The sequence below is a fragment of the Bacteroidota bacterium genome (genome assembly GCA_008933805.1).
In the GTDB taxonomy this organism is placed as follows: domain Bacteria; phylum Bacteroidota; class Bacteroidia; order UBA8524; family UBA8524; genus SB11.
Window position 1 is genome coordinate 115344 of record WBUH01000011.1, and the last position, 55430, is coordinate 170773.

The 55430-nt window shown below is 42.3% G+C and carries 59 protein-coding genes (1 of these 59 only partly in view); 35 read left to right on the forward strand and 24 right to left on the reverse strand.

Annotated features, from left to right (window positions below):
* Positions 1 to 238 carry the 5' end (the start) of a hypothetical protein gene (locus F9K23_11935; GenBank protein KAB2915197.1) on the reverse strand. The gene continues 1826 nt to the left of window position 1, outside the view, so only the first 238 of its 2064 coding nucleotides appear in the window; the start codon lies at positions 236 to 238; its stop codon lies beyond the left edge, outside the window.
* Between the two features lie 283 nt (positions 239 to 521).
* On the opposite strand from F9K23_11935, the gene F9K23_11940 reads away from it, so the two are divergent.
* Positions 522 to 1184 (forward strand): thiamine diphosphokinase, encoded by a 663-nt coding sequence (locus F9K23_11940; protein KAB2915198.1) that lies wholly within the window; start codon positions 522 to 524, stop codon positions 1182 to 1184.
* A 233-nt stretch (positions 1185 to 1417) separates the two neighbouring features.
* On the opposite strand, the gene F9K23_11945 is transcribed toward F9K23_11940, so the two are convergent.
* From F9K23_11945 to F9K23_11960, 4 genes are all read right to left on the reverse strand, one after another.
* A complete protein-coding gene (locus F9K23_11945; protein KAB2915199.1) occupies positions 1418 to 2695 on the reverse strand; it encodes a sigma-70 family RNA polymerase sigma factor in 1278 nt (425 codons plus the stop codon).
* Complete coding sequence (locus tag F9K23_11950) at positions 2696 to 3043, reverse strand: hypothetical protein (GenBank protein KAB2915200.1); 348 nt, start codon at positions 3041 to 3043, stop codon at positions 2696 to 2698.
* Between the two features lie 191 nt (positions 3044 to 3234).
* On the reverse strand, positions 3235 to 5502 hold the full coding sequence (locus tag F9K23_11955; GenBank protein ID KAB2915201.1) for a PspC domain-containing protein: 2268 nt from the start codon (positions 5500 to 5502) through the stop codon (positions 3235 to 3237).
* Positions 5503 to 5547: 45 nt separating this feature from the next.
* Positions 5548 to 5880: a PadR family transcriptional regulator gene (locus tag F9K23_11960; GenBank protein ID KAB2915202.1), complete on the reverse strand. Its 333-nt coding sequence runs from the start codon at positions 5878 to 5880 to the stop codon at positions 5548 to 5550.
* 631 nt (positions 5881 to 6511) lie between these two features.
* On the opposite strand from F9K23_11960, the gene pyrF reads away from it, so the two are divergent.
* Positions 6512 to 7312 carry an orotidine-5'-phosphate decarboxylase gene (pyrF, locus tag F9K23_11965; protein ID KAB2915203.1) on the forward strand — a complete coding sequence of 267 codons (801 nt, stop codon included), beginning with the start codon at positions 6512 to 6514 and terminating at the stop codon, positions 7310 to 7312.
* A 102-nt stretch (positions 7313 to 7414) separates the two neighbouring features.
* On the opposite strand, the gene F9K23_11970 is transcribed toward pyrF, so the two are convergent.
* Positions 7415 to 8251, reverse strand: coding sequence for a DUF1963 domain-containing protein (locus F9K23_11970; GenBank protein ID KAB2915204.1), 837 nt, complete (start codon positions 8249 to 8251; stop codon positions 7415 to 7417).
* Positions 8252 to 8443: 192 nt separating this feature from the next.
* Here F9K23_11970 and F9K23_11975 point away from each other — a divergent pair, with 192 nt between their 5' ends.
* Together F9K23_11975 and F9K23_11980 are read left to right on the forward strand one after the other, a co-directional pair.
* Positions 8444 to 9340, forward strand: a complete 897-nt coding sequence (locus F9K23_11975; protein ID KAB2915205.1) for an NUDIX domain-containing protein — start codon at positions 8444 to 8446, stop codon at positions 9338 to 9340.
* Between the two features lie 88 nt (positions 9341 to 9428).
* Entirely contained in the window at positions 9429 to 10847 is a 1419-nt protein-coding gene (locus F9K23_11980) for a nicotinate phosphoribosyltransferase (protein KAB2915206.1), read from the forward strand.
* Between the two features lies 1 nt (position 10848).
* Here F9K23_11980 and F9K23_11985 read toward each other — a convergent pair whose 3' ends face one another.
* Positions 10849 to 11796, reverse strand: a complete 948-nt coding sequence (locus F9K23_11985; protein ID KAB2915207.1) for a zinc-dependent peptidase — start codon at positions 11794 to 11796, stop codon at positions 10849 to 10851.
* Positions 11797 to 11813: 17 nt separating this feature from the next.
* Here F9K23_11985 and F9K23_11990 point away from each other — a divergent pair, with 17 nt between their 5' ends.
* Positions 11814 to 12374 (forward strand): sigma-70 family RNA polymerase sigma factor, encoded by a 561-nt coding sequence (locus tag F9K23_11990; protein KAB2915208.1) that lies wholly within the window; start codon positions 11814 to 11816, stop codon positions 12372 to 12374.
* Positions 12375 to 12443: 69 nt separating this feature from the next.
* On the opposite strand, the gene F9K23_11995 is transcribed toward F9K23_11990, so the two are convergent.
* The 3 genes from F9K23_11995 to F9K23_12005 form a co-directional block, all read right to left on the reverse strand.
* The gene (locus tag F9K23_11995) at positions 12444 to 12830 is read right to left on the reverse strand and encodes a hypothetical protein (GenBank protein KAB2915209.1); all 387 of its coding nucleotides are present in this window, start codon (positions 12828 to 12830) and stop codon (positions 12444 to 12446) included.
* Between the two features lie 328 nt (positions 12831 to 13158).
* Positions 13159 to 13458, reverse strand: a complete 300-nt coding sequence (locus F9K23_12000) for a type VI secretion protein (protein ID KAB2915210.1) — start codon at positions 13456 to 13458, stop codon at positions 13159 to 13161.
* A 7-nt stretch (positions 13459 to 13465) separates the two neighbouring features.
* Positions 13466 to 14278, reverse strand: a complete 813-nt coding sequence (locus F9K23_12005; GenBank protein KAB2915211.1) for a hypothetical protein — start codon at positions 14276 to 14278, stop codon at positions 13466 to 13468.
* 73 nt (positions 14279 to 14351) lie between these two features.
* Between F9K23_12005 and F9K23_12010 the strand changes: the two genes are divergently transcribed.
* Positions 14352 to 14990 carry a methyltransferase domain-containing protein gene (locus tag F9K23_12010; protein ID KAB2915212.1) on the forward strand — a complete coding sequence of 213 codons (639 nt, stop codon included), beginning with the start codon at positions 14352 to 14354 and terminating at the stop codon, positions 14988 to 14990.
* A gap of 11 nt (positions 14991 to 15001) precedes the next feature.
* Here the strand turns inward: F9K23_12010 and F9K23_12015 are convergent, their stop codons facing one another.
* On the reverse strand, positions 15002 to 15610 hold the full coding sequence (locus F9K23_12015) for a polysaccharide deacetylase family protein (protein KAB2915213.1): 609 nt from the start codon (positions 15608 to 15610) through the stop codon (positions 15002 to 15004).
* Between the two features lie 75 nt (positions 15611 to 15685).
* Here F9K23_12015 and F9K23_12020 point away from each other — a divergent pair, with 75 nt between their 5' ends.
* On the forward strand, positions 15686 to 17110 hold the full coding sequence (locus F9K23_12020) for a TolC family protein (GenBank protein ID KAB2915214.1): 1425 nt from the start codon (positions 15686 to 15688) through the stop codon (positions 17108 to 17110).
* 19 nt (positions 17111 to 17129) lie between these two features.
* A complete protein-coding gene (locus F9K23_12025; GenBank protein ID KAB2915215.1) occupies positions 17130 to 18548 on the forward strand; it encodes an efflux RND transporter periplasmic adaptor subunit in 1419 nt (472 codons plus the stop codon).
* A gap of 76 nt (positions 18549 to 18624) precedes the next feature.
* On the opposite strand, the gene F9K23_12030 is transcribed toward F9K23_12025, so the two are convergent.
* Both F9K23_12030 and F9K23_12035 read right to left on the reverse strand, forming a co-directional pair.
* Complete coding sequence (locus F9K23_12030) at positions 18625 to 20043, reverse strand: PAS domain S-box protein (protein ID KAB2915216.1); 1419 nt, start codon at positions 20041 to 20043, stop codon at positions 18625 to 18627.
* A gap of 90 nt (positions 20044 to 20133) precedes the next feature.
* Entirely contained in the window at positions 20134 to 20667 is a 534-nt protein-coding gene (locus tag F9K23_12035; GenBank protein ID KAB2915217.1) for a DinB family protein, read from the reverse strand.
* Positions 20668 to 20791: 124 nt separating this feature from the next.
* Between F9K23_12035 and F9K23_12040 the strand changes: the two genes are divergently transcribed.
* The 7 genes from F9K23_12040 to F9K23_12070 are packed head-to-tail and all read left to right on the forward strand — an operon-like array spanning position 20792 to position 25429.
* Positions 20792 to 21433 carry a hypothetical protein gene (locus tag F9K23_12040; protein ID KAB2915218.1) on the forward strand — a complete coding sequence of 214 codons (642 nt, stop codon included), beginning with the start codon at positions 20792 to 20794 and terminating at the stop codon, positions 21431 to 21433.
* Entirely contained in the window at positions 21430 to 21729 is a 300-nt protein-coding gene (locus F9K23_12045; GenBank protein KAB2915219.1) for a transcriptional regulator, read from the forward strand. The genes F9K23_12040 and F9K23_12045 overlap by 4 nt, the downstream gene beginning before the upstream one ends.
* A gap of 52 nt (positions 21730 to 21781) precedes the next feature.
* The gene (locus F9K23_12050; GenBank protein KAB2915220.1) at positions 21782 to 22513 is read left to right on the forward strand and encodes a hypothetical protein; all 732 of its coding nucleotides are present in this window, start codon (positions 21782 to 21784) and stop codon (positions 22511 to 22513) included.
* A gap of 18 nt (positions 22514 to 22531) precedes the next feature.
* Positions 22532 to 24085, forward strand: coding sequence for a DUF4173 domain-containing protein (locus tag F9K23_12055; GenBank protein KAB2915221.1), 1554 nt, complete (start codon positions 22532 to 22534; stop codon positions 24083 to 24085).
* The gene (locus F9K23_12060) at positions 24069 to 24788 is read left to right on the forward strand and encodes a hypothetical protein (GenBank protein ID KAB2915222.1); all 720 of its coding nucleotides are present in this window, start codon (positions 24069 to 24071) and stop codon (positions 24786 to 24788) included. The genes F9K23_12055 and F9K23_12060 overlap by 17 nt, the downstream gene beginning before the upstream one ends.
* A gap of 12 nt (positions 24789 to 24800) precedes the next feature.
* Positions 24801 to 25085 carry a hypothetical protein gene (locus F9K23_12065; protein ID KAB2915223.1) on the forward strand — a complete coding sequence of 95 codons (285 nt, stop codon included), beginning with the start codon at positions 24801 to 24803 and terminating at the stop codon, positions 25083 to 25085.
* A gap of 47 nt (positions 25086 to 25132) precedes the next feature.
* Positions 25133 to 25429, forward strand: a complete 297-nt coding sequence (locus F9K23_12070; GenBank protein ID KAB2915224.1) for a hypothetical protein — start codon at positions 25133 to 25135, stop codon at positions 25427 to 25429.
* A 675-nt stretch (positions 25430 to 26104) separates the two neighbouring features.
* Here F9K23_12070 and F9K23_12075 read toward each other — a convergent pair.
* The gene (locus tag F9K23_12075; protein KAB2915225.1) at positions 26105 to 26428 is read right to left on the reverse strand and encodes a 2Fe-2S iron-sulfur cluster binding domain-containing protein; all 324 of its coding nucleotides are present in this window, start codon (positions 26426 to 26428) and stop codon (positions 26105 to 26107) included.
* Between the two features lie 98 nt (positions 26429 to 26526).
* Entirely contained in the window at positions 26527 to 27531 is a 1005-nt protein-coding gene (locus F9K23_12080) for an NAD(P)/FAD-dependent oxidoreductase (protein ID KAB2915226.1), read from the reverse strand.
* Between the two features lie 255 nt (positions 27532 to 27786).
* On the opposite strand from F9K23_12080, the gene F9K23_12085 reads away from it, so the two are divergent.
* The 3 genes from F9K23_12085 (at position 27787) to F9K23_12095 (ending at position 30513) form a co-directional block, all read left to right on the forward strand.
* On the forward strand, positions 27787 to 28785 hold the full coding sequence (locus F9K23_12085) for a PorV/PorQ family protein (protein KAB2915227.1): 999 nt from the start codon (positions 27787 to 27789) through the stop codon (positions 28783 to 28785).
* The gene (locus F9K23_12090) at positions 28786 to 30015 is read left to right on the forward strand and encodes a hypothetical protein (GenBank protein ID KAB2915228.1); all 1230 of its coding nucleotides are present in this window, start codon (positions 28786 to 28788) and stop codon (positions 30013 to 30015) included.
* A 111-nt stretch (positions 30016 to 30126) separates the two neighbouring features.
* Positions 30127 to 30513, forward strand: a complete 387-nt coding sequence (locus tag F9K23_12095) for a VOC family protein (protein ID KAB2915229.1) — start codon at positions 30127 to 30129, stop codon at positions 30511 to 30513.
* On the opposite strand, the gene F9K23_12100 is transcribed toward F9K23_12095, so the two are convergent.
* From F9K23_12100 to F9K23_12110, 3 genes are read right to left on the reverse strand one after another with little or no spacing between them, the layout of a single operon-like run.
* A complete protein-coding gene (locus F9K23_12100; protein ID KAB2915230.1) occupies positions 30514 to 31380 on the reverse strand; it encodes an alpha/beta hydrolase in 867 nt (288 codons plus the stop codon). It lies immediately after the preceding gene.
* Positions 31381 to 31382: 2 nt separating this feature from the next.
* Positions 31383 to 32084 carry a noncanonical pyrimidine nucleotidase, YjjG family gene (locus F9K23_12105; GenBank protein ID KAB2915231.1) on the reverse strand — a complete coding sequence of 234 codons (702 nt, stop codon included), beginning with the start codon at positions 32082 to 32084 and terminating at the stop codon, positions 31383 to 31385.
* A complete protein-coding gene (locus F9K23_12110) occupies positions 32081 to 32731 on the reverse strand; it encodes a uracil phosphoribosyltransferase (protein KAB2915232.1) in 651 nt (216 codons plus the stop codon). The genes F9K23_12105 and F9K23_12110 overlap by 4 nt, the downstream gene beginning before the upstream one ends.
* 86 nt (positions 32732 to 32817) lie before the next feature.
* On the opposite strand from F9K23_12110, the gene F9K23_12115 reads away from it, so the two are divergent.
* From F9K23_12115 to F9K23_12125, 3 genes are all read left to right on the forward strand, one after another.
* Positions 32818 to 33237: a DUF4783 domain-containing protein gene (locus F9K23_12115; protein ID KAB2915233.1), complete on the forward strand. Its 420-nt coding sequence runs from the start codon at positions 32818 to 32820 to the stop codon at positions 33235 to 33237.
* Positions 33238 to 33367: 130 nt separating this feature from the next.
* Positions 33368 to 35032 carry a SulP family inorganic anion transporter gene (locus F9K23_12120; protein KAB2915234.1) on the forward strand — a complete coding sequence of 555 codons (1665 nt, stop codon included), beginning with the start codon at positions 33368 to 33370 and terminating at the stop codon, positions 35030 to 35032.
* A 21-nt stretch (positions 35033 to 35053) separates the two neighbouring features.
* Positions 35054 to 35698, forward strand: coding sequence for a carbonic anhydrase (locus F9K23_12125; protein ID KAB2915235.1), 645 nt, complete (start codon positions 35054 to 35056; stop codon positions 35696 to 35698).
* A gap of 168 nt (positions 35699 to 35866) precedes the next feature.
* Here the strand turns inward: F9K23_12125 and F9K23_12130 are convergent, their stop codons facing one another.
* Positions 35867 to 36598 carry a hypothetical protein gene (locus F9K23_12130; protein KAB2915236.1) on the reverse strand — a complete coding sequence of 244 codons (732 nt, stop codon included), beginning with the start codon at positions 36596 to 36598 and terminating at the stop codon, positions 35867 to 35869.
* A gap of 222 nt (positions 36599 to 36820) precedes the next feature.
* On the opposite strand from F9K23_12130, the gene pdhA reads away from it, so the two are divergent.
* Genes pdhA through F9K23_12150 form a run of 4 tightly spaced genes read left to right on the forward strand, consistent with a single transcriptional unit; the run spans position 36821 to position 39416 of the window.
* Positions 36821 to 37825, forward strand: a complete 1005-nt coding sequence (pdhA, locus tag F9K23_12135; GenBank protein ID KAB2915237.1) for a pyruvate dehydrogenase (acetyl-transferring) E1 component subunit alpha — start codon at positions 36821 to 36823, stop codon at positions 37823 to 37825.
* Positions 37826 to 37850: 25 nt separating this feature from the next.
* A complete protein-coding gene (locus tag F9K23_12140) occupies positions 37851 to 38552 on the forward strand; it encodes a tetratricopeptide repeat protein (GenBank protein ID KAB2915238.1) in 702 nt (233 codons plus the stop codon).
* An 8-nt stretch (positions 38553 to 38560) separates the two neighbouring features.
* Positions 38561 to 39049, forward strand: a complete 489-nt coding sequence (locus tag F9K23_12145) for a 6,7-dimethyl-8-ribityllumazine synthase (protein ID KAB2915239.1) — start codon at positions 38561 to 38563, stop codon at positions 39047 to 39049.
* Positions 39042 to 39416, forward strand: a complete 375-nt coding sequence (locus tag F9K23_12150; GenBank protein KAB2915240.1) for a diacylglycerol kinase family protein — start codon at positions 39042 to 39044, stop codon at positions 39414 to 39416. The genes F9K23_12145 and F9K23_12150 overlap by 8 nt, the downstream gene beginning before the upstream one ends.
* A 68-nt stretch (positions 39417 to 39484) precedes the next feature.
* On the opposite strand, the gene F9K23_12155 is transcribed toward F9K23_12150, so the two are convergent.
* Complete coding sequence (locus F9K23_12155) at positions 39485 to 39673, reverse strand: hypothetical protein (GenBank protein ID KAB2915241.1); 189 nt, start codon at positions 39671 to 39673, stop codon at positions 39485 to 39487.
* 132 nt (positions 39674 to 39805) lie between these two features.
* Between F9K23_12155 and F9K23_12160 the strand changes: the two genes are divergently transcribed.
* The 4 genes from F9K23_12160 (at position 39806) to F9K23_12175 (ending at position 43828) form a co-directional block, all read left to right on the forward strand.
* On the forward strand, positions 39806 to 40936 hold the full coding sequence (locus F9K23_12160; GenBank protein KAB2915242.1) for a hypothetical protein: 1131 nt from the start codon (positions 39806 to 39808) through the stop codon (positions 40934 to 40936).
* Between the two features lie 19 nt (positions 40937 to 40955).
* Entirely contained in the window at positions 40956 to 41624 is a 669-nt protein-coding gene (locus F9K23_12165; GenBank protein ID KAB2915243.1) for a hypothetical protein, read from the forward strand.
* Between the two features lie 2 nt (positions 41625 to 41626).
* On the forward strand, positions 41627 to 42193 hold the full coding sequence (locus F9K23_12170) for a hypothetical protein (protein ID KAB2915244.1): 567 nt from the start codon (positions 41627 to 41629) through the stop codon (positions 42191 to 42193).
* Between the two features lie 81 nt (positions 42194 to 42274).
* The gene (locus F9K23_12175) at positions 42275 to 43828 is read left to right on the forward strand and encodes a bifunctional response regulator/alkaline phosphatase family protein (GenBank protein ID KAB2915245.1); all 1554 of its coding nucleotides are present in this window, start codon (positions 42275 to 42277) and stop codon (positions 43826 to 43828) included.
* Between the two features lie 620 nt (positions 43829 to 44448).
* On the opposite strand, the gene F9K23_12180 is transcribed toward F9K23_12175, so the two are convergent.
* Entirely contained in the window at positions 44449 to 45417 is a 969-nt protein-coding gene (locus F9K23_12180; GenBank protein KAB2915246.1) for an NAD-dependent epimerase/dehydratase family protein, read from the reverse strand.
* Positions 45418 to 45459: 42 nt separating this feature from the next.
* Entirely contained in the window at positions 45460 to 46233 is a 774-nt protein-coding gene (locus F9K23_12185) for a glycosyltransferase family 2 protein (protein ID KAB2915247.1), read from the reverse strand.
* Positions 46234 to 46364: 131 nt separating this feature from the next.
* Here F9K23_12185 and F9K23_12190 point away from each other — a divergent pair, with 131 nt between their 5' ends.
* From F9K23_12190 to F9K23_12205, 4 genes are all read left to right on the forward strand, one after another.
* On the forward strand, positions 46365 to 47771 hold the full coding sequence (locus F9K23_12190; GenBank protein KAB2915248.1) for a T9SS type A sorting domain-containing protein: 1407 nt from the start codon (positions 46365 to 46367) through the stop codon (positions 47769 to 47771).
* Positions 47772 to 47900: 129 nt separating this feature from the next.
* Positions 47901 to 48713 (forward strand): DUF3108 domain-containing protein, encoded by an 813-nt coding sequence (locus F9K23_12195; GenBank protein ID KAB2915249.1) that lies wholly within the window; start codon positions 47901 to 47903, stop codon positions 48711 to 48713.
* A 120-nt stretch (positions 48714 to 48833) separates the two neighbouring features.
* On the forward strand, positions 48834 to 49457 hold the full coding sequence (locus F9K23_12200; GenBank protein ID KAB2915250.1) for a nicotinamide mononucleotide transporter: 624 nt from the start codon (positions 48834 to 48836) through the stop codon (positions 49455 to 49457).
* A 247-nt stretch (positions 49458 to 49704) separates the two neighbouring features.
* The gene (locus tag F9K23_12205) at positions 49705 to 50961 is read left to right on the forward strand and encodes a DUF2851 family protein (GenBank protein KAB2915251.1); all 1257 of its coding nucleotides are present in this window, start codon (positions 49705 to 49707) and stop codon (positions 50959 to 50961) included.
* Here F9K23_12205 and F9K23_12210 read toward each other — a convergent pair.
* The gene (locus F9K23_12210; protein ID KAB2915252.1) at positions 50951 to 53101 is read right to left on the reverse strand and encodes a T9SS type A sorting domain-containing protein; all 2151 of its coding nucleotides are present in this window, start codon (positions 53099 to 53101) and stop codon (positions 50951 to 50953) included. The genes F9K23_12205 and F9K23_12210 overlap by 11 nt on opposite strands.
* Before the next feature lie 133 nt (positions 53102 to 53234).
* Between F9K23_12210 and F9K23_12215 the strand changes: the two genes are divergently transcribed.
* Both F9K23_12215 and F9K23_12220 read left to right on the forward strand, forming a co-directional pair.
* A complete protein-coding gene (locus tag F9K23_12215; GenBank protein ID KAB2915258.1) occupies positions 53235 to 53453 on the forward strand; it encodes a hypothetical protein in 219 nt (72 codons plus the stop codon).
* 72 nt (positions 53454 to 53525) lie between these two features.
* Entirely contained in the window at positions 53526 to 54701 is a 1176-nt protein-coding gene (locus F9K23_12220) for an MFS transporter (protein ID KAB2915253.1), read from the forward strand.
* Positions 54702 to 54912: 211 nt separating this feature from the next.
* On the opposite strand, the gene F9K23_12225 is transcribed toward F9K23_12220, so the two are convergent.
* The coding region (locus F9K23_12225) for a T9SS type B sorting domain-containing protein (protein KAB2915254.1) at positions 54913 to 55430 on the reverse strand (518 nt) is incomplete at its 5' end.

Here is a 55430-nt window from a genome sequence, read left to right on the forward strand (position 1 = left end):
TTACAAAAAAGTCATTGGCGCGCGCTGTATACAAGGTATGGTCGAAAACAAGCTGTAATGAGCTGTCTAAGTTTTCTCTCACTACCGAATCCGTGACCAGTTGATTGAGCGTTAACGAAGTACTGGCAATGGGCGTGAGCATGTTGGTTTCCCATGATGAATACTCATCGCGCCGACATGAGGCAAAAGCCATCACGGCTGCCAAAATAATCAATACGGGTTTGATAATAGTTTTCAATTGGTTAGGCGGTTTAAGCAAATGTAAGACAATATAACTTTTTAATAGACGGAGAAATTGGTGCAATAGGTTGTATAGCGTAAAACTACTGTAAAAATGTGCGTTTTGCTATTGTTTTCGACGAAAGGCTCGTGATTGCTGCAATGTTTAGCGGGTAGCAGAGGTTGCCCGATACTGATTTATCTTTCTAACGATAGTTTATTTGTTGATTTTCAAAAATTTGTGTGTTCTAATCATGTATTGCTTTACTATTTTAGTAAACAGCGGTGTAATATTGCCAACTATGTCATCTCACCATTTTGTAAAAGAGAAACAAGAGCCGGCGTTGATTATTGCTAACGGCGAAGAGTGCAGTGCTGAACTGATGGGTCAGTTGCTAGAGTGGCAACCAACTGTAATGGTGCTTGACGGTGCGCTTGACCGTGTGCTTGAGCTAGGGATAAAGATTGATATTGTGCTGGGTGATTTTGACCGCGAACACCGCCCCGAGGAGAAACTGGCACACCACCAGCCTGTGACGGTTGTGCATACCCCCGACCAAAATAAAACCGATCTTGAAAAGGGTATTGATTACTTGCTTGAGCAAGGGTACCCCGCGGTGAACATTGTTTGGGCTACCGGCCTGCGCGCCGACCATACTATGGCAAATATTACCAATATAGTAAAGTATAAGGGTAGCATAAATATAGTGGTGTGGGATAACTACTCTAAAATTTTCCCGATTAACGGAAATTTTGAAAAATGGTACCCTAAAGGAACAATTTTATCGCTGGTGCCTGTAGGTTTTGCAGGGGGTATAAGTACAGAAGGGCTTTTGTATAACCTTACTAATGATTGGCTTGAATTGGGCAAAAGAATAGGCAGCAGCAATGAAGCTTCGCAAAACGGTATTGTTAAAATCAGTTATACCGAAGGCGATTTATTGCTGATGGAATGCCATGATTAGAGTTGTAGGTTTGAGGTACCCTATCATGTAAATTCAAAAAAAACAAATAGACCTAAAAGCACTATAAATATAGTGGCCACGAATACCCAAAAAACAAATTGTATTCTTTTCTGGCGTAGTTGATGGCGTTCCCAGGTTAAAGCAGGTTTTTTCTTTTGTTTCATTAACCGTATGCAAATACGTAAATATTTCTTTACTGGAAAAGTATTTGCGATTAAAGATTTATGATTTTTTTATTGTAATGAAGAGTGCATTCTTAATGTTTTCAATTTGTTTGCAATTAGGTCTCTTTCTTTTGGACTTTTTGCTAATGCTGCTGATGAGATAAGATGTTGCTCTTCTAATGATTTTTGTCCTGTTATATGGTATATATGTGCCAGAGCAGCGTGGTACAGATGATGGTTTCTTAGCTCGTTTAGTCGCAATAATAGTTCTATGGACTGCATCGGTTGCCCTGCATGGGCAAGTACAATGGCCTTGTTCAGCTGCACCATTGGCGATGGGTTTATCTTTTCTAATAGTTCATACAAACGATATATTTCTCCCCATTCTGTCTTTTCAAATGAAGGGCTAAGACAGTAATACGAGGCTATCATAGCTTCAATATGGTAATTGCTCAGGTTTTGTGTCATGCTTGATTCTTTTAGAAAATCAACGCCCTTTTTTATTAGCTCTTCGTCCCATAACTCGCGGTTTTGGTTGGCATATAATACTATCATTCCTTCGCCATCCACCCGTGAGTTAAAACGGGAGGCGTTAAAACACATTAGAGCCAGCAATGCCCACACCTGCGGCATATCTGTTGCGGGGTTTTCGGTTAGTAGTAAGCAAAGTCTCATCGCTTCAAAGCACAAATCGTAGCTCAAAATGCCGTCTTTTCCTGTAGAGCTGTTGTATCCCTCGTTAAAAAGAAGATAAATGCTTTTAAGTACTGTATCCAAGCGTTTTGTCAACGCGGCACCCGTAGGTAAGGCAGGCAATGAGTCCATTTGCCTCAATTTTTCTTTGGCTCTGTATAGTCTTTTATTAATTACTTCTGTATTGGTTAAAAAAGCTGCTGCAATTTCCTGATTTCCAAAACCGCAAAGGGTTTTTAATATTAGTGCTATTTGCGCTTCTTTACTAAGCACGGGCGTGCACAACGCGAAAATCATCCGCAATTGATTGTCTTTTATCTCCTCGGCTAAAAACAAATGGCTCATTGTAGCCTCCATTGTGTAGGCAGAGTCTAATAAGTAGCCTAAGTCGCCGGTAATTTTTCGTATATTTTTTTGACGTCGCAGGTAATCGATAGCTTTGTTTTTGGCTACTGTGTATAGCCATGCCACCGGATTGGGGGGTGGGCCGTTATAGCCCCACTGCTTTAAGGCTAGCAGTAAAGTATCTTGAACAATATCTTCGGCAAGTGCCAATTGACCCATGCCGAAGATACGTGTTAACGAAGCCACCATTTTGCCGTACTCATTACGGAAAAGGTGCTCTGTGAGTTCTTGTGATGATGTATGTTGCAATTACATTCCGTTGTTTTGTATCGGACGAATTTCAACGATGCCGTCCTCAAAATCAAGCGTAGGGCAGCCTTTTGAAAGCTCTGTAGCTTGCTCAAGTGAGTCGGCTTTAATTAACAAATAGCCGCCTACAATTTCTTTTCCTTCTGTAAAAGGCCCGTCACTAACAATGTTTTTTGTGCCGCTAATGGTTTTTCCGTTATCAAGCAACGGATGACCACCTGCTTGGTGGCCTTTTTCGTTTAGGTCTTTAATCCAAACCATCCATTTTTGCATGTGGGCTTGTACTTCCTCGGGCGAATCTAATTTACGTCCGTCGCCACCACGGAACAAAAGCATAAAATCTTTCATGTTTTTATTTTTTTAATGTTGATGCTGTTATTACGAATGGGGGTTAGATTTTTGGACAATAATTATAAAATTTTTTTTTAATTCTTTTTTCCTGCCATTAAAGCGGCCTACATACAATATAAAACAAAAAGGGCCGTGTTTACCACACGACCCAAAAAAACACTGTATAATGAAAAGTTGTCTCGATTTAATTAAGGAGCTGCTTTAAGGTTGGATGCTCCTGATGTTTGTACTTTAAGAGAGGGAGAACCTTTATACAACACTTCGCTTGCCCCGGATAAGTCGCCTTTTATTTCTTTCTGCGCATTAATTTCAGCATGGCTTGCCCCAACAACATCTAGGCTATACGTGTCCGTTATCATATTGTATGCCCTCAGTTTTGATGCACCTGTTATATCCGCATCAACAATTTCTGCCCTGCCCTCTAATTCTACCGTCGAACTGCCGTTCATCTCCAACTTCACTTCCTTTACCTCAATTTCTCCCTCCAACCGACAGGCACCATTTAGTTCTATCACCAGCTTTTCACCTTTCACCCCTCTTAGTTCAATTTGGTTAGCTCCGCTGCCTTCAACCTTGGTTAGCTTGGGCATGGTAATCAGTACTTGTATATCACTAATGTTATAGCCGTCAAAAATATCAAACAAACCTGCGTCGTATCCCACTTTAAGTTTGCCTCCTTCTACCCGTATCTCAACGTTTTCTTTCACCCTTGCAGGTCCGTGTACGGCCACAGTATATTCATCACCTTGGTTAATTTTTACGGTAGCGGGTATATTAATATCTACCTCGTTAAAATTGTCCAAATAGAACCATTTAGCGTCAGCGGGTATTGAGCCGTTATCAATTTTGCGGCAGTCTAAACATTTAAGACCGTTGTCGCCCATTTGCCATATCAGCCCGTAATTATTGGGGTCGGTAACCCGGTGTTTAAGGCCAAACTCCATAATCTCGGTTACACCTTGCTCAAACCACACTACCTTATTTTTTGGTACCCACAAACGGTAAACAATTTCTTGGTCGCGGTAAGGGATATTTTTGCCCGCATAAAAGTGTGTATTCAGCGTTAGTTTTTGGTCGGTAACCATATAATCCAACGGTATTTTCTCAGCATATAAGCGTGCTGTGTAATCATCCTGCCCGTGTGATGAGCGAATGATTTCGAGTTCCCAAACATCTTTTTGACTGCGTTGCACCTCAAAGCGCGCAATGTGCCATAGTGAATCGTTCAGGATTGAGTTGTTGGCAGAGTGTACAAAGTTGAACTGGGTAGGGAAAAACACTTTTGATTCATAATAGCTGTCCGAATGGCCGTCGTAGTTACCATAAACCTTATAATAAACGGGGTTAAATGCTGAAATGACAAGAGTGTCTCCGGCGTCTATTTTTTGGGTAGTTGTAACCGATTGCCTGCTTGAAAACGAACTGCCATATTTTACCGCCATTACTATCAATACAACAAAGGCAACTATTGAAAGTGCTGTGGTGGGATAGGTAATGGCTTTGTTACTCCACATTTTAATGCGTGGATTAAGCAGTTTTAATGCTGATGAGATAATACCCGTTATCATAAGTAACAGCAACAGCAAACCTGATGATACTACCAGCCAAAAATCATTAGTGTTTTCAAAGGCCAACGAAAGAACGGGCAGAGTGCCGTTGCTCATTAAATTGCCCAAAAGGGCAACAAAGGTGATAAAAAGTATAACTGCTGTTGCCAACAAACCCACACCAACTATCTTGCTGATGAACTTTAGAAAGCCCATTGCAATATCGCTCATTATACCAACGCCCTTGTTCACAGCCTGACCCACTTTACCTCCTTTACCCGTGCGGTAATCGTCAAAATTTTTTTTTACGCGTTCATATTCCTCTTTTACGGCCTTCTCAATATTGTCAACGTTCACTTTTTCTCCCTTCATCCGCAAACGGTCTGATTGTGTTTTGGCTTCGGGGATAATCACCCAAAGTATTACATAGAATAATAAACCGGTACCCACTACAAAAAACAAGAACAAAAAGCCCAAACGAACCCAAAGCGGGTCTACACCAAAATAGTGCCCTGCTCCCGAACACACACCGCCTAAAATGCTGTTTTCTGTATCTCTGAAGAAACGCTTGGCGGCAAAATCATCAGCAAATGTGTATTCACTGCTTTTGTTTTCCTTTTTTTCATCTTCGCCGGCTTCGGCGGTTTCTTCCGTTTCAAAATCGGCAGGATTGCCCATTATGCCTACAATCTCTTCCACATCGGTCATAGTAATTGCCGATTTTGTCTTTAGCCTTTCCTGCATCATTTCGGCCAGCCTGCTTTCAATGTCGTCTATAATTTCAAGGCGACTTTCATCCTTGGCAAAATGTCGGTTCAGTTGCTCAAGGTATTGTTTCAGGCGGTCGTAGGCTTCCTCTTCCACCTGAAAAATAAACCCTTTCAGGTTAATGCTTATTATCTTGTTCATTGTAGTTGGTAGTGTTTTTTATAAGTGAAATGTTTTCATAGTTTGTTACAGCGTTTGTCCTGTAGCTGTGCCCACGGCATCGTTCAAATCTTTCCAGGTGGTGTTCAACTCTGCCAAAAAAGATTTTCCCGCATCCGTTATTGAGTAATACTTGCGCGGCGGCCCTTGCTGACTTTCTACCCAGCGATAGTTTAGCAGTCCTGCATTTTTTAGCCTCGTCAACAGGGGGTATAATGTCCCTTCTACCACCAGCAGACTTGCCTCTTTTAGTTTGGCCAGTATGTCTGATGCGTATATCTCCTCACGGGCTATAATGGCAAGAATGCAGTATTCAAGCACTCCTTTGCGCATTTGCGATTGTATATTATCTAAATTCACAATACAAAGGTAAAGTAAAATTATAATACTATGCAATACATAGTACCATTTAAAAGATAGTATTCTATAAAATGTAACTTTTTGAGGATGAATGATTTTTTGAATACTTCTTTCGATAGGGGCAACAATACTGAGCTTGTCGAAGTATTGTTGCCTTGCGAAGGAGGGACAGAGGGGTTGACCTAAGCCGGTTATATTATACCTTTGGTGTGAGGAAAACACAATATGGGTATTAGTGATGCTTTAATACGATACTGGTTCACTTTCGATTTTTCAGACTATGAGATGACCGAAATACCGGCAGGCACATTATAAGGTTGTGGTATAACAGCTTTTGACAAAGAAGATGCCCTAATACTGCTGAACAGTTTAGTTTTTAACGGGAAAGAAATGCCTATAAAAACTATTGTGGAAAATGTGGATATCACATCATTAGATCAAGGACACGTTATACCAAACATGAACCCGCCAATTTATAGAGGCGTTTGGTTTCCTTTAGGATTCTAGCCTCGCCAGACATCCCCCAACCACTTTTCAAGGCTATCCACATCCTGCCTAAAAAAAGATTGGTATTATTTGTTGACACACACAACCTTTGCACTATAATGCCATCGGGCAGAAATAATCAACCGTGAAAAAACAAGAGTTAGTTTCCCAAATAAGAGCCAAAAAAAGCTACCTGTGCGTAGGACTTGATACGGATTTAAAGAAAATCCCAGCCCACTTGCACAGCCATGCTAACCCCGTGCTTGAGTTCAACCGCCAAATTATTGAAGCTACTGCCCCCTATACCGTAGCGTATAAAATCAATACCGCTTTTTACGAGTGGATGGGCCCAAAAGGCTGGGAAATAATGGAAGAAACCCTGAAACTGATTCCCCAAGGAATTTTTACCATTGCCGATGCTAAACGCGGCGATATTGGCAATACCAGTGCCATGTATGCCCGCACTTTTTTCGACACGATGAATTTCGACTCGGTAACGGTGGCTCCTTATATGGGGCACGACAGCGTGAAACCGTTTTTAGAGTTTACCGATAAATGGACAATTTTATTAGGGCTAACCTCTAACGAGGGGAGCAATGATTTTCAGCATTTACAGTCGGCAGAGAAGCCCCTGTACCAACACGTAATGGAAACCGCCCAAACATGGGGCACTCCTGATAACCTGATGTTTGTGGTGGGTGCTACCCGCACTGCCCAATTACAGCACGTACGCCAAATTGTACCCGACAACTTTTTACTGGTACCCGGTGTAGGCGCACAAGGCGGTAGTTTGGCCGATGTTTCACAATACGGCATAAACGGCGATGTTGGGCTATTGGTTAACTCTTCACGGGCAGTGATTTATGCATCAAATGGGGAAGATTTTGCTGAAAAAGCCCGCGAAGAAGCCCAAAAAGTGCAAAACGAGATGGCTGCTTGGTTATAATAGGTTGTTACATATTAAATTAAGCAATATTTAATGTCTCACATCTCTTGGTTTGGGAGTGTTTGACAATACAGTAGTGTTCTTTTTTTATTAAGAAATTGTTTAGCCACAATCCCAATTTGTTTCAATTGATTCATAGCCACACGATTTGCAAACAAAAAAATATATGTTTCCCAAATCACCTATCATTATTTTGTGAGCAGACCAATTTAAATCGCTTGGAGGGTATTTCACACCGTCCTCTACATCTTCGCTTGAAAGCTGGAAAAAGAAATCCTTCGTTTTGCCGCAATTACACACAGGGTATTGGGGATATTGCTGCCAACTGGGATATCCGCCTGACTTAGTTCCAATAACGGGATGATATTTTTCGGTTGCCTCGTAACCGTATTTTTTTTCGATGTCATTAATTTCCTTAGCCCAGCAATCTGCGTGGTCGGGAACATCGTCTGTTACAAAAAGTTTAAAATAACATTCCGTAGCTTCTTCTTCGGTATCTGTTGCTTGCAGTGGTTTCTTTGCGAGTATCCTGTTACTCCCTCCTTTATAATTGAAATAATAAACAATCGTTTTTAAATCACTTTTTTCTGAATAGGCATCCGGACATTTAAAGTTTTGACACCGAAAAACTTGAAATAAGTTCTTATTTTCAGGGAAGTAATGCTCAGGTAAATCATCTTTGTATAGCTGCAATACAAAATTTAAGGGGGCACCGCAGGAGGGGCAACAAGGATAGCTATCAAACCCTGTCATATTCGCCTCTCCGCCAAACTTACTTTCAGTAAATGATAAAGTTGTTTTTGATTTATGAGGACGCAGCAACGTGGTTTTACGCTGATACATTTTTACTAAAGCACTCATTTCATCGTCTCTTTCAAAACTTCCCACCACTCCTTTACTATGTTTTCCCCCAAATAATTTTTTAAAAAGATTCATCATTGGCAATTTAAGCTTTCTACAATATGTAATCTCTCAACTGTTGTTTGCAACAGGCAAGAGGTATGGAAATAACATTTGTTGTTTTTATTCAAGGCTGTTTTTCAGGTAGTTATATTTATTTTGGTTTATTTATTAACGTCTATAAGTGAGGAATGAACATTGTATTGTATATTTGCGTATTAATTACACAAAATGAAAACAACAGGAGTAATTGTCGCCCGTTTTCAAACGCCCTACCTGCACCAAGGGCATCGAACGTTGATTGACGACATCCGTTCGTCGCACAACAAAATAGTATCAGTTGTGGGTATCACCGCTATTAAAGGCAGCAAACGCAACCCGTTTGACTTTTATACCCGCGAAAAAATGCTTCGTCAGTACTTGCCCGATATGGTAGTGCTTCCCCTATCCGACCACCCCTCTGACGAGGTGTGGAGCAAAAACCTTGATAATTTATTACTCTCTGCCTTTCCGCACGAGCATTTTGTGCTGTATGGCAGTCGTGATAGTTTTATCCCCTACTACACTGGCAAATTAGAAGTAAAAGAGTTGCCACCCGCAGGCCAATACTCTTCAACCACCATCCGCCAGGATGAGGCCGACAAAGTGTTAGGCTCGGTTGATTTTAGGCTGGGGGTAAATTATGCCCTGCAAAACACTTTTCCTAAAACGTATACCACGGTAGATATTGCAGTACTTTCAGGCGATAACCGCCAAGTATTACTGGGCCGCAAACACGGAACTGCCCAATGGCGCTTCCCGGGCGGGTTTACCGACCCTACCGACGATTCGTACGAGGCTTCTGCCCGTCGCGAGTTAATAGAGGAATGCGGCAGCATAGAAACCGGAGCAATGACCTACGTAGGCTCTGCAAAAATTGACGATTGGCGCTACCGTAGCGAAGAGGATAAGATTATCACGCTGTTGTACAAAACCCACCACGTTTACGGCCAGCCCCAAGCAGCGGATGATATTGAAGCCGTGCAGTGGTTTGCCATAGAAGACTTAAAAACAATGATTGAGCGCAAGGAAATAACTGCTGAACATACGGTTTTGGTAACTATGCTCTTGCAAAATTTGGCGGTTTGACACCTCCCCCAACCCCTCCTTTTCAACCCACAAACCCCACAAGGAGGGGAGTTTACCCAACGATTAAAAAGTTAAGAAACCAACCATAATGACAACACAAGAAAATTTGGTGCTGTTGGCCGATGCCTACAAATACTCGCACCACAAACTATATTATCCCGGTACAAGCAAAGTATATTCTTATTTTGAAAGCAGGGGCGGATTGTTTCCCCAAACGGTGTTTTTCGGTCTGCAATATTTCATCAAACAATACCTTGAAGGGGAAGTAATTACTACCGAAAAAATCGACGCTGCCGAAAAGGTGTTACAAGGTGTTTTTGGTCGCGCTGATGTGTTTGACCGCAGCAAGTTTGATTACATCGTGCAAAAACACAACGGCCACTTGCCCGTGCATATAAAAGCCGTGCCCGAAGGCAGTAACGTGCCTGTAAGCAATGTGATGATGACAATTGAAAACACCGATCCTGAATGCTTTTGGCTGCCCAACTTTTTAGAAACATTATTGGTGCAGGTATGGTACCCCAGCACGGTAGCCACGTTATCGCACCAAATACGCAAGGTGGTGGAGCAATACTACACCGAAACGGCAGACGATGCCGCAAAGGCAGGGATTGATTTTGTGTTGAATGATTTCGGCTTTCGAGGGGTGAGTTCGGTAGAAAGTGCCGGATTGGGCGGAGCAGCCCACCTGCTAAACTTTATGGGCAGTGATACCCTGATGGGTAGTGTGTTTGCACAGCGGTATTACAACACCCAAAAAGTGTACGGTATGTCCATCCCTGCTACGGAACATTCCATTTGCACGTTGTTGGGTGAAGAAGGTGAATTAGACATCTTTAAACACGTTTTAACAACCTTTCCTACAGGGATAGTAGCTTGTGTGTCTGATTCGTTTGATATTTTCAGGGCGTGTGCCGAGTATTGGGGTACGGAGTTGAAAGAGATGGTACTTGCCCGCGAAGGTACGCTGGTAATCCGTCCCGATAGCGGCGACCCTGTGGCTACCCTTACCCGTGTGTTTGCTATTTTGATGGATAAATTCGGGTACACCATAAACAGCAAGGGCTACAAAGTATTGCCCCAACAAGTAAGGGTGATACAAGGCGACGGTATTAATTACGACTCGATAAAAGAAATATATGCCGCCTTGAAACAACACGGCATAGGTGCTGAAAACCTTGTGTTGGGCATGGGCGGTGCGCTGTTGCAAAAACTTGACCGCGATACCCAAAAGTTTGCCTTTAAATGCTCGTATGCCGAGGTGGGAGACAAGGCGGTGGATGTGCAAAAACGGCCAATGGAGTTGGACGCTAACGGCAACATTACCCTGTCGTTTAAAAAATCAAAAGCAGGCAGGTTAAAACTGGTGCTTACCGATGACGGCTATAAAACCGTAAGGGAAGAAGAATTACCCCACTTGCAAGACCAATTACATACTGTTTTTGAAGATGGTAAATTGTTGGTGAATGACTCTTTTGAAAATATCCGTGAGCGGGTAAAGGAGTAATTTACCTTCTTGCCTTTAAAGGGTTTTGGTTGAGCATTTCGGCAAGTAAACCATATAAATAGGGTGCATTTTGCTTAAAGGTTTCAGGGGTTTCAAAAAAATACTCAACCGATACGGCAAAAAACTCAAGGTAATTGGTAAACGCATATTCACGCAGGGCATCGTGGGCTTGGAGTTCCTGCCTGTAATCTTGGTTATTGTAAAGGCTATACCAACGGTTAAGTCGGCTTACCATACACACCTCACCGTGTACCCCGTCTTGTTGGGCTTGTAAAAAGTATGCGTGTGCAAACTCATGCAGGCCTAAGTTGTAGTTGTCATTTTCGTCATCAATACCTTCGATAAAGTTATTCCACGACAATACAATAGCCCCGCCCGGGTTTACCTCTCCTTTGTGGTGTTTGCCTGTTATCTTAGAGGTATACTCCTGCGGATACACAAATATTTTTTCAAAACCTGACAAAAGATAATCGCTCATGCCAAAGCTAAGCGTTACTGCCTGTGAGGCTATTAATAATTCAATGTCTTCGGTAATGGCAAATCCCCCGCGTCCGATAAAGTGTTTCTTGCTGATAAATTTCCGCACCCTGCACCCGAATTTTCGTTGCTGATAATGGCTTAGATTCCTATAAAAAGAAGAATGTCGGAATATTATTGATGCCTTTTCTTCGGGGAGCGGAAACAAGTTAAACTCAAAAAAAGCACTTATAGAAACCCCTGTAATATCGTATATGTAATAATTCAAATATTTGAAATAGGTATCAAACAAAATACTAATAAATAGCAGCACGATAGCAATACCGGCTGCGCCCAAAAAAAGAACAGCAATTATGCGTAGGATGTATTCAGTAATTAAATCTGACATGATAATAAGTCGTTCTTCTAAACGCTGGCATAAAACTTGAGCCCGAAAGTAAAATTTTTTGCGTCTTTTTCGCACCCCTTTCATCAATACCTAACAGAAGTATGGAAACTAAAAACGAATTGATAGCACAATGGCCGTTGCACAAACAACGGATTGAGGGCTATGTGTTCTCGTTGGTGAAGGATAACGATGAAACCAACGACATTGTGCAGGAGGTGTTTGTGAAGGCGTTTACAAAAATTGAGAGTTTGAAAAACCCCGATAAGCTGTTGCAATGGCTTTTTAGCATAGCCCGCAACGAAACCAACCGGTATTTCAATTCAAAAAACAAGTTTCAGCCGGCCACCGAAGAGACGGAAGAGGCAATCGAACCCGTGCTACCTGCTAACGGACTTGAAGATTGTATAGGGAGGTTTATTAATGCGCTACCTGAAAAGTATAGCGCAGCGATCCGGTTAGCGGAGCTTGAAGACTTATCTCAGCTTGAACTGGCAAAAAAGCTGAACATCTCATACTCAGGAGCTAAATCTCGAGTGCAGCGCGGCAAAACCAAGCTAAAAGAATTGCTGACACAATGCTGCCAAATAGACCACGATAAGTACGGAAATATTTTGGAATGCACACCCAAATCGAGCAGGTATCACGCTCAATACTGCGTGTAAGCTTCCGTGCGTTCCCCCGTAAACGGGGGAACCTGTTACACCAAATAGTGCAGCACGGAGGGGTAAAACTCAATCAATACAACCCGCGGCAATGCATCTTTCAATACACTCGCCTTCTTCACAACACACATCATCACAGTAAATGTCACAGCAATCCTCGATGCAGCAATTTTCATAACAGCAGGAAATATCACACTCTTCGCTGTTACTGCAATTTACACTGTATGCTTCAGCTGTTTTGCCACAGGTAATTTTTACGTTACAGTAATCCGTTTGTGCGGGTTCTGGGCAAAATTTTTGGAGCATTACCGGCGCACTTGCATTGGATGCAAAGACCTGCATTTCCATGTTTTTAGGAGCATTTTCCTTTACCACGTTTTGTGCCTCCGCAATTACAAAGCCGGTAAACAAAAACAGGGCGGCCATAAGAAGCCTTTTGAATCTGTTGTTTTTCATACGTACTAATGATTTTAGTGGTTAATAAATATGTTTAATACCCAATAGATAAACGTAGCAATGAAAAGACGCAGGGGGAATAAAAAAGGGTTGCCCTCTTTTGAGGCAACCCTTTTGAAAATGTTATTTTAATGGGGCGTTAGCAGCAACCCGAAGTTCCGCAGCCAATTACGGTAATTGTACCGCAACAAGTGTTATCGTCGCAGCAGTCGTCGTTTTTCAAAATCACATCGTTGTTTTTCATACCTGAAAATTATTTAAGGGGTTATAAAATTTGTTTAACACCCAATAGATAACAAGGGCACGAAAAAGACGCAAAACCGAAAAACTACCCAATATTTACCGTAGGGGCACCGCTGTCAATCCAGCCGCCATGGGTTGTAGGGTCGCCGGCGCGCGCAGCGGGACGACCATTAATCATCACCGTTCCTGAGCCGCCTGCAATATTGTTTTCATGGCCTCGGCAAAACAACTTATCGCCCGCACGGGCAGCAGGTTTGCCGCTAATAAAAACATTGGGTGAACACGGCGCTAAAATAGTACCACCCCTATGCGGATAATCACCTTTTGAGGTTTTCTCAGTCATAGGGCAAACGTGCAAATCTTCTTCTCGTGCAGCAGGACGCATACTGGTTTTAATTAAGATTTATAATATTTCCTTCTAACCTAAGTTCCCCTTCGGCTTTGATGATCTGCTTGCCTTTAGAAACCTGTTTAATATACTCTGCATTGGTGTTTATACCGTCGCCCGATGTTATTTCAATACCTCCCACTCCCATTTTTATCTTATTTCCTGCTGTATCTTTCAATACAATGCTATTTGTAGTATCATCAAGTATAATACTATTGCCCTTGGGGGTTTGTAAAACAACTTTACTAGTGTCGTCGCTAGGTATTTCAGCGTCAATAAATACTTCAGTGGTCCAAATTGCATCCGCCACAATATGGCGTACACGGCTCACTTTACTTTTTTCAAACACTTCCCCAACCCCGCTAAAATCAATCTCATAATCGCACCAAACGTCAGTATTGCCCTGTAGTTTTATGCTTCCGGTAGTTTTTGTGCCGTTATAGCTTAAGTTAATACCCAACACATTCACCCCTAATTCTGGCTTAAACTCCATACTTGTAGCTTTCATTAGCTCTTTGTTCCTATCCGTCACACATTTATAAGTGTAATAAAAGCCAAGCGATTCGCTGCTATTTAATTCCACTTCAGTTACCCTGCCCGAAAACAATCCGTTCAGGTTGCCGTCATACCCAACTTCAATATATACAAGGCTACCTAAACCACACTGTGCGGGTGGCATAAAGCTTGTTTCGCCACTAACGGCAACTGAAAATTGAGCGACAAAGTTCTCTCTGTCTAATTGTACAATACCGATAGATATTACTTGGTCAGCAGGGTCGAGCGGGAAAACTCTAAAAGAGACAATTTCGTTTTGCATTCGTTAGGATTTAGTCAATGCAAGGTATAAAATATGCGTGCATCGTCAAGCGGTTTGAAGTACATTTACATTAATGTCAGAAAGATATACTACTACGCTTGAAAGCTGGGACAAGTTAGCCGACGCTTACCAAGAAAAGTTTATGTACTTGGATTTGTATAACGGCACGTACGACAGGTTTTGTAACTTGGTAGAACTGCCTGCCGCCCGGATTTTTGAAATAGGTTGCGGCCCGGGAAATATTACAAAATACTTACTTGAAAAAAGACCCGAGTACACCATTGATGCTATTGACGCTTCGCCGGCTATGGCAGCATTGGCCAAGCAAAACAATCCGCCGGCAAATGTGAGTGTGATGGATTGCAGGGATATTGGCAGCATTAGCCAAAAGTACCAAGGTGTTGTGTGCGGTTTTTGCCTGCCGTATTTGGAGAAAACCGATTGCGAACGCTTGTTTAAAAACTGTGTAAGTTTGTTACTGCCCGATGGGGTTTTGTATGTGAGTGCTATTGAAGGGGATTATGCTGCTTCGGGGTGGGGGACAGATAGCAAAGGAGAGCATAAAATGTATGTTTACTATTATGACGAAACCTATTTGACTGGTTTGTTGAAACAAAACGGTTTTGCAATAACAGCCGTTGAGCGGATACCTTACACAATGGCAAACGGAAACAGCTCCGTGCATTTGGTAATTATGGGTAGACGAAAATAAGCTACGAGTGATTACAGAGTAACGAAACTATACCCTTGTTGTGAGAAGTGCTGTAAAAAGCGGGGCAGCAATTCTTTCATGTTTTTTTCCGCCTTCACACTATCGTGAAAAAGCACGATGGAACCGTCAGTAGTATGTTCAAGCATATAAGCCAAGCTTTCTTCAACATTCAAAGTGGCCTCAAAATCACGCGAAAGTATCGACCAATATATAATCCGGTACTTTTTGCGTACCGCCCTAAACTGGCGCAACCCTATTTTTCCGTAAGGCGGTCTGAAAAGATTGCTGTTTGTGTACTCATCACACTGTTCAATATTGCTTAAGTAGGTAGAGTTATCGGTAGCCCAGCCGTTCAAGTGGTTGTGGGTATGGTTACCTATGCGGTGGCCGCGCTGCAACAAGTTATCAAACGTTTCAGGAAATTTGCGCACGTTATCGCCCACACAGAAAAAAGTGGCCTTGGCATTGTGTTTTTCAAGTTCATCCATCACCCATTCAGTAATCTCGGGATGAGGGCCGTCATCAAACGTAAGGTAAATACTTTTACCCTCCTGCGGCATCCTCCAGGTAATAGCAGGCATAAGCCATGGCATCAGTTGTGGGGTATTATACCGAAACATTTGTCTTATTTATCGAGAAAAACCTGTCGGCCTTAACTTTACACAATAATATTGTTTTGTTTTTTAATCAGTACCATGAAAAACAAACTGTATTTAATAGTTGCGCTGCTATTATGCGCATCATTGCAAGCCGGAGCCCAAACCAACTGGACACTGGAAGATTGCATAAACCACGCGCTTAAAAACAACATAAGCGTACAGCAAAGCCAAGCTCAACTGAGTACGGCTACCAATAACTTGTTGCAAAGTAAATTATCGTTGTTGCCAAGCATTAATGCCAACGCATCAAACAACTATAACTTCGGTCGTTCTATCGACCCTTTTACAAACACATTTGCCGTGCAACAAATACGCAGTAACAACTTTAGCATTAGCGGTAATGTTACTTTGTTTAGCGGGTTGCAAAACCAAAATACCATTAAGCAAAGCGATGCAACACTAAAGGCTGCCAAGCAGGATTTAGAAGCTACCCGAAACACTGTAGCCCTGAATATTGCCGCTGCTTTTTTGCAAGTGGTGCTGAACGAAGAAATTGTGGAGGTGAGCCGCGTGCAAATGCAAACTACCCAACAGCAATTAGATAGAGCACAGAAATTAGTGGATGCCGGAAGACAGCCGATAAATACTGTACTTGACATAAAAGCCCAATTAAGCAGCGAGAATCTTACACTGGTAAATGCACAAAACCAGTTGGAGCTATCGTACCTTAATTTGTGGCAGTTGATGATGTACCAACCTGCACCCGGCGATAAAGTTGTGAAGCCTACCATTACCCAAGATTTTGAAAATCTGCCTGTATTCAGCCCGCAAACCATTTATGAAAATTTTTCGCAAACGGCGCCTGAAATAAGAGCGGCACAATACCGTGTAAATAGCTCTTTGTATGCACACAAAGTGGCACTGGGTGGTCGCAGCCCCCGTATTTCGCTTAGCGGCTCTATCAGCTCGGTATATTCAGAATCGTTTAAAAGCTACGGCGGTTATACCACCATTGGTACCCGCGAGCTGTACACCGACCTTAACGGTACTCCGGTTATTGCCCCTTATGCAATTCCTACCACTGCTTCGGTAACGCCTTTTGGCCAGCAGTTAAGTGATAACTTAGGTAAGTTTGTTGGGATAAGTATGAGCATCCCGATATTTAGCGGATGGCAAGTGAACAACGCTATCGACAATGCAAAAAACAGCATACAGATTGCCGATCTGAATAAAAAGCAGGCCGAAAATACGGTGTACAGGGATGTAACTACTGCCGTTACGCAATACGAGGCTGCAAAGGCTAAATATACCTCATCAAAAGAAAACATTGAAGCACAGCAAAAGAGCTTTGAGTTTGCCAATGCACGCAACGAAGCAGGTTTGATGAACTTTGCCGAGTTTGCATTGATAAAAAATAACCTTGCTCGTGCTGAAACCAACATGGTACAGGCAAAATACGAATTGTTATTCCGCATGAAAACCATTGAGTTTTATAACACCGGAAAAATCACCAACCAATAACCTACACACTTAGCAATACATGAAAAAGAAATTTAAAATGGCATGGTACTACTGGGTACTGATTTTTGTAGTAGCCATAGGTATTATGATGGTTGTATTCGGCAATAAAGAAAGCCACCAAAAGGTTTCTGCTGAAGCAGCCGAAAAGAGGGACATTACTGAAATTGTAAGCTCTAACGGTAAAATACAGCCTGAAGTTGAGGTTAAAATTGCCCCCGAGGTATCGGGTGAAATTGTTGACTTGTTTGTGAACGAAGGGGATAGTGTTAAGAAAGGTCAATTGTTGGTTCGTATTAACCCCGACCTTTTGCAAAGCGATGAATCGCGTAGCCGTGCAAACCTAAACAATGCCCGCGCAAACTACGAAAACGCGAAGGCCCGTTTGGCACAGCAAGAGGCAAGGCTGAAATCGGAAATTGAACCTTCTTATAAGCGTAACAAAAAACTGCACGATGATAAGGTGATTTCTGACGCTGAGTTTGAAATAAGCCAAAGCACCTACCAAGCTGCCGTGCGCGAAATTGAAGCTGCAAAAGCAAGTGTAGAGGCGGCTAAGTACAATATTGATGCTTCGGAAGCATTGTTGAGCCAAAGCAGCAAGAACCTGTTACGTACTGAGATTTTTGCTACTATGGACGGTGTTATTTCTAAGCTGAATGTGAAAAAAGGTGAACGCGTGGTTGGAACGGCAACAATGGCAGGAACAGAGTTGTTGCGTATTGCTGATTTGACACAAATGGAGATGAAAGTAGATGTGAGTGAGAACGACATTATCCGCGTATCATTGGGAGACACGGCTATTGTGGAGGTGGATGCTTACCCCGGCAAGAAGTTTAAAGGCATTGTAAAAGAAGTGGCTAACTCGGCTACTTCATCTACCAGTGTTACCAGCACCGACCAAGTAACCAACTTTGAGGTGAAGGTTCGCATTTTGCGTGAATCGTATGCCGACCTTATGAAAGGATTGAGCAATAAACTATCGCCATTCCGCCCCGGTATGTCAGGCACAGCAGATATTCAAACCGATATTCAACATAAAGTATTGAGCATTCCTATTGAGTCAGTTACTACCCGTTCTAAAGACAAAAAGAACAACGGTGATAAAGATAAAGCTGACGATGAAAATAAGGGCGAAGAACCACCACCGGGTGAAGAAGACAACGCCGAAAGCAATTCTGACGCGAAAGCTAAAAAAGACGAAGATGCTAAGGACGACAAAAAAGAAGTAGTATTTAAAATTGAGAACGGTAAAGTGGTAATGGTAGAGGTGAAAACCGGTATACAAGACAGTAAATACATACAAATTTTAGAAGGCGTGAAACCCGGTGATAAGATTATTACCGGCCCTTACAGCGCTGTATCTAAAACGTTGAAAGACGGTGATATTGTAGAAGTGGTGGACAAAAACCAATTGTTTAACCGCAAAAAAGCTGACTAATTCTAGTCAATACTGCGGACTAACTCAAAGGCATCAAGACATCTTCGTCTTGGTGCCTTTGTAGCTTAAAACGGGCTTAGAAGGCAAAGTACTTGGTGAGCACGCTTTTGGTAAGGGGTTTTGTAAAATAACCCTTTACGTGCCCGTAGGCTTTTGCCTTTTGTATGTCTTCAGGGTCAATAGATGAGGTAAGCATATACACCGGCACATTAATTCCCAATTCTTCCAAGCGGTTTAAAAATTCCCAACCGTTCATATCGGGCATATTAATATCCAAAAAAACCGCATCGGGGGTTTTGGCAGCTTTTAGTGTTTCAAGAGCATTTGCCGCGTGTGTATAGCTTAAAATGGTAAGCTGTGGGTTCAGTTTCCGCAAAATCATGGTGGTAATGTTATTAAACACCCGGTCGTCATCCACCAGCATTATACTCTCCAACGGATGGTTTTTGCGGTTTTCATCAGCATACCTTACCCTATCCGCAGCTACAATCTTGTTTAAGTCGTGTATTACCCCGTCTAACTTTACCGAAACCGTTTTTAAATCGTTCAGCAAACGTCTGTTATCAGGGTTTTCAGGATGTTCGTAATCAACCACATCTAATATCGAAAGGATATCGGCAACCGGCGACCGTAGTTGATGCGAAGTAAAAAACGCGTAATGTTTAAGCCGATTGTTCGATTTTATTAATTCCTCGCTATTCTTTTTCAGCTCAGTAATGTTTTGGCCAATAGCAATAAAACTGTCCACCTTGCCATCAGGACTCGGTATTGGGTCGGCATTAATACGCATCCAATACTCCTCACCTGTTTTTGTATATCCGCCCAACTCTTCAACAAAACTAGTCCCTGTTGCTACACACTCATTAATGCGTTTCACAGCCTCGGTATTGCTTTCATGTTCAGCCAATAAATCGCTGGCCCGTTTTCCCTTTACCTCAGCCAATGTATAACCGGTAAGGTGCGTATAGCCGTCGTTAATCCAAGTAATCTTAAGGTTGCTGTTGGTAATAATTATCGCGTTGGTTGTTTTTTGAGCTATCAGCGCCAGTTTCTCCATTTCCCTGCGCTGGTATTCCCGCTCACTAATATCATACGATAGGCGCATAAGTGTTTTAGGGCTTCCATCGGCATTGGTCTCATACACTATATATGCAGTAGAAAACCATCGGTAACCGCCGGCTGCGTGTTTATACCGCTCGTTTACTTCATATCTCTGGCCGGCCGGCAAATTCCTGATTATCTCGGCCCGTGCCCTGTATTCCTCCAAATCATCGGGATGTAAAAAATCAGCCTCTACAAACGATTGCTTATCAATATTTTTCTTTTGTGCATACCCCAGCCATTCCGCAGGGTGCATGCTGCTATATATTGTTTCCCCTGTTTTGGCATCAATCAAAAAAACTATTCCCAAGAAAGAATCTAAAAGTGTAACAAGCAGACTATTGGCAGGAGTTTCTCCCAAGCCTTCGGCCTTGATAGGTTCAGTATTCTTCATAATAGCAACTGTGATTGGGGAAGGCGTAAAACTCTCTATTACGAATATAATAAAATAAAATGTTAAAATAAACAACCAAAAAGTTAAAACTCAGCTCATTCGGTCGTTCAATACATTCAGATATTCTATCCAAGGGCCTGTAGCAGTACGGTATTGCTTAGCCATCACCCTTGTAATTTGATTTATATGAGATAAATCGTGCACTGTCCAAGTACTAAGCAATTGCTCAAGCGTAACGTTACCAAATACAGGGTGTACACCCATTTTCTGATAATCTGCAACTGTTATATTTTTACTTTTTAGAATAGCAAGGTTATGTGCTCGTGCTGCAACAAATTCATCCAGTACTTGTGTAAGGGTTTTGCCCTCGCTCTCTTTAAACTGGGCAAAACGGTCAAACGGAACAAAGTTTTTATCGCCGTTTTCGTTCAATATTTTTTCCAAACGCGGTATCCAATCGGTAATCTCACCGTGCAGCAAATGTCCCACCACATCAAACGGGCTCCATGTATCTCCGCCCTCATTATTTTTTGTCCAATCATCGTCTAATCCGTTTAACAGTAACTTTAGCACAGCGGGAGTGCGCTCTAATAATTGCAGCGATTTTTCAAGGTTAAAGTCCATACAAACAAAGCGTTTATCAAAGATAATCCTCTACCATCATAATCGGTTTTGTCATCCAAATCAAAAAAATAGCTTGTTTATTTAATCCTTCATCATTTACTTTGCATTACAAAGTGCTTTTTAAATGAGCAATAAAGAAAATCAATTAAACGACCTGAAAGAGATACGCCAGTTGATGGATCGCTCTTCGCGATTCTTATCACTCAGCGGAATGTCAGGGGTTGCTGCGGGGGTATGCGGAATTGGCTCTGCCATTTTCACACACTTCTACCTTAGCAAGGAAGGGCTTCGTTCTACATTTGAATCGTATGCTTTTATTGAGGTTGAGCTTGAAAAGCGGGTAATTACCAACCTGTTGCTGATTGGTGCAATAACATTGGCACTTGCCATAGCATCAGCCACATTTTTTACCCTAAGAAAAGCAACAAAGAGCAAGCAAAAGATTTGGGATGCCACCACAAAACGGCTGTTTATAAATATGTTGTTGCCGTTGGGTGCGGGGGGCATTTTTTGCCTGGCACTTTTGTACCATAACGAATATGGATTGGTTGCCCCTGCTACATTAGTATTTTACGGATTGGCGCTGCTAAATGCAAGCAAATACACGCTTGACGAAATGCGCTATTTGGGCATCACCGAAATTGTGTTGGGTTTGGTAGCTATGTTTAATGTAGGCTACGGACTTGAGTTTTGGGCGGTAGGTTTTGGCCTGATGCACATTGTATATGGTTTGGTGATGTGGTATAAGTATGACCGTAAAGGATGAAACCACTACTTAACGGATTTGATAAGGCGTTTGAGAACCGCACACGGCTGGCAATAATGAGCGTGCTGATGGTGAACAGCAGCGTTGACTTTAACACGTTGAAGGAAATGCTGGATGTTACCGACGGCAATCTTGCCAGCCACATTACTGCGCTTGAAAAAGCCGGCTACGTAAGCGTGCAAAAGGGTTTTATAGGTAAAAAAACTAATACCACTTATGCCGCCACCCAAGACGGCCAAAAGGCGTTTAGAAACCACCTTGACAGTCTTGAAAATTTTATAAAAAATATAGACTAATTTTTTTTGCATCTACACTTTGTATTTCAAAGTACTTTTTAAAAATAAAAAAATGATAATGAGTATCTCATCCACATTGCAACAACTGCTTCGGAACAAAGACGAAGTAGTAGGCCGTACACTTGGCGAAGGCTTGACCACCAAGGAGTTTACAGCCCTGTTCACCCTATGCCTCGGCCTGATGGTGGGCTACGGTCTTTTAATTGGTGCCCGCTACGATGCCTTGCAGGCGGCGGTATCGGCCATCAAATTACCCCTCCTGTTTTTACTCACGGCGGCTATCTGTTTCCCTACCCTGTATATGTTCTTATCCTACTTGGGCATTCGACAGGGTTTAAAACAACTGATGGGGCTACTACTGTTAAGCCTTACCTACATTAGTTTAGTATTGGCGGCCTTTGCACCGGTTACCTTCTTTTTCTTAATTACAACCAACGGGTATGAGTTTTATAAATTCATAAACATTGTGGTGTTTGGCATTGCAGGATTTATAGGCATCAGGCTTTTCTACGCGCAAATGGGTGAAATAATAAGTACCGCATGGCCTAAGCTGCAAGTAACCACTGACGAAGGCGGGCACTTGATTATGCCTGCAACTAACAATAAGCAAAAAGCGCAGTGGTTTCTGATGGCTTGGGCTGTAATGTTTGCGTTGATTGGAGCACAACTATCCTATACACTTAGCCCATTCTTTGGCGACCCCACAAAAACGTTCATCCTGATAAATGAAGGCGGAAGCAATTTCTTTTTGGATGTAAGAGAAACGATAAGAAACATAAAATAACAGTTATTTATAAGTAACATGAAAACAAAAGATTGGTTTATAATAGTTGGCGGAGTGTTGTTTGCATACCTGTTCTATAAACAGGCGGCAGGACTTAATTATTTAGTATATACCCTTTTTGTAGTGGCAGGCTTGCTACTGAGCAACCCTAAGAATATAACTAACAAACGCTGGTGGTTAAGCATCGCTGCCCTAGCAGTATCGCTTTGCAGCATAGTGTTGTATGGCAGTGTGGTGGCATGGGTAGCAGTTTTATTTTCGCTGTTATTAATAGCGGGCTACAGTAGCAATGCAAGAGCATCAGCAGTGCTTAACTTTATACAAAGCAGTCTAGCAGTCCCATTATCAGTACCCAATTTCTTCAGGCAAAATCACATAGCTGCTGAAAACAAACGACGAGCAACGGGCAAAAAAACAAGTTCGTACGGGTTTGTGTACATTATTATTATTTGCATATTTATATTGTTTGTGCTTCTATACAGTGCATCAAGTACTGCGTTTAGCGAATTATTAAAGCAGATTAATTTCAGCTTTATTTCATTTGGTTGGGTAATGTGCGCCTTGCTGGGCATCTTTGTTTCGTTTGCGCTACTAAAAGGCCGTCGTTTTAAATTCCTTGACCGTGAGGAAACCAAATGGGGGTTACCGCTACTTGCCCCACTTCATCCATTAGAGGGAGAGCATGCCGAAAAAAACACTGTTGAAAACAAAGCCGGCACACTTTTACTTGTCTTGCTAAACATACTATTACTGGTGGTAAACTCCTCGGATATTGCATTTTTGGCTGGCGGAGTCAGTGCCAATCAAAACCTTAATTATTCGGAAATGGTGCATCAGGGTATTGGAGCGTTAATATTCTCTATACTAATTGCAGTAGGTATTATTCTGTATTTCTTCAGGGGAAAATTAAATTTTGATGAAAAAGCAAAAACCTTGCAAGTACTTGCCCTCGTTTGGATGCTGCAAAACCTCTTACTAACAGCTACAGGAGCTTACAAAAACCTTTTATACATTGATATTGAAGACGGCCTGACTTACAAACGGGTGGGGGTTTTCTTTTATTTATTACTTGCTTCAATTGGGTTATTATTTACAGCCGTTAAAGTTTATACCAAAAAACCTAACTGGTATTTAGTACGGGTTAATTTTACCGCCTTTTTTATTGTGCTGATTGCCAGCAGTCCTGTTGATTGGGACGTTGTAATTACCAGCTATAATATTAAACAAGCGGCACAAAAAAATGAAGACCCCGACATAGAGTATTTGCTACGCCTATCTAACCGCAACCTGCCATTGATTGAAGAATGGATGAACAAGGCTGCCGCCGACCCAAAGACGTTGCGCCAATACAAAGCGTGGGAGTATAATAGCTTGGCCGAGAAATTCACTAATAAATCGGTTTTGTTTAATGAACAATACGCTCAAAAAGGCTGGCAATCGTGGAATTTGACCGACCACAATAACTATGAATATTTAAAGGGGCTGAATTACAACAAGTACTTTATTTCTTTAGCCGGAACCGAAACTATTGACACCCTAACAACCCCGATTAATAATGGATACGGCAATTAAAAATAAATACGTTATTGCATTTGTTTTTGCAGTGGCGATGGCCTTTCTAGAGAGTGCGGTGGTGGTGTACCTGCGATATTTGCTTTACCCTGATGGCTTTGTATTTCCACTGCGTGAAATGGCAAACATAATTATCATCACAGAGTTAGGTCGTGAGGCTGCCACCGTGGTGATGCTGATTGCTGTGGGCATGATGCTGGCAAAAACAAAGCTGTCTCGGTTTGCTTGGTTTATGTTCTGCTTTGCCGTGTGGGATATATTTTATTACGTTTTCTTATACGTACTATTAGGTTGGCCGCAGAACATTTTTGAATGGGATATACTATTCTTAATCCCTGTGGCATGGTACGGTCCGGTTATTACCCCGTGTTTGGTTTCATTGAGCATGATAGGACTGGCGGCAATTATTATTGGGTATGAACACAAGGGTGCAGTACGCCGCTTACGCAAGCGAGAATGGGGAACTATGCTAATAGGATGCGGTATTATATTAATCACTTTTATGGGGCCTTTTGTTGAGTATGCAGGCACTAAATACGGCGGCTGGAAATGGCCCGGCACCGAAGAATTGATGAAAGCAGGCTTAACATTTGTACCCTCGCAATATAACTGGCTGCTGTTTATTCTCGGGTTTTGTTTAATTTTAGCAGCAATAGCCGCATACTGGCAAAGGGTGCGCAAAGCAAGTATGGTATTACATTAATTATAAAAAATTATGTGGAAACTACAACTGGCAAGGTATTATGTGCCTGCAATTATAATCGGGGGCATTGTCATTCCGCTTATTGGCGGCTCTCTAAGTAATGATATTTCAGTAATGGTAGCATTAATGATACTAATGCTACTGGTATTTTTAGCTACATTCCCTATTGTTGGGATTATATATGTCACCACAAGCAGAAAGCAGCAATCGCTAAGTCTTGTTTATTTTGGGATGTCATTGGCGTGGGTGTTCCTAACGTTTGTGGCTTATAAACTTTACAATACCCCAATTATTTAGTTGGAGTAGTTTCAATTAATTTTTTTTCTAAAAATTAAACACAAGTTATGTGGAAGGTAACGCTTACCAAATATTACCAAGTAATATTTGCTGCCTGTGCGCTGATAAGCCAACTTGCGGGGCGCATTTGGCTGGACGAGTGGCGATGGTTGCAAATAACACTACTGTTAATCGCTGCATTTGTTGGAACGTACCCCGTTATTGTTTTGATTTACTTTTCATCGAAATCTAAGGATGAAATAGTGAATGCTATTCTAATCCTTTTGGGGCTTATTTGGGTGGTATTGGTGCTTTTTCTTTTCTTATTATACATGGAACCCTTTTTTGGAGGAAGTTGGGGGTAATACTATTGACGGTATGATAGCTGCAATAGTCTTTGTTTTTCTATGCTTTATGATTTTTTATCCCGTTGGGCTACTGGTTTATCTTATTGGTAACAGTAGAAAATATAATAGCATATTTACCATTTTAGGTATTGCTTTTTATACTATTGTTATTCGTGAATTTTCTAAATACGTCATTTGGTATGTAGTTTAAAAACTATTATAACGGGTTCACGTTTTTACTCAAACTTTCCGGCGGATTAAAATCCACCGTTTCCAAGATTACCATATTGGTGAGGGCTTAAGTCCTCACCAATATAGTAATCGTAACAGAACAGGATTTCAATCCTGTTAAAACGCCTGGCAAAGGATTTATCGGGATGGGGCAAATCACACCTCCCTCTGTCCCTCCTTAGCTAGGAGGGATACCACGCGCTGCCCATTGAACACCGAATCAGTTTTAGTAACTGCTACTGCTATTGGGCAGGTGAGCTTGTGCGGTTGTTCCCCTCCTTTGCAAGGCATCAATACTGAGCCTGTCGAAGTATGCGCATAGGGCAAGGAGGGGTTAGGGGTGGTCGAAACAAGAGATTCCCAATCAAGTTGGGAATGACGGGATGCGGTCAGACCCTAAGTTGCTATCAATAGCATCGGGATTTATTCCCGATGTAAATGAGTTATGTAGTCGCGAAAGAATTACTGGTCACCTAAAATACGGACTTCCAAACCGTCCATTTCCTCAGTGATTTTTATTTGACAGCCCAAACGACTGGTAGGCGTAATATTCGGCACTGTATCAAGCATGGCCATTTCATCGTCGTTTTCTGGAGTAAGGGGCACATCGTTCAGCACCTCAACGTGGCAGGTAGCACAAAGAGCCATGCCTCCACACCGAGCCTCAATGGGGTAACCGCTGCCTTTTAAAACCTCCATCAAGCTAAGAGCCATATCCGTGGGAGCAACAACGGGTTCTTTTTCCCCATTATCGTTCAGCACGTAAACTGTTATTTCGCTATTCATTTATTGAATTACAGATTTTTCGACTTGTTGATTTATAGATTAATGTCCACAAAACTACTTTGTTCAATCAACTAATCTATAAATCATCAAATCAAAATTTAAAAAGATTGAATACCGTTTACGGTAGTATATTTAAGGTTTAACACCTTACCGGGATTCATGTAACGGAAGGCACCGTGCGACATTAAGGCCGCCTCGTGGAAACCGCTTAGTATCAGCTTTAATTTGCCGGGGTAGGTATTGATATCACCAATGGCAAACACACCGGGCACATTAGTTTCAAACTTTTCAGTGTCCACCTCAATGGCCTGTTTATCAATATTTAGTCCCCAAGCCTCAATAGGCCCCAATTTAGGGCTAAGGCCAAACAATGGGATAAAATAATCAATATCAACAGGGTAGCTGGTTTTATCTTTATCTTGTATCGTGAGGCTTTTTAATACGCCGTTACCGTTCAACTCTGTGATGTTACTGCTTAGATACAAGTTAATTTTACCAGCCTGAGCCAATTGAGCCACTTTTTGAGCACTATCAGGTGCACCCCTAAAGCTTTCGTTACGGTGTACCAACGATAGTTCAGAAGCTACATCGGCAAGGTAAATGGCCCAATCCAAGGCACTGTCTCCGCCACCTGCCAAAACTACCTTTTTGCCCCTGTACGTTTCGGGGTCTTTTATCATGTAAGTAATGCCCTTGCCTTCAAATTGTTCAATGTTAGCAAGTGCGGGTTTACGGGGTTCAAAACAACCCAATCCACCGGCAATACAAACTGCTTTGGCGTGTACTTTTGTTCCCTCGTTGGTGGTTACTATAAAAGTGCCGTCTTCTTGTTTGTCAAGTCCTTCAACCCTTTCTCCCAATGTAAAAGTGGGATGAAAAGGCGCAATTTGCTCCATCAGGTTATCAATCAGCTCTTGTGCTAAGATACTGGGGTAGCCGGGAATATCGTAAATGGGTTTTTTGGGGTAAATCTCACTCAACTGACCGCCTACTTGTGGCAACACATCCATCACATGGCAACGAAGCTTCAGCAAGCCGGCCTCAAAAACAGCGAACAAGCCTACAGGGCCCGCGCCTATTATACATATATCGGTCGTTATCATTTGTAATCGTTCTAAATAACGCCGCAAAGGTACAACAAGCGTTAGTTTATTTGAAATGATATGAGTCAGGTATATTGCATAATGTCCTTATGCTTGTTACAAAAGCCGCTAACGCTTGCCACACTTCGGTTACAGGAAGGGCGAAAAACAATATGCCCCTCGTTTCACAAGGGCATTTGTATTACCTCAACATCAAATTTAACCCCCGCATAATCACAAAGAATGTAAAAGGTAGTAATTTGCAACACTTTTTATATGAGGTTTTCATTACTCATACTCGCAACATTAGCAGCCAGTTCGTTAAAAGCTCAGGTGCTGCCCTCGTTCGGTAATTCGCGCACCGGCACCACCGGTATGCAATTTTTAAAAATTGCCCCCGATGCCCGCAGCACAGGCATGGCCGGAAGCTTTGTTTCTGTATCTGATGACTTAAGCGCCTTGTATTGGAACCCTGCTGCTCTATCTCGCATTGATACTGCAAAGTATCACGTGCAAGCAGGCAATACATTGTACTATGCAGGTATAAATATGGCTTGGGGTGCATTTGCCATGCGCAGCGGCCAGCAAGCCTTTTGGGGTGTCAATGTAATGTCGCTGAATACGGGCGAGATGGATGAAACTACCGAATACCAACCGCTTGGAACGGGACGAAAGTTTTCACCATCAAGTTTTGTAATTAGTGCTTCGTATGCCCGTATCCTTACCAGCAACTTTACGTTTGGTATGACGGGTAAATACGCCCGCGAAGGAATGGCAGGTGTGGCGGTAAATAACGTAATGTTTGACTTAGGGCTTGATTATCTGATACGCGAAGTACGCAACCTGCGTTTTGCGGTTACCCTTACCAACTTTGGTATTAACGTACAACCCAGCGGAAAGGTGAGCGTATTGAAAAATACAGGTGAGCAGGAAATCACCAATTTTGAGACTCTTTCTGTACCCACTACGTTTCGATTAGGTGCTTCGATAGATGCTGTTAAAGCAAAAAACCAAGTATTGCGCACCTCGTTGCAGCTAAACCACCCTGCCGATAATAATGAAACCCTTGCGTTGGGACTTGAATATGGCATTAAAAATATGCTGTTTATCCGCACAGGATATGAAATAGGGCAGGACGAAGACGGTTTCCCCCCGATTGGTGTGGGCTATATGCTGCCCCGTCGTTTTGGTAAATTCAGCATTGATTACAGCTTAAACAATAAAACCCGCTTGGGCAATGTACACCGCCTGACGCTGGGAATACGATTGAAATAAATGGTGAAAAAGCCTTTATATATTGCCCTTTTGTGCGGCGTGGTAATAAGCTCGTCGTGTAATTTCTTTTTCGGTAAGAAAGAGAACGATACCACCAACGAGATTTTTGAGCAAGGTAAGATTGACCCCGAATTAGTACCCCAAAACGTAGGGTATGTACCCGTGCTGCCATTCTTTTCAGGGTTTGTAAACCCTGTGGATGTGTATGTGGGCTATGATGAAATGGTGTATGTGGTGGATGATATGGGCGTGCACGTTCTCGACCAAAAAGGTACCCGCTACCGTACAATTGCTATACCCGGCGCAACGGATGTGGTAATGGATCGCCGCTTGCATTTGTACGTGGCCGGCAGAATTACCCAAAACATTGGCGGACAAGACTATGATTTGGCTGCGGTGTACCATATTATTAACCCTTCAGGGGCAGGCAGTCCTGTTTTTACCGACACTTTGATACATCCCGCTGCTGATTTATCGCGCCAGCAGGTTGCATTTCGTGGGGCAGATGATGTGGCCGTGAAGTTTTCCGGATTAACGGTGTTGGAAGATAATACCTTGTATGTTTCTCGCACAGGGCCTAAAAACGATTTTAATACTGCCGCAAGGCCGGATAATACCATCCTGATTTTTAACGCCAACGGTGCAAACATTGGTTACACTAACGGACTTAATCCCCAAACATCCAGCTTGCGCTCTTGCTTGGGTGTATCGGCCATTGCAGGGTTTGCAGCTCCGCCGCAACGCTTGTTCGGCATGGATAAAAGCCGTGATTTTATACTTTGCCAAGCCGATACCAATCCTTCGGTAGAGTTTAGGGTGCTATGGATTAAAGAAACTTTCGACCCTGATTTGGGTTCGCGCAGTTACGGAGAAAATACGGCGTTGCTAAACTTTGACACCTCTAAAAGCAACCGTTTCTTATACCAATCTTTCCGTTTTGGCAATCCTGCCGACGTTTACATTGCTACGGATGCTACGGGCTATATTTTTGTAGCCGATAGCAAAAAAGACTCGATATACCAATTTACCCGCGCAGGGATTGAAGGTGTAAACCCACCTGCCAACTTCCCTACCCGCAAGCAAATTATTGCCTCGTTTGGCGGTAAGGGTGCAGGTCCGTTCCAGTTTAACCAGCCCAGCGGCATCAGTTATTTTAAAGAAATTGTGTACGTGGCCGATAAAGGCAACGGCCGCATTTGCCGCTACAAGCTGAGTACGGATATTGAGTAATTCTCTACTATTAAAATCGGTTTATCTTGCTCATTTTATCAAAATCATCCTTTCGGGTGATGCGCCGTCCGGCTATCTTTGGCTTTTATTGCCCCATAATTTTAATTTACTATGAAACGAGTAACCGGCATTGGTGGCGCCTTTTTCAAGGCCCGCGACACAAAAGCATTAGCGGCTTGGTATGATAAGCATCTTGGCTTATCGTTTGGCGAAAATGGGTACCATGTGTTTTTTTGGGACGAAGACCCCAAGCCTGACACAAGGGGTACAACGGTTTTTTCGATGTTTAAGCAGGAAACCAAGTACTTTGAACCCTCTACCAACGCATTTATGTTTAACCTGCGGGTTGAAAACCTTGATTGGTTGCTGCAAACTTTACGCGACGAGGGCGTACAGGTAATGGAGCAAACCGAGAATATGGAGGGCGTGGGCAAGTTTGGCTGGATTATGGACCCCGAAGGCAATAAAATTGAACTTTGGGAACCCGCTAAAGCGTAATTACCTCACATACTCCAATAGTTTCTTTTTAACAGAATCATATTGTGTCCAAGGGATAAAGTGGTTTTCGTTTTCAAACGTAACCACTTCCTTTTTAGGAACGTTGGTAAGCATTTTCTCATAAAAGGGCACATTGCCATAGGGCACCAGCATATCTTTTTTGCCGTGCATAATGGTGCATGGCACACGGATATTCTGCCACAAAGGCATCATTTTATCCAACTCACCTTTTAAAGGCATTAACTCAAGATTACTAGCTACCATTTCGGGGGGCAGAATGGCTTGCACCGCACCCAGTTTTAAAAAATGGCGGTAATACTCTTTCTTTTCCATTGCCGGGTCGATAGAGGGAGCCAAAAACACCAACGCACTCATGGCTGTAGGAAAATCCATTGCCATGCGCGCGATAATTGGCCCGCCCAAAGAGTGACCCACCAAAACCGGCTTTTGGCTTGACTTGCTGGTAGCCAGTATGGGGGCAATCATGGCCGCTTGCGCCTGCATTGAGGGCTCTGCCTCACCCGCTCCGCTGCTACCATAGCCCGGTCTGTCTACCGAAACTAAACAAGCGTGGTTAGTAAGTGACGTATCTTTAAAATAATCGATGTAGGCATTCCAGCTGCCCGGCGAACCGTGCACAAACACAATCATTGGTTTGTTTATATCCCCAATCTGAGCATAGCCCATAGTGCGACCATCCACTTCATAGGTAAGCAATTGAGGTTGAAGCGGGGCATCCTTAAACTCTTTCTTCAACTTCTTTTCTGTCATGCTAAAGCTGGCGCACTGCGTTAGTGCACCAAACACAACATACAGCCCAAACAGCACTAAAATAGTTTTGTACGTTACAGGGCCTATCAGTTTCATAATTATAAGAGATCTTTTAATTGAAGCAGGCTGTGAATTTCGGCTTGCACCAAATGGCTGTGAGGTATTTTTTCAGGATTAAAGAAAATATGATCGATACCTGCGGCTTTTGCCCCGCCAATATCGGTTTCAATATTGTCGCCAATCATTATTGCCTCATGGTTGCCTGCCCCGTGTGTGCTGAGCAAGTGCTCAAAAATACGGGGGTCGGGTTTTGCAAAACCTATCGATTCTGATGTGAGCACATGGTTAATGAACGGGGCAATCCCGCTGTGGCTTAGTTTACGGTGCTGTGTTTCCTCAAACCCGTTGGTAATAATTGAAAGCGTATAACGGTCGTGCAAATACTCTAACACCTCTAATGCATGCGGAAATACATTTGTTTTGGTAGGACAAATATCAAGGTATAACTGCCAAATGCCTTGGGGTATGTGTTCTTTGTTAACACCAAGAGCAGCAAAACTATCGGTAAACCGCTTTTCACGCAGTGTCGCTTTGTCAATCTCACCACGGTTGTACTGTGCCCACATGGCGTGGTTTATTTTTTCGTACACAACAATAAAATCATCAGGGTGTTGTACTCCAAAATTCTTTAAACCATAGTGATGGTATAAATGCTCCAGTGTTTCCTGTGAGTTCTTCTCAAAATCCCACAAGGTGTGGTCAAGGTCAAAAAAAATGTGTTTGTATTTCAGTTCCATCACAATTTCGGGCCAAAGGCAAGGTCGCCGGCATCGCCAAGCCCCGGTACAATATAACCGTGCGAATTTAACTCATCGTCCACTGCTCCCACCCAAAAAATTGCATCGGGAAATTGTTCGCTCAAAAAAGCAAGCCCTTGCCTGCTGGCAACAACAACCACAATGTGTATTTGTTTGGGTTTACCGCGGCTCATCAGCGCATTTAAGGTAAACGCTATCGATTTTCCCGTGGCCAGCATAGGGTCGGCAAAAATCAGCACCCGCTCATCAAGCGGCGGAGTAGCCACGTATTCAACCACTACTTCAAATGAGTTTTCATCAATGTATTTACGGTACGCCGATATATAAGCCCTGTCGGCCTCATCAAAAAAGTTTGCTAAGCCTTGTTGCACAGGCAATGCAGCCCTTAACACACTGGCAATTACCGGTGGATTTGTCAATACTTTGGTATGCGTTACAGCAAGCGGGGTAACGGTTTCAACGTCTTTATACTCCAGCCATTTGCTTACTTCGTAGGCCATAATCTCGCCTACCCTTTCCATATTGCGGTTAAACCGCAAGCGGTCTTGTTGTACATTTTTGTCTCTTATCTGCGTAAGAAACTGGTGTATTATGGAGTTTTTCTCGCTTAAAACTGTAATTTTGTTCATAGGCACTGGGTAGTTATTTGGTTAACTTGTTGTAAATCAATAATTTTTAATAGTTGGCACACTTTTGGTTTTATAACAATAAAGTTATGAATAGGATACAACAAAACATAGCAAAGATTTCAGTAGTGGTTTTGGTAACCGTTTTATCGGCGTTTACCTACCAAACTGACATTTTTGATAGTGTTGCAACAGCAATACGCGCGAACAATGCAAAGGATGTAGCGAGTTACTTTAACTCTAGCATTGACTTTAGCGTAGAAGGCAGAGAGGGTGTGTATAGCAAAACCCAAGCTGAAATGATACTGAAAAACTTTTTTACACAGCACCCCTGCACCAAATTTGATATTACCCACCGCGCCAAATCTTATGGCGGCAGCAGCTTTGCCATTGGCAGCTACACGTCAGCCTCGGGCACCTATCGTATTACCGTTTATGTGAAAGAAATAAGCGGCAAGAGTTTGATACACGAAATGAAGATTGAGGGGAAGATTGAGAGCGGGGAATAATCCTTTTCATTCCTTTTTTAAAATCACATTACTTCTTTAACCCTCAATTGCTTTATAAGAAAAGGTTACCGTTTATGCTGTTTAGGCATAATAGTTGTAACTTGCGGTATTCACGTTTTTTATAAAGCTGATGGATACGATTAATGATTGGAAAAAAAACCTGCGGTATGATATACCTGCCGGTTTGGTTGTGTTTTTAGTCGCACTCCCTTTGTGTTTGGGTATCGCCCTTGCATCAGGTGCCCCGCTTATGTCGGGCATTATTTCGGGCGTTGTGGGAGGTATTGTAGTAGGCTTGCTCAGCCACTCAAACCTAAGTGTAAGTGGCCCTGCTGCGGGGCTCACATCAATAGTGCTTGCCTCATTAACCGAGCTTAAAACCTACGAAGTCTTCTTGGTGGCAGTTGCCATTGCCGGGGTTTTGCAAATACTCTTCGGGCTGTTAAAAACAGGAGCCATTGGTGATTATGTGCCATCGCCTGTAATTAAGGGCATGTTGGCAGCTATTGGTATCATCCTGATACTAAAACAAATTCCGCACGCATTGGGTTATGATGCTGATTACGAGGGTGATGAAAGTTTTGAGCAACCCGATGGCAGCAACACCTTTAGCACCATTTGGTTTGCCATACGCACCTACCGTCCTGCCGCCATTATTGTTACTGTAGTAACAGTAGCAATACTGATGATTTGGGAATTGAAGCCTCTAAAAAAGCGGTTATTCTTTCAATTAGTACCCGGGGCTTTGGTGGCTGTTTTAACAGGTGTGATGATTAACCACTTTGTGTTTTCGGGCATGGCTGAAGGTTTTGTGCTTGATGGTAACCATTTGGCCAATATTCCTGTAAGTGCCGGTGTAGGCGATTTTTTCAGCAGCCTTAGCTTTCCCGATTTCTCGAGTTTGGGAAATTTTGCCGTATGGAAAATTGCGCTGACAATTGCCTTAGTGGCCAGTTTAGAATCGCTGTTGAGTGTTGAGGCCGTTGACAAAATTGACCCTGATAAAAAAATAACCTCTAAAGACCGTGAGTTGGTAGCACAAGGTGTGGGTAATACCATATCAGCATTGTTGGGCGGTTTACCCATTACTGCAGTTATTGTGCGCAGTTCTGCCAACGTAAATGCCGGAGGGAAAACCCGTTTTTCAGCAGTTTTTCATGGCGCATTATTATTTATAAGCGTTTTGTTTGCTGCCCCTTGGCTAAACATGATTCCGCTTTCAGCATTGGCAGGCGTACTGTTTTTTGTGGGATATAAGCTCACATCGCCAAAGGTTATAAAAAGCGTTACCCAAAAAGGCTATATGCAATACGTGCCGTTTTTTGTTACCATAGTTGCCATACTTTTTACCGATTTGCTTATAGGTATTATGATTGGTATTGGCGTAGGTATGTTATTTACCATACGTACCAATATGCAAAAGGCAGTAGTATTTACCCGTCATAACAACAACTACCTGCTACGCTTTAGAAAAGATGTGTACTTTTTGAACATCAAGAGTGTGAAAGACATTTTGGCAAAAGTACCCAACAACAGCAGCCTGTTGATTGATACTTCGCGCGCTAATTTTATTGACCCTGATATTATTGAATTGGTGGAGGATTTTAGCTGCACAGCGGTTGCCAAAGGGATTGACCTTGAAGTGATAGGCAGTTTGAACTATGTGGAGGAGAAGGTATCGTACCTGAAAATGTGCCGCGAGGAGGAAAAAAAAGGGAACAAAAACAATAAAAGCAATATTGCCGGGCAGGGGGCACACGTGCAAGGCGAACAACATATTGCACAAGAAGTTTAAGGAACAAGCACAGAAAACTATATGGATATAATTGATAAGATATTTTTACAAAACAAGGCTTGGGCGGAAGATAAACTACACGACGACCCTGACTTTTTTAAGACCCTGAAAACAGGCCAAAAACCTGATTTTTTCTGGATTGGATGCTCAGACAGCAGGGTACCTGCCAATGAGATTACCAATACCGCATCGGGACAAATATTTGTGCACCGCAACATTGCCAATATGGTAGTGAATACGGACATGAATTTAATGAGCGGGCTTCAGTTTGCCATTGAAGAACTAAAGGTGAAACACGTAATTGTGTGCGGCCATTATGGCTGCGGCGGGGTTAAGGCTGCGCTTTCTAACAAGCACCACGGCCTTATAAACAAATGGATTAGAAACATTAAAGATGTGTACCGCCTGCACCGCGACGAAATTGACAGTGTGCCCAACGATGACAGACGGGTGAATAAACTGGTGGAGCTAAATGTGATTGAACAAACACAAAACGTTGCAAAAACTTCTATTGTGCAGCAAGCATGGCATACCGGCGATGGCCCCCACTTGCACGGCTGGGTGTATGACCTTGGCGATGGTTTGCTGAAGAGTTTAATCCACATTAAACCGGGCGACCCCATTGACCCTATATACAAATTCTCTGACTTAGAGGTTGACGATTAATACGTTTTAGAACAGATTCACAAAAAATATAGGTTCTTCTTATAATTCCGACGGGCGTAAAGCCCGCCGTTATTGCAAAAATTCGTTCCGAATGGTGTAAAACCATTCGGAACGTTACCCACAAAATGACTGAGTTTAATATTCAGTCTATTTTTATATCAACTAAAATTACACCTCTTTTGGAGCGTCCAGCCTTTCAATAATTGCATTTAACTGAGCAGCCGTGGCCTCATTGTTAGAGCGTATTTCAGTGCGTACACGGTTTATGTCATCTTGTATACGCATTTTAAATTGCACCAGCTCCTCACCCGCAGCTTTGCTTTGTTTATCCAGTTCAGCTGCTAAACGTGTGCTAAAATCTTCTGATTGGCGATGAATAGTATTACGCAGTTTACGCAACTTATTATTCATCAGTAACACCAAGCCAAAGCTTAGTAAAAAAGCCAACGCCATTGCGGCCCAAATTAAATTTTGCTGCTTTCCGGTAGTAACATTCAACTCTCCAATTTTTTTATCCGTTTCGGCTTTAATCTCATCTACAGAAAAACGTGTTTTCTTAAGTGAATCTGAGGTAAGGCTGATTTTAAAATTAGCCGAGTTAAGTATTTCCTCTACCTGTTGCATTTTAACATCCAGCTCATCCACTTTATCCAGCTTTCCGCCAAGTTCTTTTTTCAATGTTAGTGCAGTGCCCACGGCATTGTTCACCTTTGTGTCAACCTCTTTCATCTTCACATCATAATCTGTTTTAAAAACGTATGGAGGTGGTTTTTTCTGCTGTTGCTGTTGTACTTGCTGTTGTTGCTGTTGCGTAGTAGGGGGTGTATTGGTTTTTTGGCCATACACTGTTTGGACGACGGAAAAAGCAGCCCAAAGCAATAAGAGTAAACGATTTTTCATAACGGTAGTTCGGTTTAGTGGTTAGTTAAATAGTAGTAGTAAAGTTACGGAATATTAGCCGTAGCAGCACCATTATTATTTTATAATCAATAAGTTATAACTGAGAACTGTACCAATAGAGGCAAAACGGGGGAGGTATAAAGTATAATATAGCAGCCGAGCCTAATATGAGTTTTTGAAATGTGTAAAAAAGTCTATTTTTGCAATTCTTTAAAAAATAACATGGCTAAGAAAGCGCAAGCAAAGTTTGGTAAAGAAACCTACGTGAGGTGGTATGACGAGATGCTGTTGATGCGCCGTTTTGAAGAGAAATCGGCACAGTTGTACGGACAGCAAAAGATTAAAGGTTTTTGCCACTTGTACATAGGGCAGGAAGCTGTGGTAGCAGGTACTATGAGTGCAGTTACCAAAGACGATAAAATTATTACTGCTTACCGCGACCACGCTCATGCGTTGGGCTGCGGTATAAGCGCTAATGCTGTAATGGCCGAGCTTTATGGAAAAGCCGACGGTTGTAGCAAAGGCAAAGGCGGTAGTATGCACATGTTTAGCAAAGAACACAACTTTTTTGGCGGACACGGTATAGTGGGCGGTCAAATTCCGTTGGGTGCAGGTATTGCTTTTGCTGAGCAATACAACGGCACTAAAAACGTTTGTGTGTGCTTTATGGGCGACGGTGCTGTGCGCCAAGGTTCGCTTAACGAAGCCTTTAACATGGCTATGTTGTGGAAACTACCTGTGATATTTGTATGTGAAAACAACGGATATGCAATGGGTACTTCAGTACAACGTACTACCAATATGTTAGACATTCACAAAATAGGTGATGCGTTTGATATGCCGAATGCTGCTGTTGACGGCATGACCGTTGAAGCGGTACACGAAGCAATGGACGAAGCGGTGAAACGTGCCCGCAAAGGAGACGGCCCTACATTTTTAGAAATACGTACCTACCGCTACCGCGGACACAGTATGAGCGACCCTGCTAAATACCGTACCAAAGAAGAGGTAGAAGACTATAAAAACCAAGACCCGATTGAAAAAGTAAAAGCCACAATTCTGTCAAATAAATGGCTTAGCGAAAAACAATTGGAAGAACTTGAAGAAAAAATTGAGAAAATTGTGAACGATAGCGTAGATTTTGCAGAAAATTCGCCCTATCCTGATGCATCTGAAATATACAGCGATGTGTATCAAGAGGCGAACTATCCTTTTATAATGGACTAACCCCAAACTGTAGAGAAACAACACAATGAGCGAAATAAAAGAAACTATTGATGAACAACTGGGCGGCGGCGTAAGCAAGGTTGAACAGTTTTACCAAAAAAACAAACGTGCCGTGCAAATTGGAGCCGGTGTGTTAGTACTAGCTATTGCAGGTTTTTTTGGCCTTACTTATATGAATGATACTAAAGAAGCTGAAGCCAACTCAAGGCTTTGGATGATGGAGTATTATTTCTCAAAAGACTCTTTTGATTTGGTATTGAACGGTAACCCAAAAGCCGAAGAACCAATCGGAGCTATTGAATTTGTTGAAGAATACAGCGGAACCAAAGCTGCACAAAAAGCTGCTTTGATGGCAGGTAAAGCATATATAGTAAAAGGTGATTATACTACTGCCCTTACCTACCTTGAAAAATTTAAGTTGGATGATGAGCTAATCCGCCCGATGGCTATCGGTCTTATCGGCGATTGCCAAAGCGAATTGGGAAACATGGAAGAAGCTGAAAGCAGCTACCAAAAAGCAGCTAATTTTTCAGCAAATCCATACTCTACCCCTGTAATGCTTAAAAAACTGGGATTGGTGCAAGAAAGCCTTGGTAAACACAAAGAAGCTGCTGCAACTTTTACCCGCATTAAGAAAGAGTTTAACGAAAGCGAAACTGCCCGCGATATTGAAAAATACATTGCACGTGCCAGTGCAAAAGCAGGCATTAACAGCTTTGATTTTTAAGACATACGATGGCTACCAGCCTCAAAAATTTATCGGCTATTGATGCCGCACAACTGCCCAACGGAACCAAATACCGTGTGGGCATTGTTGTTTCTAGATGGAACGAAGAAGTTACGGGTGCTTTGCTGAAAGGTGCTGTTGAATGCCTTACCGAAAACGGTGTAAAGGCCAAAAACATTACTACAGTGTATGTGCCCGGTACTTTTGAGTTGGCCTTGGGCGCACAGCTATTGGCAAAAAAAGAAAGCATTGATGCTGTTATTACCATTGGTTGTGTGATACAGGGCGAAACCCGCCACTTTGACTTTATTTGCGATGCAGCTGCCAACGGTATTATGAACGTGGGCTTGAACCACAATAAGCCTGTAATTTTCGGGGTATTAACCACCGATAACCAACAACAGGCTTTAGACCGTTCAGGCGGCAAGCACGGTAACAAAGGTGTTGAAGCTGCCGCCACCGCCTTGCAAATGATTGCTTTGCAAAAAAATGCGTAAGCAAGGCAACCATACTACCCCCACTAAGTTTATTACCTCTTTTAAGTATGCCTTTTCAGGCATTGCCAAGGTTTTTACCTCAGAATTTAATTTCCGTTTTCATTCGGTTGCTGCAATAGCAGTAATCATAGCGGGTTTTGTATTGGATATTACCCGCACCGAGTGGTTGTTTATTGTTCTTGCCATCGGCATTGTATTGGTAACCGAGGCAGTGAACAGCGCTATTGAAAAATTAGTCGATTTAGTTTCACCCCAACAGCAACTGCTGGCAGGCTGGATAAAAGACGTGGCTGCTGGAGCTGTTTTAATAGCAGCCATTACTGCTGCCGTAATAGGCTTATTGGTGTTTGTACCTTATTTGGTTTGAAGATAATACGGGTAAAACCCATAAACTCTGTGCTATTAAGCCGTTAACGATTGGCTCAAAAGTCAAAACTATATTTCCTCTTTATGTAGCCACAAAGGCACAAAGTCGCTAATAACAAATGCTTTGCGACTTAGCGTCTTTGTGGCTTTATATTCAACCCCATACAGTGTAACAACGGAAGGCTTCATGCCCGTCGCAAGCATCCCTAAAATAAGGTTATCCGCCAAAATCAAATCAGCCGTAACAGGTATTTGCATTTTTTGCAACTGAACGCGATGTCTTTATTCCAATCAAGCAAAAAACACTAAAACAAAAAGGCGGGCTTGCAATATGCCTTTTAAATACGGGCTTGCGAAGGTTCAACTTTGCTTCATCAAAAAACAAATACCATGAAAGCAAAAAACCTTTTTACCCTGATAGCATTTGCTGTAGTCATTTTTACAGCGCAGTTTGCCATTGCACAAAAACCCGTAATAGCGGTGCTGAATTTTGAAGCCATCAACGTAACATATAGCTCTGAAGATTGCGGAAACCTGTTTAGGCTTGAAGTTGAAAAAACCGACCAATTTGAGGTAATAAACCGTCAGGATTTGAAGGGAACACTCTCTGCCCAACGCTTAAAACTTGACACCTGTTTTGGCAAAAGCTGCATTATGCAAGCCGCCCATTATTTAAACGCTTCTAAAGCCCTTAGCGGCAGTATTGAGAATTACGGCAAACATATATTAGTAATTATGCGATTGTTTAACGTAAAGGAAAATACACTCGAAAAATCGCAGGTGTTAGAGTTTCAGAACATTCCCGAAGAATTGCCCAATATGATACACATGAGTGTACGCAAGTTTTGGGGCTTACCCTACAACGAGCTTACCTACCGAACCCTATCGAAAGAGGAGGCCTATGAAAGCGAGGTAAACAATCCGGGCGTAACTAAGTTGGTGTTAAGTGGCCCTCGTACAGGTATCACTTATTTGGGCGGCCCTACTGCAAGGCGCTTGAGCGCACCAACCAACCAAGGGGGTTTTAATGCCAATCCTTTTATGACCATGTTTGGTTACCAAAAAGAGTTTCAATACCTAAACTCGGGCAACTTTCAGGCATTGTTTGAATTAATCCCCGCCATTAACGGACTTGACCAAGGAATGTTCAGCCCTTCAATGACTTTCTTACACGGTTTCCGTAGTAATAAAAGCGGTTGGGAGTTTGCTTTTGGCCCTACCGTTAGCCTTATACCTAAGTCCGAGGGTTTTTATTATGAAAACAAATGGATGCGCGTACAAGATTGGGACAAAAAAGACAGCACCGGTAAACTGCTGCCCATCCCCGTTGAAACTGAAAAACAGTTAGACGCTCGCGGTCAACTTGAATTTAGCTCAGGCTTTGTGTTTGCCATAGGTAAATCGTTTAAATCAGGCAGGGTAAATATTCCTGTAAACATCTATGTAGTTCCCGCCCGCGATAATTGGCGCGCAGGTATTACCTTCGGTTTTAATGCAAAGAAAACAGATTATACAAGATAAGTAAACTAATCAACGCATTATGAAACGGCTAATTAAAGTTATATCATACATTTTTGTTTTAATTTTTATTACGGGTAACTATTTATATGCACAAGACTCTTGCTGGAATGTTGCTATTGTAAAAAAGGGAATTGTCAAAGACACTGTTTGGAGGAAAAGAAATATCATTTGGCTTACTCCGGTTGGTTATAATACTGAGATTAATGGTTTAGCACTTGGGGGAATAGCATCAGGCGTGCACTCTGATTCATTAATAGTAAACGGCTTAAATATAGAAATAGGGATAGGTTTATTCTTTTTCCCATATTTATTCCTTAATCCCAACGTAGAGACATTTGAATCAGATAGTATTGATCATAGTTTTGATGAACATCTTATTAAGCTAAATGGTGTTAGTATTAGTCTTATGGGGCATTGTGCAAATAGCAAAATAAATGGTATTTCATTGAATAGTATTGCTGCAATGCACTCACAGTGTGATGGTGTGCTGGCAACAATTGGTGGTTCACTCGTTGGTAATTTTAACGGACTAATGATCGCTGGTATCAGAAATTATGCAGACGCAGGAAAAGGATTGCAAATAAGCTTATTTAACTCTTGTAGCAAACTAAAAGGGTTTCAAATAGGATTAATTAATAAAAACCAAAAGCGTACACTGCCATTTATTAACTGGTGCTTTACTGATTAATTATGAAAACTAATTTAATATTTGCGCTCATATTATTTTTGCTTGCAACAAGCAGTTGTAGCAGTAGGCGTTTTGGTAATATTCCTAAAGTAAAGGCGCAGCCCAAAAAAGAGCAGACGGCTAAACGTAAACCCTCAAAAAAACAGACTGTATTAATTGTAAAACCTACCATTCTTCTAGTTGCGACCGATTCAGGCATAAGTAAACCCAACATTGCAAAACCCCAACAACAGGTTATTAAAAAACAGAAAAAACTACTTTATACCACCACAAAAGCAGTTTCAGCCATCTCAAAAAACAAGGTAAAAGTATTTAATACAGCTAAAGAAAACCGCATTAAAAAAAGCAGTAATAATTTTGATGATTTTTGGGATACTTGGCTGGGAGAACTGGTATTATACATCGCAGCCTTCATCATAATAGGGGCTATATATATATTTATTGAATGGCTGATTTCAATCGGACTGGCTTGGGTAGTGGCCATTCTGGCCTTGGCTTTAATAATTTACCTGCTATACCTTATTGGTGAGTTTATAGATGGTGTGTTAGATTTTCTTTTCAGGCGATAACAAAATCAGTAATCACATTATCCGCTTCTCTTTCAAATAAAACGCCTCTTTCTTCGTTACCTTTGCACAAACAAGTAAACTATGAGTAACGCAAAAATACTTTGGGCCGATGATGAAATTGATGTGCTAAAGCCCCACATATTATTTTTAAAAAGCAAAGGCTACGACGTAGTTACCGTTACAAATGGTATTGATGCCATTGACGAGACCCAGAAACAACATTTTGATGTAATTTTTTTGGATGAAAATATGCCCGGCATCAGCGGCCTTGAAGCCCTTAGCCGCATAAAAGCCGATTTTCCTCTTATTCCCGTGGTAATGATTACTAAAAGTGAAGAGGAACACATTATGGAGGATGCCATCGGCAGTAAAATTGCCGATTACCTTATAAAACCCGTTAATCCCAACCAAATACTGCTTTCGCTTAAAAAGTTGATTGATAACAAGCGTTTGGTGAGCGAAAAAACAGCAATGGGCTACCAACAAGAGTTTAGGGCTATCAGCATGGCGTTTATGGATCGCATGGATTTTGAGGAGTGGAAGAACATATACCGCAAACTGGTGTACTGGGAACTGGAGCTAAGCCAAACAGAGGGCGGTATGCGCGAGGTATTGGATACCCAGCGCACGGATGCTAACCACAATTTTTCTCGCTACATTAAAGATAATTATCTTAAACTGCTGAAAGCCGACGACGACAGCAAGCCGGTAATGAGTAATACCTTGCTTCGTAAAAAGGTATTGCCTTTCCTTGACGGCAGCGAAGAGCCTGTTTTCTTTTTGCTGATTGATAACCTGCGCTACGACCAATGGAAGGTAATACAACCCGTTATAGCCGAAGCTTTCAGGGTGGAAGAGGAAGACTTGTACCTGGCTATTTTGCCTACTACTACCCAATATGCCCGTAACTCTATCTTCTCAGGCTTATTGCCCAGTGATATGGAAAAACGCTTTCCTAAACTTTGGAGTAATGATGAGGACGAAGGCGGCAAAAACCTGCACGAGCTTGAGTTTTTGAACGATTATTTGCAACGCTTGCGCCGTAACACAAAAACAAGCTATACCAAAGTTACCACACTTGAAGGTGGTAAAGACTTGGCAGAAAACATCATGAACATGATGAGCAACCAACTGAACGTAATCGTTTACAACTTTGTGGATGCGCTGAGCCATGCCCGTACGGACGTGAGCCTGATGCGCGAACTTAGCGAGGACGAAGCGGCCTACCGTTCGGTTACGAAATCGTGGTTTGAGCATTCGCCGCTTTGGGAGGCATTGAAAAAAATTGCTGAGAAGAAAGTGAAGTTGGTAATTACTACCGACCACGGTAGTGTGCGTGTAAAAGACCCCGTTAAAATTATCGGCGACCGTAACACAAACACCAACCTGCGCTACAAACAAGGCAAAAACCTTAATTATGATAAAGGCGATGTGTTTGAGGTGCGTAACCCCGCCGATGCATTTTTGCCCAAACTACACGTAAGCTCAACGTATGCATTTGCTGATAATTACAGCTTTTTTGCCTACCCCAATAACTACAATTACTACGTAAATTATTACAAAGGCACTTTTCAGCACGGCGGTATTAGCCTTGAAGAAATGATGTGCCCTGTTATTACCCTTACTCCGAAGTAGTAGTTCATAACTTCATCGTAATTGCGAACAGGGTGTGCTTACCGCAAACCATCAGGAATAAATCCCGATGCTATTGATAGCAGGTTGGGAACTTTATCCATAGCGGCAGGTCTTTGTACCTGCCGCAAACCATTTCGACCACCCCTGACCCCCCCTTGACCTACCCGCATACTTCGGCAAGCTCAGTATTGATGCCTTGCAAAGGAGGGGAACAGCCGCACAAGCTCACCAACCCAACAATGGCCGCAATTTAAAAACTCGTTCGGCTTTCAAGGGGTCGTGCGTGGCTTCCCTCCTAGCTAAGGAGGGATTGAGGGAGGTGTGCTTACCCTAACCATCGGGAATAAATCCCGATGCTATTGATAGAAGTTGGGTATTCTATGATAGTGGAAGGTCTGTGTACCTGTCGAGACAAAACCCCTACCCGAAATATCCTTAGCTCGACTTTTCCAAAGTCGCCTTCCCCTGTAAGGGAAGGAAAGGTTGATGCCCTGCCAGCACCTCGTTATTCCCAACTTGATTGGGAATGACGGGATGGAATCTGTGGAAAACAGAAAATAAAAATGGCTCGACGTGAAACGTTGAGCCATTGTGTAAGTTCATTGTATCGAATGTATAGATTAGCCGTTGGCCATCATACGTTTCAGGTTTTCAAGCATATCCTTGGTCATAGCGTCAAGGTCATACTTAGGTTGCCAGCCCCAATCAGCGCGGGCAACGCTGTCATCAATACTATCGGGCCAGCTGGCGGCAATAGCTTTACGCACGGGGTCAATATCATAACTCATGGTAAAACCGGGCATTACCTTCGCAATGCTGGCGGCAATTTCCTCAGGGTTAAAACTCATACCGGCCACGTTGTAGCTGCTACGTATGGTAAGTTTATCCGCAGGAGCTTCCATCAAGCTGATAGTTGCATTTAGCGCATCGGGCATATACAACATCGGCAAGGTAGAATCTTGCGGTAAGAAGCACGAGAATTTGTTGTGTTTCAATGCCTCGTGGTAAATATCAACGGCATAATCCGTAGTACCGCCGCCCGGAGCTGACTTGTAGCCTATCAAACCGGGATAGCGTATGCTACGCACATCTACACCGTACTTTTTAAAATAGTATTCGCAATAACGCTCGCCTGCCTGCTTGCTGATACCGTAAATGGTATTAGGGTCCATTACGCAGTGTTGAGGGGTATTTACAGCGGGAGTATTTGGGCCGAAAACAGCAATACTGCTGGGCCAGTATATTTTGCCTGTTTTGTATTCAATAGCGGCATCCAATACATTAAACAAACCGTCCATGTTAAGTTCCCATGCAAACTTGGGGTGCTTTTCTGCTGTTGCAGAAAGTAGTGCTACCAAATGGTACACCTGTTTGGGCTTGTATTTGGTAAACAATTCGGCAAGGCGGGGCTTATCCAGCACATCCAGCACCTCGTAGGGGCCTGTTTGGGTAAGTACTGCATTCACATCAGCAGCGGGTTTCACATCACTGGCTACTACATTACTGCCGCCGTGCAAAGCACGCAGGGCTTCTACCAGTTCGGTTCCCAATTGGCCTGCTGAGCCTATTACCAAAATTGTGTCGTTCATTGTTGTATTGATTTTGAGGATGCGAATTTAAACGGTAGCAGCTTACTTCAAATAATAAAAATGCACATACTTTATAAACTTGCTGTAGGCATTGCCACAACTGATGATAAAGCCTGTTTTACCCTGAAGTATACCCAGACGTATAAAAAATGATTGAAAAAAAGACCATAACGGATTGAATACCAATTTTATAAACGCGACTTTTTTACCTTTACGTTTAAGCTCATCGGCACCCAACTTTCCGTAGGTGTTCATTTTTAAAAAGTATTTATCGATGCTTTGAAACGAATAATGGAGTATGTCGCACTTCAATGCAGCAACAACGCCGCCTGCCGTTAGCTCCACATCTTCATGTACGGCTGAAGTATTAAAGCGTGCATACTTGCGGTTAAACAACCGTTTCTGTCTGTCGGGGTACCAGCCGCAATAGCGTATCCACTCACCCATAAAAAAGGTTTTACGGGGCATGGTATATACTGGTTTTGCAGCCCAGCTATTGTTTAGCTGCTCCCATTTGGTTTCAACCTCTTTGCGCAGCTCAGCACTAATCTCTTCGTCAGCATCTACCCAAAAAATCACATCGTTTTTGGCTTTCCCCACGCCCAATTGCTTGGTAGCGGCATAGCCCTGCCAATCAACTTTAATAAATTTTGTGTTGTGATAGCTTTGTGCTACCTGCGGGGTGCGGTCGGTACTGCCTGAATCTAACACCAATACTTCATCAATCCATTGCAGTGATTCAAGGCAACGGGCAATGTTGGTTTCTTCATTATTGGCCAGTACAACGGCGCTTATCGGCAAAAGGTTTTGTGCCACAGTGCGGCAAAACTACATATTTTGACGGGCATTGGCACATCTCCTTAATTTTTACCTTAAACGTATTTTTTAAACTACACCCAAACGTTATTTCTTTGTAAAGTGTCTATACACAAAACACCATACAGCCAATGAATAAGATTTTTACATACTTTTTTTGCTTGCTGTTGCTGGCAACTAACCAACTTGCCGCCCAAACCGACAGCCATTGCGGTACTTTACTAACTGACGAGCAAAAAGTATTATTGCTTGATTATGCCCAAAACGGACGTGGTTTTGCCACCAAAAGTGCCGCTCAATATTATGTGCCTATTTATTTTCATTTTGTGGGCGATGATGCAGGCAAAGGCTTTTATAACAGCCACCAATTGATGCTTGATTTGTGTGAACTGAACCGCCAATATGCTGCCGTGGGCTTTTATTACTACCTGGCAGGTATTGAATACATTAGCAACTCTACTTATTTCGACCATGATTATAACGGCGGTTATGACATGATGCGCCAAAAGAATAAACCCAACGTAGCCAACGTATACATTGTATTAAACCCTGCGGGCAACTGCGGTTATTTTTCACCCGGACGTAATGGGGTAGCCGTGGGTAAAAACTGTATGGGCACAGGCGCTACTACTCTTGCGCATGAAATGGGTCACTTTTTCTCACTTCCCCATCCTTTTGATAATGTTACCGGTGTGCAAGAGTATGTAAACGGAACTAACTGCGCCGTTGCTGGTGATTTGTTTTGTGATACCCGTGCTGATTTTTTAAATACCCGTTGGAATTGCCCTTATACCGGCAACCAGCTTGACCCCTTGGGCGATAAATACGATCCTGACGAAACCTTGTTTATGAGTTATGCTTCTGACCACTGTGCTCACCGATTTTCGGACGAGCAGATTGATGCGATGAAATACAATATAAACACCAGTCGTATTAATCTTAAAGGTCCTTTGCAGGATACCATGCCTGTGCAGCAGACTGCTAAACGTATTTGGCCTCCGGATAATGCTGCACAAAAACCCACTGAATCAAAATTTATGTGGAGCAGTGTACCCGGTGCTGATTATTATATTTTGCAGGTATCTCAAATCTCAGTGTTCCCAAGCAACTTACCGGTTGATATTATGACAAAAGACACCAGCTATATTGCTACGGGACTTACTAACGGCCGCACTTATCGCTGGAGGGTTCGCCCTGTATATGCTGCCCGCACTTGTACTGATTTCACTACCGATTTGGGTGTATTTGTTACCTCACTAACCACGGGCATTGATGCTGCCGAAAGCACTGAAATGCTGGTATATCCAAATCCTGCGGCTAAAAACTCTTTGGTTACTGTAGCATTCCAAACTGAGCAAACAGGAGAAATTAAGGCTTCTATCAGCACTGTGGAAGGTAAAACGATAAGTTCTTCGTTATTGCAAAAACAAAGTGATTTGCAATACAGCCTTTCGATTGACGGTCTGCCCGCAGGAATTTATTTTGTTGAGCTTTCTAATGGCAGTAACACTACCCGCCATAAATTGATGGTTGAGTAAGACAGTACTCTTTAGACGATAAATACACAGAAAAACGCATTTTTATCGTTTACCTTTTGTTGATGACTTCGTATTAATACCAAAATTGGAACAGATATTGGATTAATAGAAAAACAAACTGACACGACTATGAAAAAGGTAATTGTATTAATGAGTGTTTTTGGGGCTTTGGCTACTTTGCCGGCCTTTATCAATAAAGATAAAGTGGAACCGGAATACCGCACCTTTGAGATGCGGAAAATAACCAACAAAGCCTTTACTTATGGTGAGAAATTAAACTACCGCGTACACTACGGATTTGTGAACGCAGGAGATATTGAATTGCAGGTGAAACCCACTCCTGTAAATATAAATGGCAGGTACGCATACCACATCGACGGTTTCGGTAAGTCTCGTTCAGGTTTTGACTGGATGTTTAAAGTACGCGACCGTTTTGAAACTTATATTGATACTCAAGCCATACTTCCCCTTCAATTTGTAAAAAGCCAAAAAGAAGGCGGCTATGAGGATACCGACTTTGTAATTTTTGACCATAAACTCAAAAAATACTTTAGCAAAAAAGGAAGCAAAACCACCCCTATTGATATTCAAGACGTATTATCAGTAGCCTATTATGCCCGTACACTGGATGTAAGAAACTCACCCGTAGGCACTGAGTTTATCTTAAACGTGTATTTGGATAATGAAATTTACCCCTTAAAATTCAGGATTGACGGCCGCGAGGTATTAAGTACTGATGTAGGAAAAATAAACTCCATCCGTATTATCCCCGAGGTAATTAATGGTCGTGTGTTTAAAGATAAAAACGCAATGAAAGTTTGGGTAAGTGATGATGAGAACAAATTGCCTTTGCGCATACAGGCCGATATTTTGGTAGGCTCAATAAAAGCTGATATTACCGGCCACTCAGGATTGAGAAATGAATTGAACATTAAGAAATAACAATTACAATTACCTTTGACCCCGCTTGCCCCTTTTTTGGCGCAGCGGGGTTTTTTATTTTAGTTTGTTTTGGATTTTTTTAGCACTCAAAATATCGCATTTACTTGGCTGGGATATCACATGAGTTATACCGAGCTAATTGCAACCGTATTTGGTATTACAGCTACCATACTTTCAGCCATGCGGATTACTTATACATGGTTGGTAAATATGGTAGCAGTGGTAATGTTTGCTTTTATATCCTACCAGCTAAAAATATACAGCGATTTAATTTTGCAGGCCTACTATTTCAGCATGGGGGTATTGGGTTGGCTGTGGTGGAATAAAAAGGCCAGCAACCACTTTGTACACGTAGCGTATTGGTCGCCGGGTTTAAATGTTTATTTGCTAACCGTTGCGGGGATATTAGTAGCCGCTGCTATAGTGGGCTATTGCACCTCTAACTTCCATATCTGGATGCCGCAATGGTTTCCGCAACAGGCATCATTACCCTATTTAAGCTCGTTAGTGCTAATAATGAGCTTGGTGGGCACCTATTTAATGGGCCGTCGGTATATCGAAAATTGGTGGCTGTGGGCAGTTAGCAATCTTATTTCAGCCGGGATTTATCTTTCGTTGGGTAGCCTGTTTATTTTTATTTCATACCTTATTTTTTGGGTCATCGGTATTAGCGGTTGGTACAACTGGCAAAAAGAATACAATGCAGCAAAAAATCCCATCGGGAATAAATCCCGATGCTATTGATAGAGTGCTGGCACTTTATCAATAGCGGCAGGTCTGCGTACCTGTCGCCTGCCCGTCATTCCCAACTTGATTGGGAATCTCACTTTTCGACCCCTACCCGATTAATCCTTCGCCCGACATTCCCATAGTCGACTTCCCCTGTAGGAGAAGGAAAAGTTAAAGGCTGCATGCAAAACAGACAGTCAGGAAGGGGTAAGCAAACAACACTTACCCGCTTACCTTTCCCCTTCTTTCTGTATAAAGCAGTATGACTGAGCAACTGCTGCAATATTTGTGGAAATACCGCTTGCTGGATGCGCAAGCGCTTTGCACCCTTGAAGGCGAGCCCGTGCAAGTAATAAAACCCGGTGAGCAAAACCGCGACAGCGGAGCTGATTTTAGTAATGCCCGACTGAAAATAGGTGAGACGGTTTGGGCAGGAAACGTTGAAATTGAGCTTGAATCAGCCAATTGGGAAAAACACGGCCACCATGCAGATGCTTCGCACAACAACACCTTGCTGCTGGTATGCCTTCGGCATACTGCCAAAACCCCTGTTTCTGTTCCTGTGATTGAGTTGGGTAATCGGGTAAACGAAAAGTATAGCAGCACCTACCGTTTGTTAATGGAATCGCAAGCATTTATCCCTTGTCATAACTTTTTTGCCCGTGCAGATAATTTTATTGTGCAAAGCTGGTTGCAACGGCTGCTGATAGAGCGGATGGAGGAGAAAGTATTGCCAATCCTCACATCGTTACAACAAAACAAAAACAATTGGGAAGAAACCTTTTACCACGCGCTTGCCAAAAACTTCGGTTTTAATACCAACAGTGTCCCGTTTGAGCTACTGGCCAAACACAAAACCAGCTTATTACAGTTAGAAGCCCTGTTATTAGGCCAATCGGGATTATTACAAACAACAACCGAAACGGATAATTACGCGGAACAATTAATGGCTGAATATGCCTTTTTGGCCAACAAATACAAGCTATCGCCCATACACCACTCCCTATGGAAGTTTAGCAAAACACGTCCTGCCAACTTCCCTACCATGCGGATAGCTCAGTTTGCTGCGCTTATCCATACTTCTTCGCATTTATTCTCCAAAATCCTCGAAGAGGGCGCTGTACAAAACCTTCAATCCCTGTTTGAGATTAAAGCTTCAGCCTATTGGGATACCCACTACCGATTCGGCCATCAAACAACCTCTACAAAAAACATATTGGGTGCTGATGCTATTAATAATATCCTTATCAATACGGTTGCCCCTTTTTTATTTGCCTACGGCCATTATCATTCTAACGAAGAATACAAACAAAAAGCCCTTACGCTATTAGAACAACTGCCCAAAGAAAACAACCACATTATACGCGGATATCAGAACCTTAACTTACAAATAAACAATGCTGCTGAAAGCCAAGCCTTGCTTCAACTATATAAACATTGGTGTACTCCCAAAAAATGCCTGCAATGCCGTGTTGGATATAGCATATTAAAGGGCTATGAAGCTGAAACTACATCTTAAGCACTTTTGTTATTGTGGTTTGCTCGGCGGTTTTAATTTCTACATAATACACCCCGTTTTCAAACTCAAAATCAATAACCACTTGCGATGCTTCATTATAATTACCCGCCATTATCTTTTTGCCTTGCAAATTATAAACAGCTATTTCTACTTTGGGTTGAGAGGCTCCCAAGTGAACCGCTAATTGACTTTTAACCGGATTAGGAAATAGTTGTATTGATGGCAAAGTCGGGTTTGAAACTATCCCCACCCCGTTTATGGTATAACAGGTTGAGGTATCTACACACGTTCCCTTTTTAACTATCACGGCGTAGCTGCCATTTTTAACTGCGGTATAAAGGCGGTTTTGACCGTTATTAACAACACTGTAATTATTATTACAATCTACCCATTGATACGAATCTAATGATGGAGGTGCATGCAAGGTTAGCCCGTTAACAATTACGGTGCTGCTAATAGTATCAATCGTTAACTGTATGGTAAGCAGGCTATCACACCCTTGTTTATTGATAAGCGTATCCCTATATACCCCGGTATTAGTATAAACATATTTGCCGCTGGGAGAGGTGTAGCTTTTACAAGCCGCGGTCTGTATTGTAGCCGTTGTTGAGGAAGCCCTTGTAAACTGTATGGTGATAATACTATCGCACCCGTTGCTGCCCGCTACAATATCCGTATAAGTGCCGCTTACAGTGTATATCTTTCCTGTGGCTGATGTATAATCCGTGCACGAGGTAATACTGGTTGTTACTTCATTTACTTTTTCGCACGCTGCCAACTTCATTACCATATAATCAGCAATACCCGATGCCGTAATATCCTTAGAGTTTGCCGTAGGGTCAAAATCAACCGTTCTTCTAAAAGAACCCCCAAGGTAAACATTGCCGCGCAAGTCGGTTTCAACAGCCGTCGCCAAATCATCCTGAGCCCCCCCCAGTGTTAAAGCATCCACAAATTGTCCCGCACTATCTAAAGTAAGAAGGAACATATCTTCCCCACCCAGCGATTGTCGGTTTTCAACTCCTGAGTTGGGGTCAAAATCAACCGTAAGCGCAAAATATCCGCAAACAAAAATATTCTTGTTATTACTGCTTGTAATTTTCCTCGCCCACACTCTGTCGCCGATAGATTTCACCCAAATCAACTTCCCGGTGGTATCCAGTTTTTGTATAAATGAGCCAACAATAGGGCTGTAAAGTTTCAACTCCGCTCCGCTCGGGTCAAAATCAACACTATCCGTAAAATATCCTGTAATTACCAATTCCCCATCGTTGGTCAAATGTACGCTTTGCGCGCGGTCGTCGTTGGCTGCTCCGTGACGGTTTGCCCATAAAAAATTGCCCGCACTGTCTAATTTCACTAATAAAATATCTCTGTTTCCTGCCGAAGTAAGAGAATATACCCCTGAACCCGGATCGCAGTCAATCGTTGAGAAAAAGTAACCTGCTAAATAAACACTCCCTGTTTTATCAGTTACGATGGAATGCCCGTAATCATAGGAGCTCCCACCGATTGATTTTGCCCAAATAAAATTACCTGAGGTATCAATTTTATGAACAAAGGCATCAATAAAACCAACACTCATAAGGTTATGGGATGAAGAAGAAGGGTCAAAATCAACCGTGCCCTCATAATATCCTGTTACATAAACACTTCCATCATTACTAAAAGCAACTGAGTTTCCGAAATCATCGCCTGTAGCACCAAATGAATACGCCCATCTATACTGCCCATTCTTGTTTAATGAAAGGATGAAATAATCAGAATTACCTGCGCCGGTGCGAGAAGCTGTGTTTGGACCCGGATCAAAATCAATAGTGTTTTGAAAGTACCCTGTAATGTATATGTTTTCATTATCGTCTATTGCCAATGATGTTGCATAATCAATCCCTGAGCCCGGAAAGGTGTTATCCCAGATTAAAGCGCCCTTTGCGTCGTATTTTTTTACGAAGAAATCGTTATCTACCGACCCGCAAACATACATTTGGCCGTTAGACGCGTGTTGAACTGCCGACACACTGCTGAACTTACTTGCTTTTCCCTCGGTTTTAACCCAATGGGTATAAAACGGCTGTGCTGATGTTGAATAGTGAATAAGGAGGTAAAAAAACAATACAATCCATTTGTAGTAATTCTTCATAGTTATGATTTGGTTATTTGCCGATAAAACTGTGCCATAATTGCATGTTTATAAACATTATAGCTTTTGAATACCTACTTAATATTTTGAAAACAATAATATCCTTATCTTCGCAGTTACATAAGGCATTATGATAGAGGCCATCAAATATTTTTTTGAGAAAAAAGCGTTTGGGGTTTGCACCTACTTAGGCGAAAAAATCGGCATTAGTTCCGGTCGTATTCGCTTGTATTTTATTTACACCTCGTTTATCACTATGGGGTCGCCTGTTATAATTTATCTTATTCTGGCTTTTTGGGTAAACCTGCGCAACTACATCTACAAACGCCGCACATCGGTGTGGGATTTATAATCCGTTTATCCTAATCCACCCCTCACCACCTATATTTGCCCCAAGTTTATTTCCTATTACATAATCCGCTCTATGCGCAATAGCCGCTCTCCGCTTGCCATTATGTTCCTCACCATTTTTATTGATTTGATGGGGTTTGGCATTATAATACCTATTCTACCCAACCTTTCGGTAGAGCTTACAGGGTCAAAATCATCGTTGGCTGTTGCCGGAGTGTACGCGCTGATGAACTTTATTTTTGCTCCGTTTTGGGGCACTCTTAGCGACCGTTATGGTCGTCGCCCAATTATTTTAGTCAGCATTTTATTAACTGCCGGAGCAAACTTCTTATTCGGGTTTGTAACAGCATTTTGGATATTGATTTTACAACGGGCTTTGGCCGGCATAGGCTCAGCCAACATATCTGCAGCAAATGCCTATGTGGCCGATATTTCAACCCCTGAAAACCGCACCAAAAACATGGCACTTGTGGGTGCTGCCTTCGGATTAGGCTTCATTTTCGGGCCTGCCATCGGCGGTTATTTGGGCAAGCATTACGGCATTTTCGGTATCGGGGCATTTTCAGCCGCCCTTTCGGTGGTAAATTTTGTAATGGCCTATTTCTTATTGCCTGAATCGTTGGCCGAGAAAAACCATGCTGCCCGTTTCGAGCTAAAACCCGTTACCCAATTAATAAGTGCACTTAAAGTGCCTGTAGTACGCGAACTGTTATCTTTAAACTTTGTGTTTACCCTTGCCTTTAGCATGATGCAAATAACCGCGGCGGTGCTTTGGAAAGGAATGTACGGTTTGGATGAATCACAAATAGGTTATGTGTTCTCGTTTATCGGGCTTTCATCAGCACTGGTTCAAGGAGTTTTGGTGGGGAGAATGAATAAACGCTTCGGCGAAAAGAAACTTTTGTATGCAGGATTGATTTTTATGGCTGTGGGCTTAATTGCTATGCCTATTGTACCTGCTGAACACTTTTATTTAGAATTAGCTGCCCTTGCGTTAATAGCCTTGGCAAACGGGTGCATCACCCCCAGTGTATTAGGATTGCTATCAAAAACTGCCTCAAAAGCCGAGCAAGGAAAAATGCTTGGGCTTAACCAATCGGCGGGCTCTTTGGCAAGGGTATTCGGTCCTGCTGTAGGTGGTATTGCTTACGATTTAAACTTTCACGCCCCCTATTTTGCAGGAGCATTAATCTGTTTAGCTACGTTATATCTTGTGTATGATTTAATGCGAAACAAAGCCCTTAAATAAGCTTTAAGCGACTACTAATTATCTTCTCTGGATTGTTGCGTCTTTCACTCAATGGAATGCAATCATGCGTTTCATAGTACTATAATTAAGCTTTATTAATTTCCCTCCCAATAAACAGGTTGCTTTAACACATTTATAAATAGTACCGTGTATAAACAAAAACGCCCGTTGCAAATGCAACGGGCGTTTTTTATAGTGTTGTTTGATACTATTACCTTAGCAAGGTAACAGTTCCGTAGAAGCTGTATTGTTTGCCTGAGAAGCTGGTAACATTCACCACATAGGTGTAAACATCCTGTTGTGCAAAGTCTCCTTTGAACTGACCGTCCCATCCTTCGTTGATGTCGGTTGAGTAGTACACTTTCTCGCCCCAACGGTTGAAGATATAAATCTCAAACCCTAAGAACCCTTCTGCAGTCACATAGAAACGGTTGTTACGTTCAGGTCCGTATTTGTTAGGAGTAAACGCGTTAGGTACGAACACGGTGATATCAGGGTTGATAGTCAAGGTGTCGATGTGTACCGATTCACAACCCATGTCACTGGTAATGGTTTGGGTGATGATGTATTTACCGGTATCGGTAGGGTATTCAAAGAATGGATTCTTAGCACTGCTCTTACTGTTAAGAGGGTCACCCAATTCCCATTCGTATTTGCTGATAGCTCCCTGTCCGATTGTACTCATGTCTGTAAAGGTGATATCGGTAGCTGCCACTGTAGTTACTTTCC

Excerpts from the sequence above, each read along its gene's own strand:
- F9K23_11940 (KAB2915198.1), top strand. The coding sequence starts at position 522 with ATGTCATCTCACCATTTTGTAAAAGAGAAACAAGAGCCGGCGTTGATT.
- F9K23_11950 (KAB2915200.1), bottom strand. The coding sequence starts at position 3,043 with ATGAAAGATTTTATGCTTTTGTTCCGTGGTGGCGACGGACGTAAATTA.
- F9K23_11955 (KAB2915201.1), bottom strand. The coding sequence starts at position 5,502 with ATGAACAAGATAATAAGCATTAACCTGAAAGGGTTTATTTTTCAGGTG.
- F9K23_11970 (KAB2915204.1), bottom strand. The coding sequence starts at position 8,251 with ATGATGAATCTTTTTAAAAAATTATTTGGGGGAAAACATAGTAAAGGA.
- F9K23_11975 (KAB2915205.1), top strand. The coding sequence starts at position 8,444 with ATGAAAACAACAGGAGTAATTGTCGCCCGTTTTCAAACGCCCTACCTG.
- F9K23_11980 (KAB2915206.1), top strand. The coding sequence starts at position 9,429 with ATGACAACACAAGAAAATTTGGTGCTGTTGGCCGATGCCTACAAATAC.
- F9K23_11985 (KAB2915207.1), bottom strand. The coding sequence starts at position 11,796 with ATGAAAGGGGTGCGAAAAAGACGCAAAAAATTTTACTTTCGGGCTCAA.
- F9K23_11990 (KAB2915208.1), top strand. The coding sequence starts at position 11,814 with ATGGAAACTAAAAACGAATTGATAGCACAATGGCCGTTGCACAAACAA.
- F9K23_11995 (KAB2915209.1), bottom strand. The coding sequence starts at position 12,830 with ATGAAAAACAACAGATTCAAAAGGCTTCTTATGGCCGCCCTGTTTTTG.
- F9K23_12000 (KAB2915210.1), bottom strand. The coding sequence starts at position 13,458 with ATGCGTCCTGCTGCACGAGAAGAAGATTTGCACGTTTGCCCTATGACT.
- F9K23_12005 (KAB2915211.1), bottom strand. The coding sequence starts at position 14,278 with ATGCAAAACGAAATTGTCTCTTTTAGAGTTTTCCCGCTCGACCCTGCT.
- F9K23_12010 (KAB2915212.1), top strand. The coding sequence starts at position 14,352 with ATGTCAGAAAGATATACTACTACGCTTGAAAGCTGGGACAAGTTAGCC.
- F9K23_12015 (KAB2915213.1), bottom strand. The coding sequence starts at position 15,610 with ATGTTTCGGTATAATACCCCACAACTGATGCCATGGCTTATGCCTGCT.
- F9K23_12020 (KAB2915214.1), top strand. The coding sequence starts at position 15,686 with ATGAAAAACAAACTGTATTTAATAGTTGCGCTGCTATTATGCGCATCA.
- F9K23_12025 (KAB2915215.1), top strand. The coding sequence starts at position 17,130 with ATGAAAAAGAAATTTAAAATGGCATGGTACTACTGGGTACTGATTTTT.
- F9K23_12030 (KAB2915216.1), bottom strand. The coding sequence starts at position 20,043 with ATGAAGAATACTGAACCTATCAAGGCCGAAGGCTTGGGAGAAACTCCT.
- F9K23_12035 (KAB2915217.1), bottom strand. The coding sequence starts at position 20,667 with ATGGACTTTAACCTTGAAAAATCGCTGCAATTATTAGAGCGCACTCCC.
- F9K23_12040 (KAB2915218.1), top strand. The coding sequence starts at position 20,792 with ATGAGCAATAAAGAAAATCAATTAAACGACCTGAAAGAGATACGCCAG.
- F9K23_12045 (KAB2915219.1), top strand. The coding sequence starts at position 21,430 with ATGAAACCACTACTTAACGGATTTGATAAGGCGTTTGAGAACCGCACA.
- F9K23_12050 (KAB2915220.1), top strand. The coding sequence starts at position 21,782 with ATGATAATGAGTATCTCATCCACATTGCAACAACTGCTTCGGAACAAA.
- F9K23_12055 (KAB2915221.1), top strand. The coding sequence starts at position 22,532 with ATGAAAACAAAAGATTGGTTTATAATAGTTGGCGGAGTGTTGTTTGCA.
- F9K23_12060 (KAB2915222.1), top strand. The coding sequence starts at position 24,069 with ATGGATACGGCAATTAAAAATAAATACGTTATTGCATTTGTTTTTGCA.
- F9K23_12065 (KAB2915223.1), top strand. The coding sequence starts at position 24,801 with ATGTGGAAACTACAACTGGCAAGGTATTATGTGCCTGCAATTATAATC.
- F9K23_12070 (KAB2915224.1), top strand. The coding sequence starts at position 25,133 with ATGTGGAAGGTAACGCTTACCAAATATTACCAAGTAATATTTGCTGCC.
- F9K23_12075 (KAB2915225.1), bottom strand. The coding sequence starts at position 26,428 with ATGAATAGCGAAATAACAGTTTACGTGCTGAACGATAATGGGGAAAAA.
- F9K23_12080 (KAB2915226.1), bottom strand. The coding sequence starts at position 27,531 with ATGATAACGACCGATATATGTATAATAGGCGCGGGCCCTGTAGGCTTG.
- F9K23_12085 (KAB2915227.1), top strand. The coding sequence starts at position 27,787 with ATGAGGTTTTCATTACTCATACTCGCAACATTAGCAGCCAGTTCGTTA.
- F9K23_12090 (KAB2915228.1), top strand. The coding sequence starts at position 28,786 with ATGGTGAAAAAGCCTTTATATATTGCCCTTTTGTGCGGCGTGGTAATA.
- F9K23_12095 (KAB2915229.1), top strand. The coding sequence starts at position 30,127 with ATGAAACGAGTAACCGGCATTGGTGGCGCCTTTTTCAAGGCCCGCGAC.
- F9K23_12100 (KAB2915230.1), bottom strand. The coding sequence starts at position 31,380 with ATGAAACTGATAGGCCCTGTAACGTACAAAACTATTTTAGTGCTGTTT.
- F9K23_12110 (KAB2915232.1), bottom strand. The coding sequence starts at position 32,731 with ATGAACAAAATTACAGTTTTAAGCGAGAAAAACTCCATAATACACCAG.
- F9K23_12115 (KAB2915233.1), top strand. The coding sequence starts at position 32,818 with ATGAATAGGATACAACAAAACATAGCAAAGATTTCAGTAGTGGTTTTG.
- F9K23_12120 (KAB2915234.1), top strand. The coding sequence starts at position 33,368 with ATGGATACGATTAATGATTGGAAAAAAAACCTGCGGTATGATATACCT.
- F9K23_12125 (KAB2915235.1), top strand. The coding sequence starts at position 35,054 with ATGGATATAATTGATAAGATATTTTTACAAAACAAGGCTTGGGCGGAA.
- F9K23_12130 (KAB2915236.1), bottom strand. The coding sequence starts at position 36,598 with ATGAAAAATCGTTTACTCTTATTGCTTTGGGCTGCTTTTTCCGTCGTC.
- pdhA (KAB2915237.1), top strand. The coding sequence starts at position 36,821 with ATGGCTAAGAAAGCGCAAGCAAAGTTTGGTAAAGAAACCTACGTGAGG.
- F9K23_12140 (KAB2915238.1), top strand. The coding sequence starts at position 37,851 with ATGAGCGAAATAAAAGAAACTATTGATGAACAACTGGGCGGCGGCGTA.
- F9K23_12145 (KAB2915239.1), top strand. The coding sequence starts at position 38,561 with ATGGCTACCAGCCTCAAAAATTTATCGGCTATTGATGCCGCACAACTG.
- F9K23_12150 (KAB2915240.1), top strand. The coding sequence starts at position 39,042 with ATGCGTAAGCAAGGCAACCATACTACCCCCACTAAGTTTATTACCTCT.
- F9K23_12155 (KAB2915241.1), bottom strand. The coding sequence starts at position 39,673 with ATGCAAATACCTGTTACGGCTGATTTGATTTTGGCGGATAACCTTATT.
- F9K23_12160 (KAB2915242.1), top strand. The coding sequence starts at position 39,806 with ATGAAAGCAAAAAACCTTTTTACCCTGATAGCATTTGCTGTAGTCATT.
- F9K23_12165 (KAB2915243.1), top strand. The coding sequence starts at position 40,956 with ATGAAACGGCTAATTAAAGTTATATCATACATTTTTGTTTTAATTTTT.
- F9K23_12170 (KAB2915244.1), top strand. The coding sequence starts at position 41,627 with ATGAAAACTAATTTAATATTTGCGCTCATATTATTTTTGCTTGCAACA.
- F9K23_12175 (KAB2915245.1), top strand. The coding sequence starts at position 42,275 with ATGAGTAACGCAAAAATACTTTGGGCCGATGATGAAATTGATGTGCTA.
- F9K23_12180 (KAB2915246.1), bottom strand. The coding sequence starts at position 45,417 with ATGAACGACACAATTTTGGTAATAGGCTCAGCAGGCCAATTGGGAACC.
- F9K23_12190 (KAB2915248.1), top strand. The coding sequence starts at position 46,365 with ATGAATAAGATTTTTACATACTTTTTTTGCTTGCTGTTGCTGGCAACT.
- F9K23_12195 (KAB2915249.1), top strand. The coding sequence starts at position 47,901 with ATGAAAAAGGTAATTGTATTAATGAGTGTTTTTGGGGCTTTGGCTACT.
- F9K23_12200 (KAB2915250.1), top strand. The coding sequence starts at position 48,834 with ATGAGTTATACCGAGCTAATTGCAACCGTATTTGGTATTACAGCTACC.
- F9K23_12205 (KAB2915251.1), top strand. The coding sequence starts at position 49,705 with ATGACTGAGCAACTGCTGCAATATTTGTGGAAATACCGCTTGCTGGAT.
- F9K23_12210 (KAB2915252.1), bottom strand. The coding sequence starts at position 53,101 with ATGAAGAATTACTACAAATGGATTGTATTGTTTTTTTACCTCCTTATT.
- F9K23_12220 (KAB2915253.1), top strand. The coding sequence starts at position 53,526 with ATGCGCAATAGCCGCTCTCCGCTTGCCATTATGTTCCTCACCATTTTT.